The organism is Fibrisoma montanum (assembly GCF_003583365.1).
GTDB classification, from domain to species: domain Bacteria; phylum Bacteroidota; class Bacteroidia; order Cytophagales; family Spirosomataceae; genus Fibrisoma; species Fibrisoma montanum.
The window spans coordinates 173,015-230,685 of the sequence record NZ_QXED01000005.1; the positions used below are offsets into that span (position 1 = coordinate 173,015).

Annotated in this window: 48 protein-coding genes and 2 tRNA genes (2 of these 50 running past the window's edge); 19 read left to right on the plus strand and 31 right to left on the minus strand. The window is 53.1% G+C overall.

The features are described from left to right. Positions 1-269, plus strand: the final stretch of a protein-coding gene (locus DYU11_RS17690) for a sulfite oxidase-like oxidoreductase (RefSeq protein WP_119669042.1). Its footprint begins 439 nt before the window's first position; the window shows 269 of its 708 coding nt (coding positions 440-708); its start codon lies beyond the left edge, outside the window; it ends in the stop codon at positions 267-269. A 206-nt stretch (positions 270-475) separates the two neighbouring features. On the opposite strand, the gene DYU11_RS17695 is transcribed toward DYU11_RS17690, so the two are convergent. From DYU11_RS17695 to DYU11_RS17730, 8 genes are all read right to left on the minus strand, one after another. Continuing rightward, on the minus strand, positions 476-1,048 hold the full coding sequence (locus tag DYU11_RS17695) for a D-sedoheptulose-7-phosphate isomerase (protein WP_119669043.1): 573 nt from the start codon (positions 1,046-1,048) through the stop codon (positions 476-478). Between the two features lie 90 nt (positions 1,049-1,138). After that, positions 1,139-2,071: an ROK family protein gene (locus DYU11_RS17700; RefSeq protein ID WP_119669044.1), complete on the minus strand. Its 933-nt coding sequence runs from the start codon at positions 2,069-2,071 to the stop codon at positions 1,139-1,141. A gap of 68 nt (positions 2,072-2,139) precedes the next feature. Further along, entirely contained in the window at positions 2,140-3,759 is a 1,620-nt protein-coding gene (locus DYU11_RS17705) for a hypothetical protein (protein ID WP_119669045.1), read from the minus strand. Between the two features lie 172 nt (positions 3,760-3,931). Next, entirely contained in the window at positions 3,932-4,804 is an 873-nt protein-coding gene (locus DYU11_RS17710; protein ID WP_119669046.1) for a carbon-nitrogen hydrolase, read from the minus strand. 406 nt (positions 4,805-5,210) lie between these two features. Continuing rightward, positions 5,211-6,653 (minus strand): NUDIX hydrolase, encoded by a 1,443-nt coding sequence (locus DYU11_RS17715; protein WP_119669047.1) that lies wholly within the window; start codon positions 6,651-6,653, stop codon positions 5,211-5,213. 2 nt (positions 6,654-6,655) lie between these two features. Beyond that, positions 6,656-7,177, minus strand: coding sequence for a hypothetical protein (locus DYU11_RS17720; protein WP_119669048.1), 522 nt, complete (start codon positions 7,175-7,177; stop codon positions 6,656-6,658). A gap of 360 nt (positions 7,178-7,537) precedes the next feature. Next, complete coding sequence (locus DYU11_RS17725) at positions 7,538-7,834, minus strand: type II toxin-antitoxin system HicA family toxin (RefSeq protein ID WP_119669049.1); 297 nt, start codon at positions 7,832-7,834, stop codon at positions 7,538-7,540. Next, positions 7,821-8,774: a hypothetical protein gene (locus tag DYU11_RS17730; RefSeq protein WP_119669050.1), complete on the minus strand. Its 954-nt coding sequence runs from the start codon at positions 8,772-8,774 to the stop codon at positions 7,821-7,823. The genes DYU11_RS17725 and DYU11_RS17730 overlap by 14 nt, the downstream gene beginning before the upstream one ends. Before the next feature lie 441 nt (positions 8,775-9,215). Between DYU11_RS17730 and DYU11_RS17735 the strand changes: the two genes are divergently transcribed. Next, positions 9,216-9,458 (plus strand): hypothetical protein, encoded by a 243-nt coding sequence (locus DYU11_RS17735; protein ID WP_119669051.1) that lies wholly within the window; start codon positions 9,216-9,218, stop codon positions 9,456-9,458. 170 nt (positions 9,459-9,628) lie between these two features. On the opposite strand, the gene DYU11_RS17740 is transcribed toward DYU11_RS17735, so the two are convergent. Then, positions 9,629-10,384, minus strand: a complete 756-nt coding sequence (locus DYU11_RS17740) for a tyrosine-type recombinase/integrase (RefSeq protein ID WP_229365897.1) — start codon at positions 10,382-10,384, stop codon at positions 9,629-9,631. 462 nt (positions 10,385-10,846) lie between these two features. On the opposite strand from DYU11_RS17740, the gene DYU11_RS17745 reads away from it, so the two are divergent. Continuing rightward, positions 10,847-11,941: a Gfo/Idh/MocA family protein gene (locus DYU11_RS17745; protein WP_119669052.1), complete on the plus strand. Its 1,095-nt coding sequence runs from the start codon at positions 10,847-10,849 to the stop codon at positions 11,939-11,941. A 281-nt stretch (positions 11,942-12,222) separates the two neighbouring features. After that, positions 12,223-12,462: a hypothetical protein gene (locus tag DYU11_RS17750; RefSeq protein WP_119669053.1), complete on the plus strand. Its 240-nt coding sequence runs from the start codon at positions 12,223-12,225 to the stop codon at positions 12,460-12,462. 89 nt (positions 12,463-12,551) lie between these two features. Here DYU11_RS17750 and DYU11_RS17755 read toward each other — a convergent pair whose 3' ends face one another. From DYU11_RS17755 to DYU11_RS17765, 3 genes are read right to left on the minus strand one after another with little or no spacing between them, the layout of a single operon-like run. Continuing rightward, positions 12,552-12,998: a DUF6623 family protein gene (locus tag DYU11_RS17755; RefSeq protein WP_147367958.1), complete on the minus strand. Its 447-nt coding sequence runs from the start codon at positions 12,996-12,998 to the stop codon at positions 12,552-12,554. 13 nt (positions 12,999-13,011) lie between these two features. Next, positions 13,012-13,467 carry a HEAT repeat domain-containing protein gene (locus DYU11_RS17760; RefSeq protein WP_119669055.1) on the minus strand — a complete coding sequence of 152 codons (456 nt, stop codon included), beginning with the start codon at positions 13,465-13,467 and terminating at the stop codon, positions 13,012-13,014. Positions 13,468-13,471: 4 nt separating this feature from the next. Then, the gene (locus tag DYU11_RS17765; RefSeq protein WP_147367959.1) at positions 13,472-14,425 is read right to left on the minus strand and encodes a DUF6623 family protein; all 954 of its coding nucleotides are present in this window, start codon (positions 14,423-14,425) and stop codon (positions 13,472-13,474) included. Between the two features lie 241 nt (positions 14,426-14,666). On the opposite strand from DYU11_RS17765, the gene DYU11_RS17770 reads away from it, so the two are divergent. Beyond that, positions 14,667-16,784 carry a Tex family protein gene (locus DYU11_RS17770; protein WP_119669057.1) on the plus strand — a complete coding sequence of 706 codons (2,118 nt, stop codon included), beginning with the start codon at positions 14,667-14,669 and terminating at the stop codon, positions 16,782-16,784. Between the two features lie 83 nt (positions 16,785-16,867). After that, entirely contained in the window at positions 16,868-17,488 is a 621-nt protein-coding gene (locus DYU11_RS17775; protein ID WP_229365899.1) for a C40 family peptidase, read from the plus strand. 28 nt (positions 17,489-17,516) lie between these two features. On the opposite strand, the gene DYU11_RS17780 is transcribed toward DYU11_RS17775, so the two are convergent. Beyond that, positions 17,517-18,077 (minus strand): NUDIX hydrolase, encoded by a 561-nt coding sequence (locus DYU11_RS17780; RefSeq protein WP_119669058.1) that lies wholly within the window; start codon positions 18,075-18,077, stop codon positions 17,517-17,519. Positions 18,078-18,127: 50 nt separating this feature from the next. Then, positions 18,128-18,382 carry a GIY-YIG nuclease family protein gene (locus tag DYU11_RS17785; protein ID WP_119669059.1) on the minus strand — a complete coding sequence of 85 codons (255 nt, stop codon included), beginning with the start codon at positions 18,380-18,382 and terminating at the stop codon, positions 18,128-18,130. A 179-nt stretch (positions 18,383-18,561) separates the two neighbouring features. Here DYU11_RS17785 and DYU11_RS17790 point away from each other — a divergent pair. Further along, positions 18,562-18,635, plus strand: a tRNA-Ala gene (locus DYU11_RS17790). A 393-nt stretch (positions 18,636-19,028) separates the two neighbouring features. After that, positions 19,029-19,274 carry a hypothetical protein gene (locus DYU11_RS32985; RefSeq protein WP_147367960.1) on the plus strand — a complete coding sequence of 82 codons (246 nt, stop codon included), beginning with the start codon at positions 19,029-19,031 and terminating at the stop codon, positions 19,272-19,274. Positions 19,275-19,486: 212 nt separating this feature from the next. Here the strand turns inward: DYU11_RS32985 and DYU11_RS17795 are convergent, their stop codons facing one another. Together DYU11_RS17795 and DYU11_RS17800 are read right to left on the minus strand one after the other, a co-directional pair. Next, positions 19,487-20,362 (minus strand): glycosyltransferase family protein, encoded by an 876-nt coding sequence (locus DYU11_RS17795; RefSeq protein ID WP_119669060.1) that lies wholly within the window; start codon positions 20,360-20,362, stop codon positions 19,487-19,489. A 557-nt stretch (positions 20,363-20,919) separates the two neighbouring features. Next, positions 20,920-22,143 carry a BaiN/RdsA family NAD(P)/FAD-dependent oxidoreductase gene (locus tag DYU11_RS17800; protein ID WP_119669061.1) on the minus strand — a complete coding sequence of 408 codons (1,224 nt, stop codon included), beginning with the start codon at positions 22,141-22,143 and terminating at the stop codon, positions 20,920-20,922. A 106-nt stretch (positions 22,144-22,249) separates the two neighbouring features. Here DYU11_RS17800 and DYU11_RS17805 point away from each other — a divergent pair, with 106 nt between their 5' ends. Both DYU11_RS17805 and DYU11_RS17810 read left to right on the plus strand, forming a co-directional pair. Then, positions 22,250-23,296, plus strand: coding sequence for a DNA/RNA non-specific endonuclease (locus DYU11_RS17805; protein ID WP_119669062.1), 1,047 nt, complete (start codon positions 22,250-22,252; stop codon positions 23,294-23,296). Positions 23,297-23,762: 466 nt separating this feature from the next. Further along, entirely contained in the window at positions 23,763-26,468 is a 2,706-nt protein-coding gene (locus DYU11_RS17810) for a S8/S53 family peptidase (protein WP_119669063.1), read from the plus strand. Positions 26,469-26,543: 75 nt separating this feature from the next. Here DYU11_RS17810 and DYU11_RS17815 read toward each other — a convergent pair whose 3' ends face one another. Continuing rightward, entirely contained in the window at positions 26,544-26,990 is a 447-nt protein-coding gene (locus DYU11_RS17815; RefSeq protein ID WP_119669064.1) for a hypothetical protein, read from the minus strand. Between the two features lie 5 nt (positions 26,991-26,995). Next, positions 26,996-28,258 (minus strand): asparagine synthetase B, encoded by a 1,263-nt coding sequence (locus DYU11_RS17820; protein WP_119669065.1) that lies wholly within the window; start codon positions 28,256-28,258, stop codon positions 26,996-26,998. A gap of 164 nt (positions 28,259-28,422) precedes the next feature. On the opposite strand from DYU11_RS17820, the gene DYU11_RS17825 reads away from it, so the two are divergent. Further along, a complete protein-coding gene (locus tag DYU11_RS17825) occupies positions 28,423-29,661 on the plus strand; it encodes an ABC transporter permease (protein ID WP_119669066.1) in 1,239 nt (412 codons plus the stop codon). 55 nt (positions 29,662-29,716) lie between these two features. Here DYU11_RS17825 and DYU11_RS17830 read toward each other — a convergent pair whose 3' ends face one another. Further along, the gene (locus DYU11_RS17830) at positions 29,717-32,791 is read right to left on the minus strand and encodes an ATP-binding protein (RefSeq protein ID WP_229365901.1); all 3,075 of its coding nucleotides are present in this window, start codon (positions 32,789-32,791) and stop codon (positions 29,717-29,719) included. A 243-nt stretch (positions 32,792-33,034) separates the two neighbouring features. On the opposite strand from DYU11_RS17830, the gene DYU11_RS17835 reads away from it, so the two are divergent. Continuing rightward, a tRNA-Leu gene (locus DYU11_RS17835) sits at positions 33,035-33,118 on the plus strand. A gap of 229 nt (positions 33,119-33,347) precedes the next feature. Here DYU11_RS17835 and katG read toward each other — a convergent pair. The 3 genes from katG to DYU11_RS17850 all read right to left on the minus strand — a co-directional run bounded on the left by katG (position 33,348) and on the right by DYU11_RS17850 (position 38,829). Beyond that, the gene (gene katG / locus DYU11_RS17840) at positions 33,348-35,633 is read right to left on the minus strand and encodes a catalase/peroxidase HPI (RefSeq protein WP_119669067.1); all 2,286 of its coding nucleotides are present in this window, start codon (positions 35,631-35,633) and stop codon (positions 33,348-33,350) included. A gap of 213 nt (positions 35,634-35,846) precedes the next feature. Beyond that, positions 35,847-36,566, minus strand: coding sequence for a TerC family protein (locus DYU11_RS17845; RefSeq protein ID WP_119669068.1), 720 nt, complete (start codon positions 36,564-36,566; stop codon positions 35,847-35,849). Between the two features lie 379 nt (positions 36,567-36,945). After that, the gene (locus DYU11_RS17850) at positions 36,946-38,829 is read right to left on the minus strand and encodes a beta strand repeat-containing protein (RefSeq protein WP_229365903.1); all 1,884 of its coding nucleotides are present in this window, start codon (positions 38,827-38,829) and stop codon (positions 36,946-36,948) included. A gap of 349 nt (positions 38,830-39,178) precedes the next feature. On the opposite strand from DYU11_RS17850, the gene DYU11_RS17855 reads away from it, so the two are divergent. The 5 genes from DYU11_RS17855 (at position 39,179) to DYU11_RS17875 (ending at position 44,718) form a co-directional block, all read left to right on the plus strand. Then, positions 39,179-40,804, plus strand: coding sequence for an NADP-dependent glyceraldehyde-3-phosphate dehydrogenase (locus DYU11_RS17855; protein WP_119669069.1), 1,626 nt, complete (start codon positions 39,179-39,181; stop codon positions 40,802-40,804). Positions 40,805-41,319: 515 nt separating this feature from the next. Then, a complete protein-coding gene (locus tag DYU11_RS17860) occupies positions 41,320-41,892 on the plus strand; it encodes a T9SS type A sorting domain-containing protein (protein WP_119669070.1) in 573 nt (190 codons plus the stop codon). A gap of 62 nt (positions 41,893-41,954) precedes the next feature. After that, positions 41,955-43,370: a bZIP transcription factor gene (locus DYU11_RS17865; RefSeq protein ID WP_229365905.1), complete on the plus strand. Its 1,416-nt coding sequence runs from the start codon at positions 41,955-41,957 to the stop codon at positions 43,368-43,370. A gap of 64 nt (positions 43,371-43,434) precedes the next feature. Then, complete coding sequence (locus DYU11_RS17870; protein WP_262697118.1) at positions 43,435-44,451, plus strand: ABC transporter ATP-binding protein; 1,017 nt, start codon at positions 43,435-43,437, stop codon at positions 44,449-44,451. Between the two features lie 54 nt (positions 44,452-44,505). Next, the gene (locus DYU11_RS17875; protein WP_119669072.1) at positions 44,506-44,718 is read left to right on the plus strand and encodes a hypothetical protein; all 213 of its coding nucleotides are present in this window, start codon (positions 44,506-44,508) and stop codon (positions 44,716-44,718) included. 101 nt (positions 44,719-44,819) lie between these two features. Here the strand turns inward: DYU11_RS17875 and DYU11_RS17880 are convergent, their stop codons facing one another. From DYU11_RS17880 to DYU11_RS17910, 7 genes are all read right to left on the minus strand, one after another. Continuing rightward, positions 44,820-45,782 carry an AAA family ATPase gene (locus DYU11_RS17880; RefSeq protein WP_119669073.1) on the minus strand — a complete coding sequence of 321 codons (963 nt, stop codon included), beginning with the start codon at positions 45,780-45,782 and terminating at the stop codon, positions 44,820-44,822. A gap of 94 nt (positions 45,783-45,876) precedes the next feature. Beyond that, entirely contained in the window at positions 45,877-47,253 is a 1,377-nt protein-coding gene (locus tag DYU11_RS17885) for a peptidylprolyl isomerase (protein ID WP_119669074.1), read from the minus strand. A 66-nt stretch (positions 47,254-47,319) separates the two neighbouring features. Beyond that, positions 47,320-49,659 carry a peptidylprolyl isomerase gene (locus DYU11_RS17890; RefSeq protein WP_119669448.1) on the minus strand — a complete coding sequence of 780 codons (2,340 nt, stop codon included), beginning with the start codon at positions 49,657-49,659 and terminating at the stop codon, positions 47,320-47,322. A 126-nt stretch (positions 49,660-49,785) separates the two neighbouring features. Continuing rightward, a complete protein-coding gene (locus DYU11_RS17895) occupies positions 49,786-50,466 on the minus strand; it encodes a hypothetical protein (RefSeq protein WP_119669075.1) in 681 nt (226 codons plus the stop codon). After that, on the minus strand, positions 50,459-50,806 hold the full coding sequence (locus DYU11_RS17900) for an avidin-fold protein (RefSeq protein ID WP_374755995.1): 348 nt from the start codon (positions 50,804-50,806) through the stop codon (positions 50,459-50,461). Before DYU11_RS17900 ends, DYU11_RS17895 begins: the two co-directional genes overlap by 8 nt. 5 nt (positions 50,807-50,811) lie before the next feature. Then, entirely contained in the window at positions 50,812-51,591 is a 780-nt protein-coding gene (locus DYU11_RS17905) for an APH(3') family aminoglycoside O-phosphotransferase (RefSeq protein WP_229365907.1), read from the minus strand. A gap of 11 nt (positions 51,592-51,602) precedes the next feature. Continuing rightward, positions 51,603-52,694 carry an agmatine deiminase family protein gene (locus tag DYU11_RS17910; RefSeq protein ID WP_119669077.1) on the minus strand — a complete coding sequence of 364 codons (1,092 nt, stop codon included), beginning with the start codon at positions 52,692-52,694 and terminating at the stop codon, positions 51,603-51,605. A gap of 38 nt (positions 52,695-52,732) precedes the next feature. Here DYU11_RS17910 and DYU11_RS17915 point away from each other — a divergent pair, with 38 nt between their 5' ends. Next, positions 52,733-55,963 carry a leucine-rich repeat domain-containing protein gene (locus DYU11_RS17915; RefSeq protein WP_158600303.1) on the plus strand — a complete coding sequence of 1,077 codons (3,231 nt, stop codon included), beginning with the start codon at positions 52,733-52,735 and terminating at the stop codon, positions 55,961-55,963. Between the two features lie 5 nt (positions 55,964-55,968). Here DYU11_RS17915 and DYU11_RS17920 read toward each other — a convergent pair whose 3' ends face one another. After that, complete coding sequence (locus tag DYU11_RS17920; protein WP_119669079.1) at positions 55,969-56,637, minus strand: HAD family hydrolase; 669 nt, start codon at positions 56,635-56,637, stop codon at positions 55,969-55,971. A gap of 118 nt (positions 56,638-56,755) precedes the next feature. On the opposite strand from DYU11_RS17920, the gene DYU11_RS17925 reads away from it, so the two are divergent. Next, positions 56,756-57,277 (plus strand): GAF domain-containing protein, encoded by a 522-nt coding sequence (locus tag DYU11_RS17925; RefSeq protein WP_119669080.1) that lies wholly within the window; start codon positions 56,756-56,758, stop codon positions 57,275-57,277. Positions 57,278-57,352: 75 nt separating this feature from the next. On the opposite strand, the gene DYU11_RS17930 is transcribed toward DYU11_RS17925, so the two are convergent. Next, positions 57,353-57,671: the final stretch of a HEAT repeat domain-containing protein gene (locus DYU11_RS17930; RefSeq protein ID WP_119669081.1), read on the minus strand. The gene runs 3,119 nt beyond the window's last position; the window shows 319 of its 3,438 coding nt (coding positions 3,120-3,438); its start codon lies beyond the right edge, outside the window; the stop codon is at positions 57,353-57,355.

Sequence of the window (57,671 nt, forward strand, 5' to 3'; positions counted from 1 at the left end):
TGTGCTACGGCTACGACGGCTATTCGACTAACGTATCGCTGGAAGAAGCCCTCAAACCGGATGTGCTGCTGGTTCACACCGCAGACGGTCAGCCGCTGCCCCGCGAACACGGCGGACCCGTCCGGATGATTACGCCCCAGCTTTACGCCTGGAAAGGATCAAAATGGATCAAGCGTATCGAGTTCCTGCCGAAAAACCAACTCGGTTTCTGGGAAGAGCGCGGCTACTCCAACACCGCCTACCCCTGGCGCAATGATCGCTATAGTTGAAAAAGGAGGAAAGGGAGAGAAAAGACTCGGTCTGACGGTACGTCTGACCAAGTTTGATGCGCTGCTCTTTTTGATGAAGCCGTGGGTCTGACGGTACGTCTGACCCGCAGCTGATAAAACAAACGGTCAGACGTGCCGTCAGACCGAGTCTGATCGCTGTTCCTTCTGAAGAAGCCGTGGGTCTGACGCGCCGTCAGACGGCGCGTCTATTGCTCCATAAAACTATAACATAGCATGTGGCAGATGGTCATGTGGGCATCTTCGACGCGGCCGTAGTGCTCGGAGTCGATGACAATGACCTCCTGCGCCAGATCAGCTAGCCGACCGCGTTTGGCACCAACCAGACCAATCGTCGTCAGGCCGTGTTCGTTAGCCCACTGCACCGCTTTTACCAGATTGGGGGAGTTGCCGCTCACGCTCATCGTCAGCACGAGGTCGCCGGGGCGGGCGTAGTTCTGGAGCTGGCCAACAAATACGTCTTCATACGCATAATCATTACCGAGGGCGGTCAGCCAGGCGGTGTTATCGTTCAGCGACAGGCAGCGGAACCGGCGACCCTTACCCTGGCTAACCAGTTTGTCGGAAGCCCCTTTGCCGAGGTCGGTGATAAAATGCGATGCGTTGGCCGCGCTGCCGCCGTTGCCGAAGACAAACAGTTGCCGGTCGTCTTCCCAGCATTGTTTCAGCAGGTTCGTGATGCGTTCGACTTTATCGAGCGGAATGGATGCGTAGGCGGCCTGCTGCTGGGCGAGGTAGGATTGGAAGTAGGTGGTGTTCATGGAATTAAACGCAGAGAAAAAGAGGTTAGCGCAGAGGGCACAGAGTACTCTCCGCGAACTCTGCGAAGCCTCTGTTCCTCTGCGTTTGTATTACGTTGCTAAAGCCAGGGCGCCGATGGGCACGGCATCCTCGCCGAGTTCAGCCAGCAGCACAATGGGGGGCTGAAACGCTTTCATGACAAAACGCGTCAAGGCCTGCCGAACAGCCGCCCGCAGGGGTTCGCCGATTAGCGACAGTCCTCCGCCCAGTACAATGGCGTCGGGGTGAAACAGGTGCACAACGTGCGATAAGCCAAGCGCGATCACGGAACCAATCTGTTCGATCAGCATCCGGGCGACCGGGTCGCTCTGCTCATAGGCCGGATGCAGAAACCTGGCTTCGCCGGTGGTGATGCCGCTGGCGTGGGCGTCGGTAACCAGTTGTTTCAGAACAGAATCGTCGGGTAGCTGGGGCAATAACTGACGAATCTGCCGGTCGACTGCCCAACCCGAACAGGTCTGTTCAATGGTCTGCCCGTTGGCCCCTGACTCATCCGGTGGCACCAGCCAGAGATGCCCGATTTCGGCCTCGCCGGGCGTAGCGCCGTGGTACAACTGACCATCAACGACCATCCCCCCGCCGACACCACTGCCCAGGGTTACGTAAAAAACGTGCCGAAAACCGGTGGCTACGCCGTGGCGGGCTTCGCCCAGGGCCGCTACGTTGGCATCGTTCTCAACCCGGATCAGGTGAACGCCGGTCTGATCGCGTAACCAGTTGCTCAGCTCAAATCCGGCCCAGCCCTGTATCTGGTGGGAGGTAGCAATCCGGCCCGTTTGCCAGTCGACCGGCCCGCCGAACCCAACGCCGATGGCCTGGGGCGGCTCCGGAAGCTGCCGGATGGTTTGCTCAATGTGACCCAGAATACCTTCGGCTCCCTGAGCCGGATCGACCGCATAGCGGTACCGTTGGTGGATACGTCCGTCGTTTCCGCCCGTTACGAGCTGGAGTTTGGTTCCACCGATTTCAATGCCAAGATTCATTGTACTGGGTTATGCGTTTCCGGCCTGACAAAAGCCTGCTGCCTTATAAAGCGATCCGGTAGGAATACTTACCGGCGGGCGGCCCCTTTTGACATCGTTGCCCGACCAAGGAAAATTTCGTCGCCTTTCAGCGTAAGGGTTGTGTAGAAGTTGTACCCGTTCTCGACGTACCGGAGCATCACCTGGCTCGTTTGATTGGGGCGGCCGTAGGGTTTGGTAGCCGCCACCAGAATCTGGTTGCCGTTGACGATGGCCCGGACGAAGGGCAGATCGCGGGTTTTGAGCTGATTGGCGTTGTATTTATACCACGTTTGACCGCCATCAACGGATAGGTCCGTCTGCTCGTTGAGGTACGTTTCGCGGCCATTGAACAGATCGCCGTGGTGTTTGAAGACGCGCCACAGCCCATGAATGTAATGCTCGTAGCAGGCATAGTTCCGGTCGTTGGCCAGCCCTTTCAAGGCCGGATCATTGGGCGATGGCTGATCGGGAACCAGGTCCTTGTGGTCGTCCCAGAACAGGACACCATACGCCCCCGTGAACCAGTAAAAAATGCCCATGCCCTCCGCTACGGCCGGTGGGGCGGGGTGTTCGGCTTTGCCGCTGTTGGCGTAATCGGCGTTCTGCGTATTGAACAGCCAGTGCCACGCAATGCGCGGTTTAGGCGACAACCGCCGGTTCACCTCCTGCTCGGCCAGCAACGACGCCAGCCAGTGCCGGTCACCGTTGCCGGTATGGCGGGCGGAATAATCAAAATCAGGGTAGAGGTAATACGTTCCCGGCATCTGAAAATCGACGAAATCGGCGTACGACTTTCCGATGATATCGTCAGGCATGCCCCGCCGACGGCTCGTAGCGGTGTGTTTGGCGGGGGTGTTCCAGAGCCAGTCGGGTTTGGCCCCATAGTGATCGGCGCGGGAGTTACCGAAGCTGTTGTGCGGGACGGGAGCAATGGAGCCAACTTTGGTCTGGGGGCTTACGTTCTCTTTAATCGTCTTGATCATGAACGTGTACAGATTGGCCTGTTCCTGCTGGTTGCCGTAGCTTGTTCCTTCGTTCTCGATGTCCAGGAAAATATGGCCGAACGTACTCTTCAGGCTGCCCGGCGGACAATCACCAAAAGCCACACAGCCGCCACCCAGTTCCGCCGACGCGTTGAACAGGGTATTTCGCATGGTACGGGCATTGGCCGGGGGGCGGTAGGTCACGGCACTGGCCTGTTCGCTGTTGCGGGCCCAGCCCAGCTCGAACGGCGGGTTCGCAAAGTAATCCTGGTACAGAATAAGCGAACGCTGGCTTGGTTTCAACTGACTTCTCCAGCCGGCGGCCGGGAAACCATCGGTCCAGATTTCGACGCCCGGGACCATACGGGTCTGCTCCACAGCCGAGAAACCCCGGCGAAACAGCTTGTCGCGGTCCTGCTGAACGTGCAGGTTCCGGCCGGCTCCGCAGAACGTAATGGTTTTGGTGGCGGGCAGCGTAAAATCGCTGACTACGTCGATGTTGTAGTACCCTTTGCGGTTGGCGGGCGTGGGCGTAAAGCGGGCGCGTGGGGTAGGGGTGAGCGCGGTCGGCTGGGGGAGCGTACCTTCCAGCCGTACGGCGACAGGCTCCGGTGGCCGGGTTGACCACCAGTAAATGCCCGAACCAGCCAGCAGCAGGCTACTCAGCGTAATGAATTTAAGCATGGAACCAGAATGTTGGGTTGTCATTCCCCAATAGAACGAAAAGTGGATTCGTTGTAGTCGACGGTGGCCCCGGATTTAGTCAACTCGTCAATACGTGACAGCCGGCAAACGTACCGCCGATGCCTGAAACAGAAACCCCACAGCAGGTAAAAGCTGTGGGGTTTCCGGAAGACTATTCGTCGATATATCGCTTTGTAATGGGCTGGTACGAATCAATGCGCCGGTCGCGGAAGTACGGCCAGGTGGTGCGGTATTTGTCCGACAGCGCCAGGTCGACTGCCTGCACGTGAACGACCTCCTGATCGTGCGGGGCCAGGTACAGCAGTGATCCAAATGGGTTTGACACAAACGACCCACCCCAGAACTGCTGCTCGGCTTCCTGCCCCACGCGGTTGACGGCCACGACGTGGACACCGTTGGCAATAGCGTGGCTGCGCTGGATGGTCTGCCAGGCGTTGTATTGTTCCTCGTTCTGCTTCGGATCAGGTTCCTGCGTGTCCCAGCCGATAGCGGTAGGGTAGAACAGGATTTCGGCACCCATCAGGGCCGTAATGCGGGCCGCTTCCGGATACCACTGGTCCCAGCAGATCAGAACGCCAATGCGGGCAAACTTGGTATCAAACACCCGGTAGCCCGTATCGCCGGGAGTGAAGTAAAACTTCTCGTAGTAGCCGGGGTCGTCGGGGATGTGCATCTTGCGGTACTTACCCAGGTACGTACCGTCGGCATCCAGCACGGCCGTTGTGTTGTGGTAGAGCCCCTGCGCCCGCTTCTCGAACAGCGACGCAATGATGACCACACCCAGCTCACGCGCTACGTCGCTCAGGCGGTCGGTGGTGGGGCCGGGGATCGGCTCCGCCAGACTGAAATTATGGTGATCCTCGACGTCGCAGAAGTACAGCGACCGGAACAGTTCCTGCAAACAAACGATCTGAGCGCCTTTCTGGGCGGCTTCGCGGATGCCATCAATGGCCTTTTGCAAATTGGCCTCTACGTCGTCTGTGCAGGCCATCTGCACCAAACCAATGTTAACGTTCTTTGTCATTAGCGTGGCCGGGACAAGCGGGTCCAGGCGTTGAAAATTAGACGTGGTTTAATTAATAGAGGGCGTCGGCGACACAAAAGTAGTTTCTTTAGCCGCAATCGACGGTTAAGAAAACAAAACTCTTACCACGCGGGTTCGGGGAAATTGCTGGTTGAGAAGGAATGTTTAAGGCTTAAGGTATTGCGTTGCCGCTCTGCACCCAACGACCCAGGGGGTTGATGGTGCGTAAGCTATTTGATTGAACTGATGTACCTGAACCTTTACACCCCCTGTCCGTTGGGCTAAACGCCTGACTTCGGGGGCAAGCAACCTGTCGCCCGACAAGCCGCCCACGCGGAGCGGAGACGACGTACAAATCTGATAAGACCGAGCGTGAAGCCAAACCAAGTACATCAGTTACCGTATCCTAACTTAACTGCTCATCAAATATTTCAATTGTGTCAGGAATTCTTCTTTTGAAGACTTCTTCTAATATTAGTCTACTCCAAGATTCTAATTTATGCTTTCCCGAAATAATTTCGTTAACTTGAAGTATATGGCCACTCCTTGACGTCCCCGTTTTCATTGTAAACTCGTCAGAGACTAACTTGAATTTCTTGTCATCTAAATCCATTTCTATTACGTAACAGACAGCAAAATGTTTTCTACTAACAGGTAGGTTTGGTGTATATATAATGAATGATTCTGTATTCTTTATCGAAACAGAATCTACAACGTTATTTTGTAACGATACAGATTCTAGGACTTCTTTCTGTATAGAAAGAGACTCGCCTATTTCTTCTTCAATTTCCCTATGTAATGTCTGCTCAATTGTTTTAAGAATACCTGATTTATTATCCTCAAGTCTTACATGGCCTCCAATATATAACAATAATTTCTCTTTTTCGGGAGATTGTTTTGATATACGTTTACCACTTTTTTTAACAACTAGGACGTTATTTCTTTGGGGATTTGTTATGACTGCGATTGCTATAGGCTGGAGAACATCCCTTGTTTCTACGATGTCTCTGTTTTCAAAATCCAATCTTTCATTATCGAGTAAATGAATATTGTTAATACCGTGAGAAAGTTTCTTTTTAAAACTATTATCTACAAATCCAACCTTTTCTATAAGTAGATCTCTTAGACTTTTTAATATTTCTAATGTTACAGTGTAGCTTACGGTATTTGGATCATTATCTGTTTCACTAGTATCTGTTACGATTTTTTGAATATTTCTAAACTTTGCGCTGTGCCGTTCAATCACCGACTCAGTTGCAAGATTAAATCCTTTCAAAACTTTTTCTGTCATTATAGACCCTCTTTTTTCTGTTAATAAATTTGCATATTCACGTTTAATTGAAGTTGCCGGGTTGACTTGCAGTACATAAATTAAATCTAAATAATTGCACCACATATCCATTAAAATGAAATTTTCTATTTGTTTATGAGAGTCATCATCAAGATGTGGTGATTTAGAGTTGGGATTTTTATTTAGCCACTCGAACCAACATAAGGCGTCGAATATTCCTCTATCAGATATAATAATATCAACTCTATCTTTTTCCCGCTCTAAATACTTAACAATTTCAGATATTGCGGAAGTTAAAGTCCATATGTTAAAAAATGGATGTCTTTTGTTTTCAATCGGACAAACACTTGCTCTTTCTACCAAAACTACTGTATTAAAACCATTTCTTTTAAGAAAAATATTTAGTGAATTTATTGTAGTCGACTTGCCTGACTTTGGACTACCACAAAATTCAATTAGTAATGGCCTACGTTTTGCTCTTTCTTGTTTAAGTTTTAACACTTCCGAAGCCAATATTTCAAGATCTTTTATAGTTCTCTTTTTGTCAAGCTTTTCCATGATCAACTGTTTTTAAAAGTTTTGGTTGCCCATTCACTGCTTTTTGTTTCGATATACGTCAGTATATCTCCTGATGCAAAACCAGCAAAAAAAGAAAGAAACATTGATAAATATATAAACCCTATTTCAAGTTGAGTTTCTTTAACAGTAACTATATTAACTCCTGACTTTAAGGAAATATGAATGAGAAGAGAAAATCCTATCGCAAACATTGGTCTTGCGTAAAAGTAAGTATACATGCCTAATTCTCTAATCTTTTCATCTTCATTGCTTGGTTGTCGCATTTCTTTATTTATACTGGCTTTGTATATTTTTCTTAGATAAAAAATAGAGCTTCCAACCAATGCAGTACCGAAACCTCCTACAATAGATGCTAGCGATATGGTTACTCGGAAACAATGAAAGTAGCTTTCGTAAAGTAAAGCTGTTAAACTCAAAACTAAACCAACAAAAAACAGGAATATATAATAGTTTATTAAGCTTGATATTTTCTCTACCGAAAGTATAAACCAATCTTTGTTCATGATAACGGGCGGACTGTAAAGTACAAAGAAGGCCGTAGAAAGAATCCTACTCGTACAACAAAATTAATCAGTTAACTTGTTGAGCAGTTCAGCTTGTCAACCCCAAGTCGTCCTGTCTGTCATACTGTCACGCCATGTAAGTTCAGTTTGACGACTGACGCCCGAACTGCGAACGTAAAAGCGTGCCTATCAACCAAGTTCAGCTTGTCAACCGGAGCCGCCGAATCCACCCAGCTTGGGCAAGCACCCAACGTCACCGTGTGTTGATGACGAGCGAAGCGAGACATTTACACACACGGACGGTTGGGCTGACAGTCTGACTTTGCGGCCTGTTGCCTGTCGCCGAAAAGGTAGACTTACTTATTCGTTTGAGTCAAGCAGCCCTTGCTCTCTCAATTTGGCTGTGTAATCCTCCAGTGATAACGGACAATTCGCCAAATCCATGAAGTCAGATTTTTCCAACTTACACTGCCGCTTCATTTGTCCAATCAACGAATCACCCAATTCCTTCTCTCCGTGACTAATTTTTGTGTACAATACTACCTTTCCGTTATAACGAAATTCAAGATATTTATGGTCGTCGCTTCGATTTGCAGAATCCTCAAAGCCTTTCTTTTTAAGATTTTTGTACGTCTGTTTTGCGTCAAGCGTGGGCATGGTTATCAACTTGTTTGACTAAGGCGTTTAGGATTGCTTTTACAGATTGAAGTCGTTTCGTCAGTTCGGCATTTGACAAAGAATTATAACGATTGTAAATATACTCGAACTCCTCAGCAAAGCTTTGCTCTGCTTCTTCTATCGTTAGGCCGGTTCCAACCAAGTCGAGTATCTCACAAGTCATAACATAATAATCGTCCTCTTTTTCGAGTAGACACCGAAGCGGGCTAAAAAGCGTAAATGTGTGCGTACTCGATACAATTATATCTGGTGCAAGTGATAACGATGCCTGTTTATCAGAGTACTCCTCAATAGTTTTTGAATTGACCTTTTTATCACCCCGATAAGTGGTAACTACCTTTTTGAAACTAACCTCCTGAATAGTTTCTAACTCCTTATTCTCAATCAGAGGTGTTACTAATCGGTCACGAACTTCTTTAGCGAATGGCCGAATTGTGTAAAGCGGGACAATATTGTCTTTACCTTCCTTTTGCTTAAAATTGACCACACTAACAGGTGAGCCACCAAAGCTGTTAACGAAATTGTATAAACCATCAACTACCTCATTACGCCGGTAAGCATCTGGATATAATTCTTTTACTTTTGAGAAATTGCCTTTTCCTGACGCTTCAACCAGTTCATCAAATTTTTGACGAACTAATTCCCGTTGATTATCAACGTCTCCGTTAAGTGTTAATTGACGACGCGGGGTGAATGAAAATTGCGGAACTGCACTACCAGCCTTAAAGCCAGTAAGTTCTATTTTAAAATTATTTAAATCTATTGTAGAACCTTCTGAAACATTAACTTTAGCAAGCGTCTGGAGTAGCGTTTGAAGATTTTTAGCTATTTCAACTAAATAGTCAACCGGAAGAGAGTTGTATTTGCCAACCTCTCCGCTTACCTGTAAATTAATGGTTTCTTTATCTTGCTCGGACATACAGGGTTAACGAATCTAGGCTAACATTTGTCGTCAAAAGTACAAAAATCAGGCCAGCTACTTATCCTATGTAAGCATAATCTTACCCAGTTAAGACGTTTGCCCTGTCGCCAATACGCTGCCCTACAAACCAAAACTTAACCTGTCGGGGTCGCTCCGGCGCACCTGTTTGTCTTGTCAGCCGAAACTTACCTGACTCACTTACGTTGCCCACGTGGGGCGTTTCCTCTGTCGCCCGAAAGCTGGAAATGGAAGCAACTTTTTAGACTACACCCAACAAGTATATGTACGCCAAACTGCGGAACTACAATAAGCTGAATTTCAGCTATATTTACGCCTTCGCAAGCGATGAAATCCTATCATGTTGCATTATGCTACTAAAGAACGTATTCGATTACGCTACTTGCAAATTTTTGTCAATTTCCATTTACTAAGCGGTATATGTATTTTCAGGTGCAGGTAGTCGTACAGCGCGTTTGGGATATTGAGGGATATCCGAACTACTTCTTTGACGAAAAGGGCAAGCTCTACCGCCTTACGGCGAGAGGAGAGGTGAAACCGCTCCGGCGAACTGTAAAGCGATATACGCAGGGATATACCCTCAAAAGCCGGTTCTATAGCCTAGCCCAGCTTCGGTATATGCTCCGGCGGCACGGTGCTACAGATCATCCAGCAGGCTTTTGAGTGTGCTGATCTTGTCGGCTGTTACATGCGTGTAACGCATAGTCGTCAGAATGCTTTCGTGACCGAGCAGTTGCCGCGTCGGCGGTCCGATGAATATACCGGATATCCAGACCGCTTTCTAACAAATGCGTAGCAAAGCTATGCCGAAGCGAATGAATGCCACCCCGCTTCTAAATACTCCCAAAACGGGTTGCTTCGCTGTACACGCGCTGAATAGTACGAACGGCAAGTGGTTCGCCGGAAGTGATGTCTTCAAACAGGAACGCACCAGGCTTGTAGCGAAGGAGGTACTCGTTTAACTCGTTCAGTAGCTTTGCAGAGAGCATAACCACGCGGTCTTTTTTGCCCTTTCCGGCTTTGATGATAATAAGCCGACGGGCCTGGTCAATGTCAGTCCGGCGCAGATGGGCCACTTCGCTTAAGCGCATACCCGTAGCGTAAACCATCCGGAACAGTGTACGGTATTTCAGGCTCGTTGTTGCCTTGAAAATCGCCTTCACTTCGTCTACGCTGTATACGGTTGGCAGATTCTGAGGTTGCCTCGGATACGGAACGTCGTATATTTCCCTATTTCGTAAAAGTACCTTCTCTTGGTAAAATTTCCAAGCCGGTCCGCCGTTGCGGTTGATATGGACGTTGATGGTAGCAGCTTGCAGACGTTTCTTCTCGATCAGAAACAGCAGGTACTTTTGGTACTGTTGTTTAGTCACTTCGTCAAGTGGCTTATTACCGACGTAGCGAATTAGCGTAATCAGAGCCTGTTTGTAGTTTTTGAATGTCTTGAAGCTGTAATTGCCTACCTTCAAGGCTTCAGTAAGTGCCACAATAACCGGGTGCCGGTCGTACTCGTGACGGGCCGCGTTCGGTATGGGCGGAGCATACCGGAACGGCAGACGGTGGTTACTGTTTACTGTACGTTTATTCAAGGGTGGCCAGGGTGTATTGGTCGCCTGCTCGATCTCGGCTACCGTAGCGGTAGGTTTGTACAGCCGCCCACAGCTTCATCGAAGCGGCAATACTCTTTGCCGAATAGTTGCCCGGTTTTGACAACGCTATCGCGGGTGTTGGGCACGACCCAGCATCGTCGGCTGTAACTCCAGCGTCGGCCCGCAATTTGCCGGATCAGCCGGGCCGCCGTCGCGGTCGTTGCCGATAGGGTCTGCTGGGAACGAGACCGTCAGCAGCGCGGGATCGCGCTCGTCAAGGTGAATGGTTATCATGGTACGGTAGGTATATCTCTGTATCGGGGAAGACAGAGCAGTCAGCCTGCAAAGTAACCGTTTTTCGGCTTTTGCGGGAAGTTATCCGATAAAAGACCGGGTCTGGTAAGCACCACGTAGCTTTTCTGACTATATTTTCGACACTATTTGAGAAAACCCAGATTCGTTATGACTACGCGCAGAACCTTCCTGCAAACGGCCGCGCTCGGTGGCGCCACGGCTCTCTTCTCGCCGAACGTCCTCCTGGGCGCTACCCGTCCCAAAAAAGACCGGCTCGGGGTGGCCCTTGTCGGCCTGGGCTACTACAGCACCGATCTGCTGGCCCCGGCGCTGCAGCAAACCAAAAACTGTTACCTGGCCGGTATCGTGACGGGTACTCCCGCCAAAGCCGAAACCTGGAAGAAGAAATACAACATTCCGGACAAGAACATCTACAGCTACCAGACCTTCGACCAGATCGCCAACAATCCAGATATCGACGTGGTGTACGTAGTGTTGCCGCCGTCGATGCACGAGGAATACGTGGTACGGGCGGCCAAGGCGGGTAAGCACGTCTGGTGCGAAAAACCGATGGCCATAACGGCCAGAGAATGCCAGAACATGATCGACACCTGCAAGAAAAACAAGGTGTCGCTGGCGATCGGCTACCGGCTGCATCACGAGCCAAACACGCAGGAATACGTGAAGCTGCTGCGCGATGGGAAAATCGGTAAGATTCAGATGGTAAGCTGTTCGGCTGGTTACCGGGACAACCGTACCAACCACTGGAAACAGACGAAGGAGCTGGGTGGGGGCGTCATGTACGACATGGGCGTATACGTATTGCAGGGGGCCCGGCTGGCTACGGGTGAGGAGCCGATTGCCGTAACGGCCCAGCAGTTTACGAGTCGGCCGGAGATCTACAAAAATGGCCTCGACGAGACGACCATGGCCCAGCTGGAGTTTCCGAGTGGGGCGCGGGCGGCCGTGCAAACCAGCTTCGGCATGAACATGAACTACCTCTACGTGACCGGCGACAAGGGTATGCTGAAGATGGAGCCGTATTCGGCCTACAACGGCCAGACCGGTGAGTACCCCGGTGGTAAAATCCAGCATCCGTATCAGGTGCCGTTCCAGCAGGCCCGGCAAATGGACGACGATGCCGCATCGATCATGGCTGGCAAACCCATGCTGGTTCCGGGCGAGGAGGGTCTCCGCGACATCGTCATCGTAGAAGCCATCTACAAAGCCGCCAAGAACGGCCAGCGGGTGAAAATCGCCTGACGCATTTAAAGTCTGATAAAAAGGTCAGACGTGCCGTCAGACCAGAGCGGGGCTACCCCAAGGTCTGACGGTACGTCTGACCGGCTTATGTACAGACCCGCCAGCAGCTACTCAGGGTCAGACGTACCGTCAGACCCTGGGTGGACGTACTACGTTGGTGGTAAATACCTTACGCGGGGTATCCTACAACCCACACATACGTTGTGCGTCTTGTGTGCTACGGGAGCCTTGCGGCCGGGCCGCGTTTTTGCTTACTTTGGCTACTGAAACGCTGCCGTACTATGACACCCATCTATTTTACTACACTTCCCGCCGACGAACAGTTGGACATTTTATATTTCAAGGGTGACATACTGGCTAACCGCTACGAAGACGAACACGTGTATCTGCTGTATAGTCTCGACGATTTCTACGTTGAACTCCGCTACGACGCTTACAAGAGCAAACTACAGCACCTCGACGCATTCCGCGATACCGACCGACTGGAGCCGTATCTGCCGTATCTGGTGGAGATGGACTAAGTCGAGCGGACTAAGCCAAACCAATTGTTATTACAAACCAGAGAAGCCCCGGTCCGGGGCTTTTCTGGTTTTGGTGGATGTACCAGCACTCAGGGCATCAGATCGCAGCCGGCCGCACTGATTTCCAGCGTATTCTCCGCTTCAGTCGTGCCCGTAAACGATACGCCCAGCGTTACGCCGAGTCCCCACAGCACTTCCGGCCGACCCGGCACGGCAAACCGGTGCATCCCCCAGGGCGACGGGGCGAGGTTCAGCCCGTCGTGGGCGGCAATCCGGCGCTCCCCGTCGAACACGTGAACGTTGGTGATTTTGGCACGGGGCGAATTACTCCGGAATCGGATCAACGCCGAATCGATGGCCAGACGGTTGTCGTTGACGATCACCGGCGTCGGGATGGCGAAATGAAACCAGTTGGTTGTGTTGGGGCGGCCAACAACGCGGATGAAAAAGCCCGCCCGCCATTGCGTCTGTATGTTCCCGGGCACTTCAATCTGCATGGTGTGACCGTGCGCCCACATTGCTTGTGCTAATGCCATTTGGATAAGGGATTTAGTTGATTTTCTGTAAGGTCGTTCTGGATAGATTCCGGATCATCTCCGACGGATTTTCCCGGCTCATGCGATCCAGCTTTTGCTTCAACGCTGCCGGTGCGGCCTGGTCTACGGCCTTAATGGCCAGCTTCTTGACGCTTACGTCGTCGGCATCAATCAGGCGGTCGGCGATGGGATACCGGACCTCGTCGGGCAGGTTGACCAGCGCCGAGGCCGAGGCAATCCGCACCAGGGCCCGGGGGCTGGTCGAGGCCGTTGCTACAATCTGATGCGCCTGCGGATTAGGCAGCAGACTGGCCAGGTAAACGGCCTTCGACGCGAGCATGGGGTCGGGGTCGTTGGCCAGCTGCATCAGAACCGGTACGTCCGATTCATCGATGAGTTGAGCCAGTTGCGCGTAGTCAGGTTCATCGCTGCTCAGTCGCAGCCGGAGTTCGGTTGGGGAAAGTGCCATGCGATTAAGCGTTTACGGTTAGCGCGTTCGACTTCATGGTGCTGATTTCTGAATTGACCAGATCAGGGGGCGGGTTCGTGATGTTCGACGTACCGTTGCCGGTCATCAGCCGGTTGTTGTCGTTCACGTGCGACAGGCCCAGTACGTGGCCGATCTCATGGCCCAGCGTCCACCGTGTAGCGCCACTGGCCACCACCGCACCGGGCCGACCGCTGGGATGGGCCGCACAGCCGTTGTAGGGCGGATTGGTTGCCTGGACGAAATACACCACCACATCGTTGCGGCCGACATTGTTGCGGTTGGTGAACAACTGATTTTGTTCGGCCGTCGTTTCTCCGCGCGTACAACCGCCAACATCCACTACGTTCAGATCGGGCAGGTTCAGCGTTTCGTTGCTCATGTGTACTACCCGGATTCCGGCGGGTTCGTAGACCTGCCGCATCGAACTGATCATCGTGTCCATCGATACGGTCGGGGCGGTGAGCACCTTCGTGTGCAGACGAACCGTTTCGAACAGGTTGAAGTCGCAGCCGGCCGCACTGAATTCGAGCGTGTTCTGGGCGTCGGTTGTGCCCGAGAAGCGCACACCCACCGAAATGCCGATCCCCCAAAGCGCATCGGGCTTGCCCGTAACCTGAAAGCGCTCCAGCCCAAAGGCGGTGGGCGAGAGGTTCAGGCCGTCGTGCGTAGCAATGCGCCCTTCGCCGTCGTAAACGTGCACGTTGGTTACGGCGGCCTGCGGAGACCCGGCCCGGAACCGAAGCATCACCGAATCGACCATCTGTCGTTTGTCATTGACAATGACGGTCGTTGGAATGCCAAAATGAAACCAGTTTGTCGAGTTGGGTTGCCCCACCACCCGAATGAAGAAACCGGCTCGCCACACACTCCGGATTCGATCCGGAAACTCCACCTGCATCGCATGCCCGTGGGTCCACATTGCCTGTGTGATTGCCATACAATAAGGGTTTAGAAGAGGAATAGACTGCCGATGAACGGCCCTAAGGCGCTCATGGACAGAATCAAAGGTAGAGGGTGTGGAGAAAAATTTCTAGCGGGATTGAACGTGATAAACCGAGTAGTTATACGTATTTTATGGAGTGATAGGTCAGTACGTTGCCCGGACACTTTTTTGCCGATTTGTATGGGTAACTGACCCGTATGGCCTTTTTTTGCACGCAGAACGCATTTCCAGCTACATGAGTCAAACTCCCGAACAACGGGTCGCGGCCCAGTTGAATCTTAACGCCCGATCCGTTGCCAATACCATCGACCTGCTCAACGGCGGGGCCACCGTCCCGTTCATTGCCCGCTACCGGAAAGAAGCCACGAACCAGCTCGACGAAATCCAGATCCAGCAGATCAGGGATACGTATCAGAAACTGCTGGACCTGGATAAGCGCCGGGACGCGATCCTGAAGTCCATCGATGAGCAGGGAAAGCTGACGCCCGAACTCCGGCGAAAACTGGAATCCGTCGATTCGCTGACGGAACTGGAAGACCTGTACCTACCGTATAAACCCAAACGCAAAACCCGTGCAACGGTCGCGATCGAACGGGGGCTGGAACCCCTCGCCGACCTGATTTTTAGCCAGCGCGAAAACGATGTCGAGCGGATCGCCAAACGGTACGTCAATGAGCAGGTGCCGACCGTAGCGGATGCCCTGCAGGGAGCCCGCGACATCATGGCCGAACGCATCAGCGAAGACGCCGACGCCCGGCAGCGCATCCGGAACCTGTTCGAGCGCGAAGCGATCATTTCGTCGAAAGTCAGGAAGGGGAAGGACGCGGAGGGGGCCAAGTACCGCGATTATTTCGACTTTGCCGAACCACTCCGTCGCGTACCGTCGCACCGGCTGCTGGCCATCCGGCGGGGCGAAGCGGAGGGCATTCTCGCCGTTTCCATCTCGCCCGACGAGGACGCGGCTGTTGAGCGGCTGGAACGGCAGTTTCTCCGTGGCCTCCCTGGAAGCAAAGAGCAGGTAGCCCTGGCCATTCGCGATGGGTACAAACGCCTGCTAAAACCCTCGCTTGAGACCGAATTCGACAAACTGTCGAAAGACAAGGCCGACCAGGAGGCAATCCGGATTTTTGCCGACAACCTGCGGCAGTTGCTGCTCAGCCCACCGTTGGGCCAGCAACGGGTGTTGGCAATTGACCCTGGCTACCGGACCGGCTGCAAAGTCGTCTGTCTGGATGCCCAGGGCAATCTGCTGGCCGATACGGTCATTTACCTGGCTCAGTCCGAGGCTCAGAAGCAACAGGCCGCCCAGACGGTCCGGCGGTTGGTAGAGCAATACAAAATCGACGCCATTGCCATTGGTAACGGTACGGCCGGTCGCGAAACCGAGGAGTTCGTCAGAGAACTGAGCCTGGGTAAGGCGCTTTTTATGGTGAGTGAGCAGGGCGCATCCATCTACTCCGCGTCGGAAGTGGCCCGCGATGAGTTTCCGGATAAAGACGTAACGGTACGTGGGGCGGTGAGCATCGGTCGACGGTTGATGGACCCACTGGCCGAACTGGTCAAGATTGACCCGAAATCCATTGGCGTAGGGCAGTATCAGCACGACGTCGATCAGACCGAACTGAAAAACAGCCTCGATACCGTTGTCGAAAGCTGCGTGAACCAGGTTGGCGTATCGCTCAACACGGCCAGTGCGTACCTGCTGCGGTACGTATCGGGTCTGGGCCCGCAACTGGCCGGCAATATCGTCGCGTATCGGGCGCAGAACGGCGCGTTTACCTCCCGCGACCAACTTAAAAAAGTGCCCCGCCTGGGACCGAAAGCGTTCGAACAGGCGGCCGGTTTCCTGCGCATTGAAGGGGGCCGGAATCCGCTCGACAACAGCGCCGTTCACCCGGAGCGGTACGCGCTGGTGGAGCGCATGGCCGCCGATGTCGGCAGTACCGTTGCCGACCTGATCCGGAAGCCGGAACTACGGAAACAGATTCGTCCGGAACGCTACGTAACCGACTCGGTGGGGCTACCGACCCTCCGCGACATCCTGGCCGAACTCGAAAAGCCCGGCCGCGACCCCCGCGAACAACTGGCCGTGTTCGAGTACGACGAGCGGGTGCGTAAACCCGAAGACCTCCATGAAGGCATGGTGCTCAACGGGGTCGTGACGAACATCACGGCCTTCGGGGCTTTTGTCGACGTTGGGGTGAAGCAGGATGGCCTGGTACACGTATCGCAGCTGGCCAATCACTTCGTGTCGGACCCGAATCAGGTGGTGAAACTGCACCAGAAAGTAAGAGTAAAGGTGCTGGAGGTCGATTTAGTGCGGAAACGCATTGCGCTAACAATGAAAATTTAATAGGTTGCGTTTAGGTGGTAGAGACGATTTCTTGTAGACAAAAGGTGTCTCCATCACCTAAACGCAACCGTAGCCACTATTCTATGCCCATTACAACGACCCTGCGGGCTGCCTGGCGGCCCCTGTTGACCAGTTCGTTGCTCTTCATCTCGCTTACTTCCTGCGAAGTTTTCCGCTCCTCCGGCCCTTCACATTCCGTTAGCCGTAGTTCTACCGCCGGCCGCTCCGTGGCTACCCGTTCGTCGGTGAAGCGGGCGCCTGCCGTACCGGCCAAACCAACCGGTAAGGTGGTCGATTCGCGTACCTACGAAAACCGCTACGTGCCCGAAGTGGTCAAAATCGCCCGCACCTATACCGGTACGCCCTACCGGTCCGGTGGCAACACCACGTCCGGCATCGACTGCTCGGGGCTGGTGTACGCCGTATTCAACACGGTAGGTCTGCGGATGCCCCGCATCTCGTGGCAGCAGTCGGAGGTGGGTTACGAAGTGGATGTAAAACAGATTCAGCCGGGGGATCTGATCTTCTTCGTGCCCGACAGCGGCAAGGCAGGGTACGTATCGCATACGGGCATTGTTACGGAGGTGAACGGCCCCGAAAACATCCGGTTTATTCACGCATCGTCGTCGCGCGGGGTGCGGGAGGATAATCTGTATTCCAACTACTTCAAAGGCCGGTTTGTGAAGGCGCTGCGGCCGTTCTAACGCATCGGAACCGATAGCTGTCGGAATATCAGCTGACCGTTTTCAGCGTGTTGGTCAGCAGCTCCAGCATCTGCAGGTACGTTGGTCGGGGAGGGGTGTAGCGAAACGACGAGGTATCCGCCAGCAAATCCTGCCGCACGTAGTCGAGCGGCACAAACCGCATATCGGCCACTTCATCGGGCTGGGGCGTAAAGTCGGTAAGTTCGAAGGGCGTCTGCCAGACGTACACCTGCGCATGTTCGCAGTCGTGGAGGGGGATGCGTTCGTCGATCATCTCGACCGATACGATACCCAGGGGCCGCAGCTCGCCGGGCCGCGGACGAACACCAATTTCTTCTTCGGTTTCGCGCAGGGCCCCATCGTCGTAAGTTTCGCCGGGTTCGATGTGGCCGCCAATGCAGATGTCCCAGTAGTTGGGCAGAATCTCCTTGTCGGGGTGGCGGAGGGTCAGCAGCAGTTCCTGCCGGGGGTTCAGGACAAAAATCTGGGCCGTACGGTGCCAGTCGCCGTCGCGTTCGATGTCTCGTTTGCGTTTCCGGCGACCCAGCGGCCGATTCTGTTCATCCACAAGGTCTAATTCCTGCGCCATGGGGTATCAACAAAAAAGCCGCCCGATGGGGTGGCTTTCCGGCACAGTAATTAAACAGTCTGGGCGGCTTCGCTGATCAGTTCTTCCCAGGCAGCCCGGTCTCTCCGCTTCAGTTTCATTTCCAGACTCAGGGCCTCGTTGCGGGTGGCAAACTGCCGGGTAAACTTCAGTTCCCAGGGTTTGCCCTCGGCCGTAGCCGCTACCGTTTTGGCGTTATGCTGCCACAAGCTGATTTTGAGGTCTTTGGTCTGACCGATGAAATACTGATCGGTTGAGGGGCTGTAAATGATATAAACCGTATGCATAGGTGTCGGAGGGACTATAGTCAAAACTACAGAATCAATGTCACAAAACAAAGTCTATTGAGACAATTGGTAGTTATTGGTATAATAGGTAGGTGAGACTGAGGCAAATGTAAATTTTTTAAAATTGTGGTTGAGTTGATGTAATTTTTTACTCATATTTGCACCCACAAAACGCAAACGGGGGTATAGCTCAGTTGGCTAGAGCGCTACAATGGCATTGTAGAGGCCGTCGGTTCGAATCCGACTATCTCCACGGTATACAACGAGAAGGACTGTTTATCTCTGATAGGCAGTCCTTTTTCCATATATAGTCTTTGAGTTTAAACGGGGGCTGAAAAATACCGGCAACAGTAAAGCTACACGGCTTGGTTTTCACACTCGGAGACCACAGGAGCAAAACGGCTTTTCCGATCATAAGACAATTGAGATATACACCCGCAGATTAGCCGCTTTTGTCAATGAGGACATACGAAAAATTCATATAATGGCGCCTTCATATAGAACCCCCGTTCAAAAGCATAAGGAAGAAACGTTAAAAATCTCTTTACCTTGCAACCCTAACCCTGTTGGCGGTAGGTAGTTGTAAAATTCTGACGTTGACCCACGTGAGCAATAAGTAGGTACTTATAACGTAACAGCTTCTACTTTGTCAGGAAGTACAACCGGCTCAATAAAAACAACGTTTGATACTGGTAATGACGTGTTGATGGTTACCAAATCAAGCGATAGCAATGATGTTTATCTTTCGTTCACTAAAAGCCGCTTTACGACTACCTTAGATAAAAATGGTGCGTTTTTCCTTCCACCGCAAGCAGAACAAGCATACGCCGTAATGGTACGTCATTTGGTATTAATTATGGCGGTAGCGGAGCGTTTACAAATAATGGCATAAATTTAAATATTAGCGTGAATGCCAATGTATCAGGCATTAAGATTGAAGAACTAACTACTATCAAAGGGACTAAGAGGTAGTCACAATATTTTTGAAAAAACAGTCATTACGCTTACTACTCACTACATCGAAAAAGCCGGTTAGCTTAAACCGGCTTTTTCGATGTAGTACAACAACAGCTTTATAATTTAAATGTGAATAAAATTAAGTATTTATAATAACTTATAATTTTTGTACTCACCTATTCTATAGCCTGTTAAATTTTCAATAGAGGTTAGAATTTTGACTCGTGGTGAATATTTTTTTAGATTAGTATCAAAAGTAAACGCTATACCTGATTTTTCTATGCGGTCTTTCATAACGGCCGGATGAGTATCTTTAAAGTGAGCCAATGAATCAATATGATTTTCATATTTAAAATTTAAACCTGATTCTTTAATTGCTTCCATTTGGTCATCACGATGCCAGAAGCGGTAAAAATAGCCAAACTTAGATCGTTGTTTTTCCAACGATTTTACCCAACCATAATGATAGATGTAAGCATCTATAAGCTTTACTCTTAGTTTTTTATTTCCTGTTTTTCGAAAGCCTTGCGCATCCCTGTAAGCAAAAATATCTTTTGAATTACGAATTACCCTTATCTCGCGTCTATACCAACGACGTGAGTCACCAATGTAATTGTAAGAGCCGTAAAAATGTAAATAATTAAACAATAGCCCTTCAACGTTGGCATCAGTTAAATATCTATGCATGGCTTCCTTAACGACGGGGATATACTTTTCATGAAGAACTTCATCGCCTTGGATGTAGAAAGCCCAATCAACATCTGGAGAAATAGCAGCTAGTGCTTTATCTGTTTCTTGAGCTAGCACTCTGCCTCCCTCCCTTAAATTGTCATCCCAAATGGTATGGATTATTTTAATTTTGTCTGAACTGATTGTTTTAATCAAAGAAAGAGTTTCATCATCTGATTTTCCAACAGCAATAAGAAACTCATCACAAAGAGGCAAAATTGATGTTATTGCTTCAACAATTGGATAATCATATTTAATTGCATTACGAATAAAGCTAAATCCGGCTACTTTCATAAACTAACAAACGTTGATTGACAATGGTAAGATGTTGTGTAATTTCATGTGACCTTGCGGAGGAACAAAGTTACATGATTATTGATCAAATTTTAAGATCATATGGTACTTACGTCAGGTTCTCTAATACAGAATGGGGGATTCTTACATCTCAATCTTACACTGAGATTGAAGAAGTAATCTATAGAGGCTTAAAAAAGGGAGAAAAGGTAATGATACTCAATAAGATAGAAACAATTGAGTGGTTTAATTCAACTAAAAGTAACAGTGTAACGTACTTCCAACGTTTCGTATAAGAATGTTATTATAAAAAAATATTAGTAATAGATGCAAAAACTCGGTTAAAACGAACCGAGTTTTTGCTTGCCCGCCGTAACATGGTAATAGACTATAGTTTGTTATATAAAGCGGTAAAGTCTACTGTACATTCTGATGAATCGGCCGTTGCAGCACCGCCAGCCGCTACCAGATAACCGTACTAAGTGTACGCGGCTCAACTGGTCAATGCCCGGAATTATGCTGTATGAGTGCCCAGGGTGTAAAAGCTGACGTATCGCCTACCGCCCCAGATTCTTCCCCGCGATGTAGCCGGTGGTCCAGGCGTTCTGGAAGTTAAACCCGCCCGTGATGCCGTCGACGTCGAGTACCTCGCCCGCGAAGAACAGACCCTTGTGCTGTCGACTTTCGAGCGTGTCGGGGTTCAGACTGCCAAGGGCGATGCCTCCGCAGGTCACGAACTCATCCTTGAACGTGCTTTTACCCACTACGTTGAACGTCCCGTTGGTCAGCTGTTCGGTCAGGCGGTTTTGCTGTTTGGCGGGGAGGTCGGCCCAGCGCTGCGTTTCCGGAATGCCCGCTTCTGCTACGAGGGCCTGCCAGAGCCGGTTCGGTAAGCCGAACGGATTTTGCGACGACACCTGCTTTTTACCGTTCTGCTGCCGAAAGGCCTGTAACTCATCGCGAACCTGCGCTTCGTTGAGGGCCGGTACCCAGTGAACCCGTAACGTAAAGCGGTAATCAACGGCGGCCAGGTCGCGGGCGGCCCAGGCCGATAATTTCAAGACGGCCGGACCGCTGAACCCCCAGTGTGTAATGAGCAGGGGGCCCTGCTGTTGCTGTTTGGTACCGGCAACCTGCACCCGGGCCTGCGGCACCGATACACCCGCCAGCGAAAGGAGGGGACTATCGGGAACGTTGAGCGTGAACAGCGACGGAACCGGCGATTGCAGCGGCTCCGACTGATCGGGTAGCCAGCCGTAGGACGGTAGTTGCGGATATCCGCCCGTTGCCACCAGCACCCGGTCGGTCAGTAGGGTTTCGTCGCCGGTCAGGCGCAGTTCCCATTGACTGCCGTTATGATGGAGGGACGTAACGCCACAACTGGTACGTACCTGAATGCCCAGCCGACGGGCCGTATCGAGCAGGCAATCGATGATGGTTTCGGAGGAATTCGTGGTCGGGAACATACGGCCATCGGCTTCAGTCTTCAGCGGTACGCCCTTCGACTCAAACCAGCGGACCGTAGCGGCTGCGTCGAACTGATTCAGCAGCGGCCGTAGCCAGCGTTCGCCACGGGGGTAGTGTTTTACCAGATGCCGGTTGTCGAAGCAGGCATGCGTTACATTGCAGCGACCGCCCCCCGAAATGCGGACTTTATTCAGTACGGTACGATTTTTTTCCAGGATGGTAACGGTGGCCTCAGGAAACGTTTCGGCGGCTGTGATGGCCCCAAAAAAACCGGCAGCCCCCCCGCCAATGACGGTAATATTCAACGACGACATACAGTCAGAACAGTGGTTCATCGTTCGAAGTTCGTAGTTTGGTGGTATTCAAACTGCCAGACGACCCAAGAAATAAACGAGGGAACCGTTCTGTACCTTTGCCGTCATGTCGATGAAGAATAATTCATATCGCCGGGGATTCCGGCTTCGGGGCAATACGCTCGTATTGCTGCTTATTTTCTTTCTGATCGGGTTGTTTCTGCGCTACGGGGGCCGTACGCAGCCGGTCGTCGCGTTCTGGAACGATGTCAGGGCTATCCTCGGTATTGGGCCGTCGGACCGGGAGTCGCGAAAACGCAACCCGTATCAGGCCCCCGAACCGCAGGAAGACGTAGCCGAGGACGAGTCTGCGGATCGGTCAGATCGGAAAGACAAAGAAGAGGGCGTTGCCAGTGATCCGAAGGGTGCTCCGGAGATGGCCTCGTCCCGGAATAAGCTGTTTGCCTTTGAAAAACAGGTAGATTTTATCCTGCCTGCCTACAAGCCGGGCGACGAAATCATCAGACACGATGGGTTTACCCTGCGGTATCAGGAGCGTTATGAGCAGGCTGATTGGGTGGCGTATCCGCTGCTGGGGTATGAAACGAAAGGCCAGGCCGACCGGGACCGGGAGCAGTTCCAGCCGGACCCGCAGGTCAAAACCGGTTCGGCCCTGCCCAGCGATTATACCCGGTCGGGTTATGATCGGGGGCACCTGGCCCCGGCCGGTGATTTCAAGTTCTCGCAGCGACTCACCAGCGATTCGTTTTACATGAGCAACATGAGCCCTCAGGCACCGGAATTTAACCGGGGGATCTGGAAAGAACTGGAAGAACTGGTGCGCCGGTGGGCCGTGCGGGATCGGGGCCTGTACGTAGTGACGGGGCCGGTGCTTAAACCCGGCTTGCCCACTATTGGTCGTCAGAATGAGATCGCCGTGCCAAAAAAATACTATAAGGTTCTGCTGTACTGCAACGACCCCGACATCCGGATGATTGGATTTTTGCTGGACAACAAAGGCTCAGACAGTTCGCTCAAGCAGTTTGTAGTACCGGTCGACCAGATCGAACAGCTAACAGGGATTGATTTCTTTCCCAAACTGCCCGATAAGCTGGAACGGGAGCTGGAAAGCAAAGGCCGCTCTGAAACAGCCGCCGACTGGTTTAGCCTTTGACAATTAATTAGTTACGTATAAATACTTACGAAAATGCCCCGTTCCTGGCTAGTGCTCAGGAACGGGGCATTCTTGTTTGCATGGAAATAGCTTATTTAGAAAATTCTAAATAATTAGAAAAAACTATACAGTTATTCTGATAAAGTTCGGATTTGACTAATAAAGAGGGCTTGATATTGATAAAAAGTTGGTTTTAGGCAAGAATTTATAGAAGTTATTTTATTGTAGTTAAAGTACAGTTACAGCACTTTCATCATAAAAATTCATTAAAAATTTATTAAAGCTTCAAATCTAGAGTACACACTTGCTTCGTAAGTATAGTTACTCAACTTGGTTGGCACGTAGCAGACTGCAGGCTGCTTCCACCAACCTACTGCTGAGTTAAGTCGGCCCATGACGAGTTCACAGGCTGGTTTTGTATTCACTTTATCCATTAAACAATTCGTCTAATTTGGTTTACACGTCTATGAAAAAAACGCTTACGACGCTCACCCTGTTGGCCCTGATGGTCCATTCGTTGTTTGCTCAGGTTCAGGTTGATCCTGAGCTGCGCGAAGCCCTGAAAAAAAATCCGATTGCGCAGGTAATCGTGACATTTAAGGGCAATGATGCTCCGTTGCCTGCTCAGCTGGGGCTGCTCCAGCAACTTGGCATTACAAAAGCTATTTCGATGAAGGCCCTGCCGATTGCCGGCATTCTGGCCACGGCCGTTCAGATCGATGCGCTGGCCCAGAATCCCGAAGTAAAATCGCTTTACCTGAACAAACGACTCACGTATTTCAACTTCGACGATACCCACCTGACGGGGGTTAAACGGCTCCGGGCGGATAAAGACATCACCGCCCGTAATAACGGGCTGCCGGTTTCCGGTAAGGGTATTGGTGTACTCATCAACGACAGCGGGGTAGATGGTACCCACGACGATATTAAGTTTGGTACGCATCTGGTACAAAACGTTCTGGGACAGACCAATCTGAACAGCGTGGATGCCATGCTGCCCGTTACGTACCTGGAAAACGTACCCAACACCGATAACAACTCGGGCCACGGTACGCACTGCACCGGTACGGTGGGTGGTAATGGTTCGCGGTCGGGGGGCAAATACGAAGGCGTTGCGCCCGGCGCTTCGCTGCTTGGCTACGGTTCAGGGGCCGCTCTGCTCGTGCTGGATGCTATTGGTGGCTTCGACTACGCCCTGACGCACCAGTTTCAGTACAACATTCGTGTCATCAGCAACTCGTTCGGTACGTCGGGCGATTTTGATCCGAATCACCCCATCAACCTGGTTACCAAAAAGTGCTATGACCGCAACATGGTGGTCGTTTTTGCCGCTGGTAATGAAGGACCGGGTGCCGACACACACAATCCCTACGCCATTGCGCCCTGGGTAATTTCGGTTGGCGCAGGCGACCGGACCGGTAAGCTGGCCGATTTCTCATCGCGGGGTGTGAAAGGAGAAGGCGGTTCGTTTGTCATCGACGGCGAATCCTGGACCTTTAAGAACGAACCGACGATTGTTGCGCCGGGCGTTGATGTCGTGTCGACTCGTGTCATCGGGCCGGTGGCGTCACTGGGCATTCAGCAGGATATTGAACAGCTTGAGCCAGGTCAGGTGCCGTTCTACACGCACATGAGCGGTACGTCGATGGCTACTCCGCACGTTTCAGGCATCATTGCGCTGATGCTGGAGGCCAGACCGTCGCTTTCGGCTGAGCAGGTAAAGCAGATTCTTCAGAAAACTGCTACCAACATGCCGGGCCGCGAGTCGTGGGAGGTAGGTTCCGGCTACGTCAATGCGTATGCGGCCGTCGATCACATCTTCCGGTCGGCGGTGTTTGGGGCTACCGTAAACAGCAGCCGTACGTTTACGAGCAGCGTGAATGCACAGGCTAAAATGCAGCCGTTTGCCATTGATTATAATCCGATTCTGACGACCGGCAACCAGATTACGTTCAACGTAGCCCCCGGGACCAATAGCATTGAAGCCAAAATTACGGCCGGTGGCGTATCGGGACTTACCGGCAATCCGCTTAACCTGATTCTGCTCGATCCCACCGGTACGCAATATCGGGCTGGGATTCCGGTCGCATTTGCTTTGTATACGGATCGCAGCGTTGCCGTTGCGTCGCCCCCGGCTGGTACCTGGACCTTGCGGGTTGAAGGGCTCAATGGCATTGCCTTACCCGAAACGGTGATGGGCAGTATTACCCAGCAGGTCGTCAGCGGTACCTCAGGCCTGAATGACATTGCCGGTCACCCGGCCGAAGCGTCGATCAAAATGGCCGTAACGAACCGGCTTGTTGATGGGCTGAATGGCTCGTTTAAGCCAAACGACCCGCTGAAGCGGATTCAACTGGCCGACTATCTGATGATGGGGCAGGCGATCCGTCAGTACTTCCCGACCAACGGCTCAAAGACGTATGCCGACGTATCGGGCAATGACGTACTGCTGGCCGAGTCGGTTACGGCCAAAGGCGCGGCCCTGCGCGACCGGCAGCATGAATTCAAAGGGGTGATGCTCCCCGTGAACGGTAAATTCTCACCGACCGGCACGGTCGACCGCGTCACGTTGACGTATGCGCTGGTGCAGGGGCTGGGCTTTCAGAAGTTCGCTGAGGAACGTACCGGCAAACCCGTAAAAGTCCGGGTCGACGGCAAGGACCTGCCCATCGAAGACGCGGCTACGATCCCGGCCGGGATGGAAGGCTACGTGAGCATCGCTCTCGAACTGGGTCTGATCAACGCGTACTATACCTCAACGCAGGGGCCGTTCGACCTCTTCCCGACGCTGCACGCTACGTTTAAGCCAAAGCAGACCGTAACACGCGCCGACTTCGCCGTGATCGTGACCCGTACGTTCTCGCAATGGGAAGCCGCTACGCCCCCGGCTTCATCAGCTCGCGTTGCGGCTGAGTTCAGCACCGAATCAGGAGCGTATCCGAATCCTTTCTCGGGCACTACGACCATCAGCTACAGCCTGTCGCAGCCGGATTTCGTGAACGTGCAGGTGAATGATATCACAGGCCGTCCCATCAGGACGCTGGTAAACGAACAGCAGCCGGCTGGTAAGCATCAGGTACAATTCGACGGCAGTGCTTTGCCCAGCGGCATATACATGTACAACGTTCGGACAGGTACGTCATTGACCTCGAAACGACTGGTCATTAAGTGACGAACAGTCAATGGTGTTAAAAAAGCCCGGCTGATGTCAGCCGGGCTTTTTTAGTATGATTATTCTGGAGGTTGCCTAGCGGTTAGGCACGGTGAGCTGCTGCATGAACTGCTCCAGTTCTGCCGGTCGCTGCGTACCGATCAGTAGTTTTCGGCCATCGGTTTTTACAAGCATCAGGCCTTTGTGGCCCGCTACGTTATAAGCCCAGCCGTCGAAGATCCAGCGGATACCGTACCCGATAAACCCGTAGGTCTGCACGTCGGCGGATGCGATGGCCGACCAGGGTAACGAACGCCAGGGGATCAGCGGGAAGAACCGGTAGTGCACGCCACGAGCATCTACCCGGGTGTCTAACCGCATTGACGCGATCAATCCAAAAGCGCCAACAACCAGGATAAACGGCAGCCAGACACCAGCCGAGGAATCTTTCAGCAAGGCCATGACCATCACGATCAGGGCGAAAATTAACAGCGCCCAGATCCACCACTGACGAAAACGCTGGGTTTCGGTGAACGCCTGCATAACTATCAGGTTTTCTGTTTTTTCTTCTTGGCTGCGGGGAACAGAATGTTGTTCAGGATCAACCGGTATCCTGCCGAGTTCGGGTGCAGGTTCAGGTCGGTAGGTTCCTCACCAATCTCATGGCGATAATCTTCGGGGTCATGGCCGCCGTAGAACGTAAAGAATCCTTTTCCGAAGGGGCTATGAATGTAGCGGGCTTCACCAGCCGAGCGATTTTCGGCCATAATCACCACCTCAGGCTTAATAAGATTCTTTTTGAAAGCAGTCGTTTGCCCCATGAACCCTTTGATAACGTTCAGGTGATTCTGCGTCAGCATGGTCGGAATGGGGTCGTATTTGGCCGAAAACTGGAATAGCGAAAAATAATCGTTATGTTCGCTCAGACCGCGCTCTTCCGGCTGGTTGTCAATGTTCGAAAACTCGATGACATACGGATTCGTAAACACCTGGAAGTTGCGGAAAGCGAACGTCTGGCTGAAATCCAGCTTGCTGTTGGCGTTCGGGTCGAAACCGTCGCCGTCGTAGAACGCGTCAACAATATCGGTGTTCTGGCTGGCCAGGGCGATGTCAAACGTATCGGTAGCGTTGCACATGGCGAACAGGTAGCCGCCACCCAGCACAAAATCCCGGATTTTCTGCGACACCGCCCGCTTCAGGTGCGGTACTTTCGAGAAGCCAAATTTGCGGGCGATGGTTTCCGATTCCTGCTTCTGCTGAATGTACCAGGGCTGGTCCTTGAAATGGAAAAATTTGCCATACTGGCCCGTAAAGTCTTCGTGATGGAGGTGCAGCCAGTCGTACTCCGGGAGCTTGGCGTTCATCACTTCTTCGTCGAAGACGACGTCGTAGGGAATTTCGGCGTAGGTCATCACCATCGTCACGGCGTCGTCCCAAGGTTGTTTGGTTTTGGGCGAATACACGGCGATTTTTGGTGCTTTCTGGAGCTTAACGGCGTCCATATTGGCATCCGCAGCGGCAATTTCACTCAGAATCTGGGCACCCTGGGCGTCTGAGATGACCTCATAGCTAACCCCCCGGATCACCAGTTCATTAACGAACGTCTGGGTCTGGGGCATCATAAACGAGCCGCCCCGGTAGTTCAGTAACCAGTCAATTTCGGTATCGTGGGTTTTTAATACCCAATAGGCGATACCATAGGCTTTCAGATGATTCTTCTGGGCATCGTCCATAGGAATCAGAATCTTCGACGCCCAGGCCTGGGCTGTCAGCGTCAAAATAAGGATAAGCGGTGTCAGTAGCCGTTTCATTGGTTTTCAGTTTACCCAGGCGTAGAGTAGCTTTGTACTAGTAACGAATATAAGCAAATTTTGTGCAAAAAAAGCGCGGGGCGTGGGGCTTAGGGCAAAGGGATGAAAAAGTATCTCCCTTCCTGGACCCTCCGCCCCACACCCCGCGCCCCAGGCTAAGGCTTATGAACGTCCTCGAAAACATTCGCGAAGGGCTCCGCTCGGTTGCGGGCAACCGGCTCCGCACGATTCTGACGTCGCTTATCATCGCCATCGGCATTACGTCGCTGGTGGGAATTCTGACGGCCATCGACGGCATTCAGAGTTCGGTCGACAGCAGTTTTGCCGGGCTTGGCGCCAATACCTTTACTATCGTGGCCCGGCAGGAGGTGAGTCGTATCAGCGGCCGCGTTCGGCAACAGGACGAACCCGTTGATTACTACCAGGCTGTTGCGTTCAAGCGCCGGTTTCCGTACGGCGCTACGATTGCGATTTCGACGGTAGTGACCAGTTCGGCTCAGCCAAAATACGGTTCCCGCAAAATGAATCCCAACGCCCTGCTGGTGGGGGGCGACGAAGCGTACCTGACTGTGAAGGGGTATAATTTGCAGACGGGTCGGAACCTGACCAGCAACGACCTGGCTAATTCGCTCAACGTAGCGATTATCGGCAGTGAGGTCGCGAATACGCTGTTCGAGAAAAAAATCAATCCCATTAACCAGTTCATTCGCGTATCCGGAGCCCAGTACAAAGTAATCGGGGTGCTGGAACGGAAAGGGGGATTGTCTGACGGCAACGAAGACCGGATCATTCTGGTGCCATTGGATAACGCCCGGGCGCTGGCGGGTACCCGAAAACTGACGTTCGATATTACGGCCTCCGCCCCCGACCTGTCCAGTCAGGACATCGCCGTAGGGGAGGCCCGGGGGGTTATGCGATTGATCCGGCGCGACCCGCTGGGACAGCCCGATTCGTTTGAGATTCAGCGGGCGGATGATTTGCTGAAGGAAACGCAGGAGATCACCGGGTATTTGCGGGTGGGTGGTTTCGGGATTGGGTTCATCACTCTCCTGGGTGCTGCCATTGCGCTGCTCAACATCATGCTGGTATCCGTCACGGAACGTACCCGCGAAATTGGCATTCGAAAGTCGTTGGGTGCCACCCCGAAGCGTATCCGTGAGCAGTTCCTGATCGAAGCCATCGTGATTTGCCTCCTGGGTGGATTAGGCGGTGTTGCCCTCGGACTGGGTATCGGCAATTTAATCTCCCTCGTGATCAGCGGGGGCGAAGGGGGCTTTGTGGTGCCCTGGGTCTGGATGGGACTCGGCATCGTCGTCTGCGTGGTAGTCGGATTATTTGCCGGTATCTACCCCGCCGTCCGCGCGTCCAAACTCGACCCCATCGACGCACTGAGGTATGAATGAGAGGAGGAAAGGAGAAAAGGGAGGAAAGGAGGAAGAAAGAGTCAATGGGATGTTCCTACTCCTTTCCTCCCTCTTCTCCCTTTCTTCCTCTCTGTTCCGGTAAATAGACCGTGAACGTAGTACCGTTGCCGGGCTGGCTGCGAACGGTGACCGTTCCCCCGTGGTTCTCGGCAACCCGCCGGGCAATCGACAGCCCCAGCCCGGTGCCTGGGTATTGATTACGTCCGTGCAGCCGCTCAAAGAGTTGAAAAACGCGGTCGCTGTATTGTTGATCAAACCCGATTCCGTTGTCGGCCACGCTGATAGCCACCCAATCCACACGCTGACGATCAGGAACCTCGGCAGGAACCGCTTTCCAGGAAATCTGCTCGGCAGTGACCGAAATGATGGGTTGTTCGGCGCCCGGCGTACCGAGCGGTTTAGAAAACTTCAGGGCATTGCTCAGCAGGTTCTGAAAGAGTTGCCGAAGCTGCGTAGCGTTGCCCATGAGGGTAGGCAAGGCACCGATCGTAAGCCGGGCGTTCTTTTCCTGAACGATTGTGTCGAGGTCGTTTCGTATGGTTTGAAGCAGGTCGCTCAGGTTAACCGTGTCGACTAAATTCTGCTGCGTCGACAGCCGCGAATACGTCAGCAGGTCGCGGATAAGGGTTTGCATACGCCCGGCCGCCGACTGCATGCGGAGAATGATGTCCTGCCCGGTGTAGTCGAGCGCCGACCCGTATTGCTGGCGGAGAACATCCCCGAACGACTGAATTTTTCGCAGCGGCTCCTGCAGGTCGTGCGACGCTACGTAGGCGAACTGTTCGAGGCTGTGGTTCGATCGCTGCAATTCGTTGATGAGCTGTTCCGACCGGTGCAGGGATTTTTTCAGGAGCGTTTGATCCTGAGCCGCAACGATAAGCCCGTCGCCATGCCGGATCAGCGAAAAATCGAACCAGCCTTCTATACCTCTGTCCTCGAAATAGTGCTGGAAGCGTTGGGGCTGACCGGTTTCAACGACGTCGATGTACCGGTCGAAAATACCCAGCGTTCGTAAGTTTGGAAGGACCTCCAGCATGGTTCGATGCTGGGTTTCACTGAGCGGATGGCTTACTAACTGAGCATTGGCTTCATTCTGGAGAATGTACCGAAAATCAGTGATCGTCTCGTTTTCATCACGAATAGCCTCAAACAGAGCAATGGGAGTCTGGCAGCCGTCGAGTACGGTTTGTAAAATGGAGGCCTGCTGCTCAATTTTCCGGATCGCTTTTTTGCTGGTAGTAACATCGTTGAACGTAATGACGATCCCCTCGCCCAGCTTGCTGACGGCTACGTCGAACCAGGAGTCAATATGATGATAGTAATGCTCAACCCGACACGGCTGGCCGGTCTGATACACCTCGATGTACCGGTTCCACAACCCGATTTCTCTGGTTTTCGGATAAATCTCCGTCATAGTTTTACCCACCACCTCATCATACCTGCGTTTGGAAAACCCCAGAGAAGCCGCATTCGTCATAACTACCCGAAAGTCAAGCAATTGGCCGGATTCGTCCAGCACGGGTTCGTACAGGGTTACGGCGCTTAACGTAGCGTTCATAATGCCCTCCAGCAACTCATGCTGCTTCTGGAGTTTGACCAGCGCCTGCTGACTTTCGGTAATGTCTGTAAAGACTGAGATGAGCGTGTCGGTATCGATGCGGGCCACCGCCAGCTGAAGCCAGCCGTTGATACGCGGGAAGGGAAACGATACATAAAATGGCTCTCCGGTTTCCATCACCTGCCGGTAAGCCGCCAGCAGCCCCGACGGCACAAACATCGGATTCAACTGACTGATGGGTGTAGACAGCGCTTCGGCCTGCGAATGACCACCCAGCGCCAGCGCTGCCGGATTAATCAGAATAGCCTGAAAATCGATGATCTGGCCGGTGTCATCCCGGATGGCGCGTTCTACCGTAATGCTGTTCGGTGAATGCTCCATCACGCTGTCCAGAAAGGTTTTCTGACGCTCAATGGTCAGGCTGACCTGCTTTATTTCACTGATGTCTTTAAACGACAGCACGAAACCATCGGCGAGTGGGGTAGCCGAAATGAGGAACCAGCCGTCGTAGCCATCGGCCTGGTACGGAAACTCAAACGTTTGTGATTCGCCGGACTCGACCACCTGCACGTACCGCTGAAACAAACCAATCTGTTTGATGCTCGGAAAGAATTGGGTCATTCGCTGTCCGACAATCTGCTCGCTCGGCCGCCCGATTAATTTGTTGACAAAGGCGTTGGTCAGTCGGTAAATGAAGTCAATGATCTGGCCGGACTCGTCTCGCTCGCTTTCACAGTACGTAATGTAGCTGTCCGAAAAGTCCATTACAGCCTGCAGCATGGTCTGTTGTTCGATTAGCTGCTGCTTCGCCCGTTTTTCAGTGTCAATGTCCTGAAACAGCGTGAAGAAACCATCGCCGAAAGCGCGGCTTTGAACGACGTACCACCGCTGCTGCACCGGCCAGAAAACCTCCCGATCAACTACGTCGTGTTCGTCAACAATCCGGCGCATCGTATCGGCTTCAAGGCGACTCTCCGGCCGGCGTTGAAAAAGCAGTTGTTGCTCCAGTTGCTCAGGCGTAACGTGCAGGATGTCAAGGGCTAACTGGTTGTAGCATATAGTGCGGTAGTCGAGAATCGCGCCGTCCGTTCCACGCACCGCTTCATAGGCCACAAAGGCGTTGGGCGTATTGTCGAGTGCCGTCAAGAGTAAGTCGTTTTGTCGGCGGGTAGCGGTTTCTGTCTGTATGGTCAGGGTAATGCCCCGTTCATAGGGGGCGAGCGTCAGGTCAAAGCAGGTACGTTCTTTGGTTGGCTGCGTAAGCCAGGCTGTATGCTGTTTCAACTGGCCGGATCCCAGCGCATCGGCGGCAGGTTCCTGCAACCCGGCCTCATCAAAAAAAGAGGCTGCCCGATTGGTCGGATCATCCGAAAAAGCAGCGAGCAGAGAATCCGCAGTCCGGTTGGTCAGGCTGGGGTGCCATTTACGGATAACACCCGATTCGTCTTTAAGCGCTTCATAGACGATAATCCCGCAGGAGGCACTATCCAGTGCTGTTCGCATAAGGAAATTATCAGTCGTAGCGGCCGATGCTGCGGAGGTTGGCATCATAACGTTACTGGCCTGGTTAAAATACAGCAGGCGAATGCGTGCAGGCGTACTTTATACAAAGTAACGACATAGTTGAGATTTACCAACAAGCCGATTGGTATTGCAGGTAAGAAATTGATTGTTGAGCCCCTTAGAATCAGTGCATAGACGACAGGCATCAGGCTTAAAGCGCTATTATTTGCAAAATAAACCGTGTTTGTCTACTTTTGCACCCACGTTCGCCAGAGCGAACCGTTTCCAGATGCCGGGATGGCGGAATCGGTAGACGCGTTGGTCTCAAACACCAATGTCTGCAAGGACATGCCGGTTCGAGTCCGGCTCCCGGTACAGTAAGCCCTTACAAAACCCTGTTTAGCAGGAATTTGTAAGGGCTTTTGGTTTTGTCTCGAATGAGTAATCCGTGGTGTTGCGCCGGAATTGGTTCGCAAAAAAAGCTGATCTTATCGCTAAAACGTACCTGGCAACTTGCTCAGGATAAACTGCTAACTCTGTAATTAGCTATAAAAAAGCCCGGTGTCTGAAACACCGGGCTCTGAAAGAATAGGCCTGACGTAGGTTACTTCAGGTCGAAGCGGTCGAGGTTCATCACCTTGTTCCAGGCGGCCGCAAAATCATGAACAAACTTCTCCTGCGCATCTGAACAGCCGTACACTTCGGCGATGGCGCGTAACTCGGAGTTCGAGCCGATGATCAGATCGACACGCGTACCCGTCCATTTGAGTTCGCCGGTGGCGCGGTCGCGGCCTTCAAACAGATCCTGAGCATCCGATGTTGACCGCCACGTAGTACCCAAATCGAGCAGGTTTACGAAGAAGTCATTCGTCAGCATCTCCGGGCGTTTGGTGAAGACCCCATGTGAAGAACCGTTGTAATTAGCGTTCAGCACGCGCATACCACCCAGCAAGACCGTCAGTTCAGGCACCGTCAAGGTCAGCAGTTGGGCTTTGTCGATCAGTAACCCTTCGGCTTTGGCTGTGTAGCGTCCCTTCACGTAGTTACGGAACCCATCGGCAATTGGCTCAAGCACCGCAAACGACTCGACGTCCGTTTGTTCGGCTGACGCATCAGCACGACCCGGCGTAAAGGGAACCGTTACGTCGATGCCTGCTTTTTTAGCCGCCTGTTCAATTGCTGCGCAACCGCCCAGTACGATCAGATCGGCCAGGGATACCTGCTTGCCGTCGGTCTGAATTGCGTTGAACTCCGATTGGATCGATTCGAGCGTGTTCAGTACGTTGGCGAGCTGGGTCGGGTTGTTCACCTCCCAGAACTTCTGCGGGGCCAACCGGATGCGGGCACCGTTTGCGCCACCGCGCTTATCGGAGTTGCGGAATGTTGACGCCGACGCCCAGGCCGTTGAAACGAGTTGCGGGATGGTCAGGCCGGAGGCCAGGATATTGGCTTTCAGGGCGGCAATGTCGGCGTCGTCGATCAGCTTGTACGTAACGGCCGGAACCGGGTCTTGCCAGATCAGTTCTTCTGCCGGTACTTCCGGACCCAGGTAGCGGGCACGAGGACCCATATCCCGGTGGGTCAGTTTGAACCACGCCCGGGCAAACGCGTCGGCAAACTGATCGGGGTTTTCCAGGAAACGCCGTGAAATTTTTTCGTAAGCCGGGTCAACGCGCAGGGCCAGATCGGTCGTGAGCATCGTTGGGGCGTGACTCAGTGCCGGGTCGTGGGCATCCGGTACCGTACCGGCACCCGCACCGCCTTTTGGCTTCCACTGGAATGCACCAGCGGGACTCTTAGTCAATTCCCACTCGAAACCAAAGAGGTTTTCGAAGAAATTGTTGCTCCACTGGGTTGGCGTGGTGGTCCAGGCACCTTCCAGACCGCTGGTGATCGTGTGGACGCCATGACCGGTGCCATACGTATTTTTCCAGCCCAGGCTTAGTTCCTCAATGCTGGCACCGGCTGGTTCTTTGCCAACGTATTCGCTGGGATCGGCCGCGCCGTGGGTTTTTCCGAAGGAGTGTCCACCCGCAATGAGGGCTACAGTTTCTTCGTCGTTCATAGCCATCCGGCCGAACGTTTCCCGAATGTCGCGGGCAGCTGCCAGGGGGTCAGGGTTGCCGTTCGGACCTTCCGGATTTACATAGATAAGACCCATCTGAACGGCACCAAGCGGGTTCTCCAGATCGCGGTCGCCTTCGTAGCGGTTGTCGCCGAGCCATTCCGTTTCCGAGCCCCAGTACACATCTTCCTGTGGTTCCCAGAAATCTTCGCGGCCACCGGCGAAACCGAACGTTTTGAAGCCCATCGACTCCAGCGCGCAGTTTCCGGCCAGAATCATCAGGTCCGCCCACGACAACTTACGGCCGTATTTCTGCTTAATCGGCCACAGCAGCAGCCGGGCCTTATCGAGGTTAGCGTTATCGGGCCAGCTATTGAGCGGGGCAAAACGCTGCATACCCGCACCCGCACCCCCGCGACCATCGGCAATGCGGTACGTACCGGCACTGTGCCAGGCCATCCGGATGAAGAACGGACCATAGTGACCGTAGTCGGCCGGCCACCACGACTGCGAGGTGGTCATCAGACTAACGATCTCTTCCTTAACGGCTTTCAGATCAAGGCTTTTGAACTCCTCTGCATAATTGAACGAAGGGTCCATCGGGTTAGACAGCGAGGAGTGCTGGCGTAGAATGTTCAGGGGCAACTGGTTGGGCCACCAATCGCGGTTCCGGGTACCACCGCCGGCCACTTGATTCATCCGTTCGCTCAGGAACGGGCATTGAGCGGCACTGGGGCTGTTCACATCAAGGGCTTCGTGGTGGTGTCCGTTGTGGCCATTAGTACCATTGACCTGGTAGCTTTTTGTGGTTTCTGCGGGATTCATACGCTGTTTGTTTTCCGTTTTGCTACCCAGTCCATTTGTAGGAAGGATATTAACCAGCTGACAGGATAGCGAAACGTTGTGTTTGTGAATGATTTCACCGCAAAGCTGTCTTATTTAAGTGAATAGATCAAATTAATATTTTCTATAATCTCATACATAATATCTATAAGTAGAGTCGGTATTCGCCCGTACGCAGCAAAGGCGTAATACCGGTTATTTTACGGGTGGTACTGGAGGTGCTGGAGGTACAGTTCTCATCTGAATGATATCCACCAGGAAAGCAAAGGCCATTGAGAAGTAGATGTAACCCTTCGGAATCTCGAAATGAAGTCCTTCGGCAACCAGCGACATACCGATGATGAGCAGGAAGCATAAGGCCAGAATCTTGAAGGAGGGATGGCGACCAATAAAATCAGCAATGGGTTTAGAGGCAATGAGCATAATACCTACCGTAACAATCACGGCCGTATACATAATCCAGAGCTGATCGACCATGCCCACGGCCGTAATGATTGAGTCGACTGAAAAGACCATGTCCAGAATCAACACCTGGACTAGTAACTGCCGAAAACTGGATTTGGTCGTATCGGGTGCATTGGCATCACCACCCGCTTCGGCTTTGTGATAAATCTCTTTGGTGCTTTTATAAATCAGGAACAGTCCTCCCGCCAGCAGAATCAGTCCTTTGCCGCTAAAATCAATGCCGAATACGCTGAACAGGGTCTTATCCAGTTGCATGATCCAGGCGATTACAGCCAGCAGAGCCAGCCGGATGAACATAGCTAAGCCAAGGCCCCAGTAGCGTAATTTATCCCGTTGTTCAGGAGGTAATTTATCAGCGAGAATGGCAATGAAAATAATGTTATCAATACCTAAAATGATCTCCAGGACAATGAGAGTGACAAGGGGAATGATACTATCCGCGAATTCCATGTTAATTGATACGTTCTGGGTTTGATACGCACTTGCCGGATAGCGATGATGCGGCTCGGTAATAACTTCAGGAAGCTTGCGGATGTTTGTTGATCAGTATTGAGTCGAGTTCCAAAAGCATTGCTCCAACCGCATGCGGTTGGAGCAATGGCTGACATGGTAACGTTGGATTCTTTCGCGGCAATTGTACTGAGTAGGACGGACACTTTGCTACGTGACGCGAGCTGAAAATCACTTATGACGGTTTAGGGATGGATAAACAACAGAATGCCTTATCAAGACCCTGGAGCGACGTATAGCCGATCTGCCTGGGCCAGAACAGCCGTTTCATGCCGCAGATGTTCTACAAAAGTCACCTGATCCTGTGCAAAAAGGAAAGCTACTTACGGTTGAGCAGTTGCCGCAACTGTTTTTTTATTTCGAGTTGTTCCTGTTCAAGTGCCTGTAATCTGGCCGCCTGATGCTGATTAATTCGTTGCTGCTCCAGCAAAGTCCGCTGCTGATCCTGGGTAGTCTTTTCCAGTTGAATGGTGTATAACGTCAATTCTTCAATCTTCTCCAGGAGTTTAGCGTCCATCTTGGCCATGTCTACGCCATTTTTAACCACTTCTTCAGCCGAGGGAACGCCCGGCAGGTGTTTGTTGGCTTTCACGAATGCCTCTACTGACTCCAGCGAACGCAGGTTGTAGTCATCCGCGAACACGTAGTCCGACCAGTCGGATGAGTTCTTGACGGCCACTTTCACTTTCTCGGTCAGGATGCCGTCCTGTACGTACAGGCGGTAACCGGCCGGTGTTTTGCTTACGTTCTGGCCAATAATGACAGCGTTGTCATCTTTACTGATCAGGAAACGGCCAGTACGCTGCCAGAGGCTTTCGGGTGCCGCTTCACGGGCCGAGTTGGTGGTGCTGCCTAGAATAACGTTACCACTGGCATCGACGGTCAGGAATTTGGTCTGGTTGAGGGCACTGGCCGGTGAAGCACTGGTCAGGTTCTGCAGGCGCAGTCCGGATTGGTTAGCCGCACCGGATACCAGGTGTAGTCTGTTGGTAGGTGCGGTGGTCCCGATTCCTACATTGGCATTATCGCCCAGTACAAGGGCGTTGGAAACGGTTACTTTGGCGTTGTTGCCGATGGCCGTGGCATTGCTCAGGTTGTTCGCTGCCGCATCAGCCCGAAAGCCAAGGAACGTGTTATTGATACCGCCGTTGTTGTTACGTCCACTTTCAAAACCGATGGATACGTTGTTGGATCCATTCACCCCCACGCCGTTGCCTGCATTGGCACCGAGATACACGTTGAAGCCCCCGGTCGTGTTGTTCCCTCCGGCATTGTCGCCCAGAAAAAAGTTGGCTGAGCCGGTCGTGTTAGCCGAGCCGGCGTTGGTACCCATGATGAAGTTGGAATTGCCGGTGGTGTTGGCAGCGCCGGCCTGAACCCCAACGAACGTATTGAACTGGCCGGCTGTGTTGGCCACGCCGGCGCGGTACCCTACAAAGGTGTTAGCCCCCGCCGTTGTCAGATAACCGCTCCGGTACCCGACGAAGGTATTCTGCTGACCGGTCTGGTTCAGATAGCCCGCTTTGCTGCCGAGCATGACATTTTCAGAAACGAGGTTATTGTAGCCCGCAGAGTCGCCCACCATGACGTTGTACGCACCGGTCTGGTTCTGGCGGTTCGAAGAATTTCCCAGCGCAACGTTCCCGCTGCCGGTGGTGTTCAGATAACCCGATAGCTGGCCATAAAAGACGTTGCCGCTGCCGGTATTGGTGTTGTAGCCGGCACCACTACCCGAGAACGTGTTCCGCCGACCGGTCTGGGTGTTGTAACCGGCGGTATTTCCGACATACGTGTTTTCTGAGCCGCCGTTTCCCTGGCTGTCGGCCGCGTTTCCGACGTACGTATTGCTATTTCCAGTTGCATTGCTGCTACCGGCAAAGGCACCGAGGTAGGTGTTACTGCTGGCCGTTGTACTCGAAGAGCCGGCCTGCTGGCCAAAGTAAGCGTTATTGCCGCCGGAGGTGTTGGCCCCGCCTGCGAACGAACCCACGAAGGCATTGTTGCTGCCGCTGGTGTTGAACCGGCCGGCCTGGTAGCCAACCATTACGTTCTGGCTGCCGGTGGTGGATGCGCCAACGTTGAAGCCAACCAGCGTATTGTTGCTGCCGGGCGTAGGCGAGTTAGGCGTTAAGACTACGTTGTTCTGAGCGAAACCGGGAACGCTTATAAACAGCAGAAATCCGGGAATGGACAGGTTTTTCATGGTCGTAATCAGGCAGATAAGATAAGAAGGGTTGAAAGGACGTTTTGCCTGATACAAGGTATGATCTGGTGTTACGCTGGGTGATAAGTCTTTAGCCAGCGGTTTCCGGCTGCACGTAAATTGACAATAAAAATGACCCAATGCAGAGCCTCGGGTCATTGGGTATCCACCGTAACTTGTAACTTAGACGTAATTACGTTCATGTACGGGTAAGGTTTAGTAACGGATTTGCCGATTACGAAATATACCGTTTCCTGAAAAGTTGGGTTGGATTTAGGCAATCTAATGATGAAGTTTGCCCCGTTCTTTGTGACGAACAATACCTGCACTGCAACCTGATGACTGTAAGATGCTTACACAACCCTCTCAATTAACCAATCTCTTTCCGGCCGAAGACCAGATTCCGGCCGACTTCCGTATCCAGCCCCTGCACCAACGCGAGTACCTGCTTAATGGTGAGATGCGGGCCTGGGATGGCCCAACAACCGACGTTTTATCCCCGGTATGTCTGACAGGACCAAACGGCCCTGAGCGCAAGCTTGTCGGTAGTTACCCCGTCACGACCGATCGCGAAGCGCTCGAAGCCCTTGATGCGGCCGTAGCAGCCTACGACAACGGCCGCGGTGAATGGCCAACGATGTCCGTAAGTGACCGGATCGCCTGCATGGAGCGGTTCATCGGTAAAATGCTGGAGCAGAAAACGACCGTGGTCAATCTGCTTATGTGGGAGATCGGCAAAACCCTGGGCGATTCGATCAAGGAGTTCGACCGGACGGTTACCTACATTTATGACACCATCGACGCCCTGAAGGACATTGACCGGGCCGGCTCCCGGTTCAAAATAGAGGAAGGAATCATTGGGCAGATCCGCCGGTCGCCCCTGGGCGTAGTCTTGTGTATGGGGCCGTTCAACTATCCTCTGAACGAAACGTACACGACCCTCATTCCGGCTATTCTGATGGGCAATACGGTGTTGTTCAAGCCCCCCAAGCACGGTACGTTGCTGCATTATCCCCTGCTTGAAGCCTTTCGGACGTGTTTTCCGAAGGGGGTTGTCAATACGATCTATGGACGGGGCGCCAACGTAGTGCCGACGCTCATGCAGTCGGGGCGCATCAACGTACTGACGCTGATTGGCTCAAGCCGCGTAGCCGACAGCCTGAAGAAGATGCATCCCAAAAGTAACCGGCTCCGGGCGGTCCTGAGCCTTGATGCCAAAAACGCCGGTATCATCCTGCCCGATGCGGATATTGAACTGGCCGTTAAAGAATGTATGCTCGGTACGTTGTCGTTCAATGGGCAGCGGTGTACGGCCATCAAAATCATCTGGGTGCATCGGTCGGTAGCCGATCAGTTTCTTCGTCGCTTCAGTGAAGAGGTAAATAAATTGAAACCAGGTATGCCCTGGGAACCGGGCGTGCAGATTACACCCCTGCCGGAACCGCAGAAACCCCAGTACCTGACAGACTGTATCCGCGAAGCCGAAGCGCAGGGGGCTGCGGTCATGAACAAGGGTGGGGGCGTTGTCGAAGCCTCCTTTGTAATGCCGGCGGTGGTGTATCCCGTTCAGAAGGGCATGAAACTGTACCGCGAAGAACAGTTTGGACCGGTAGTGCCCGTTGTGCCGTTTGATGACCTTGAAGAACCGATCGACTACATCATCACCGCCGATCACGGTCAGCAGGTGAGTATTTTCGGAACCGATACGGAGCAGATTGCCAGCCTGATCGATCCGCTCGTGAATCAGGTAAGCCGGGTCAACATTAATGCACAGTGTCAGCGGGGGCCGGATACGTTTCCGTTCACTGGTCGTAAAGATTCAGCCGAGGGAACGTTGTCAGTTGAGGATGCACTACGGGCTTTCTCCATCCGGACTGTGGTGGCAACCAAAAACACTGATGGTAACAAAGCCATACTCAATGACATAGTTGGTCAACACAAATCGCAGTTTTTGTCGACCAATTTCATTTTTTGATTTAATAGTATTCTTCTGTTTTGTAGAAAGCCCGGCATTGACCGGGCTTTTGGTTTATCACTCCGTTACTGAATGTGTAATGCCAATTGTGTAGAAGCGAAGGTTCACACAGTTCTTAAGTTTTCCTATGTACTCGAGCAGCTTAAAATTCTCACCCAGCAAATAACCTATACGTGCTGGTAATGATCAAGGGTGAAAAAATAACTGACCACAACTTTGTTAATCTATAAAATAAGTAAAGTTTACGTTGGCCAATACATTAAAAATCTACAAAAAGCATAAAACCAAAGCACATTGTTATAACGTATATATGCCTGATTAGTAGAGTAATACAGCCTGTTGTTAAATTTCTTAATTGTGTTTTTATTATATTAATACTGCAATATTTTCAAATATTGCAAGCAATTACTATGCCTTTTTAAAAATTTTGAATAAATAAATATTTTTTATCAAAATTTGGCAAAATGAAAATGATTGGTATACATTAGCGCCAGTAAACAAACTCTTGTTTTTTTATGAAAAACTTAAACACGGTGTTGCTGAGTGGCATTCTGCTACTTTCATCGTCAGTTGGGTGGGCAAAGGCGGAAGAGCCCTGTAGCGACCGTCTGCGGCTGACGCAACGGGTGAATCAGGGAGAAGTCAGGCAGTCGCAGGCGATCGAAAGCCTGGTGGCTTCCAACGTGGTGGCCAGTTCGGCCAAAGCCGAGTATCAGGCTGGGCGCTCTGTAACGTTACTGCCGGGATTTACAGCTGAGCATGGCTCGCGTTTCGAGGCACAGGTTAAGGATTGTTCGTGCGATCAGGCACTGCTTTCCGCTGAGAGCCGGTCAATTCTGGCGGCTTATCCCAATCCGTTCATTGAGGCTACCGTTATTAAGTATCGGCTGGCTGAGGCCTCGCCCGTAACGTTAAGCCTGCTGAATGCTCAGGGCCAGACCGTTGAGGTACTGCTTAGCAGTGATTTTCAGGAAGCTGGAGCGCACGAATTCACGTACAAGAACGCATCATTACCAGCGAGTGTCTATCTTTATTCACTCCGCACAACCCAGGGAATAGTCACCAAGCGTTTGGTGAAAAATCGGTAGTACATTCCTGAAGCACTCATCTCTTCAACTCACAACGTTTGTTTTTAAACCTTCTTTAAACTATGAAACGTAATCATTTACTCTTCGGAACCGCTTTAATGGTATCACTGTCTTCCGGTTCTGCCTTTGCTCAATTATTAAGTAACTATGCTCCGGCAGCCGTTGGTGTTCCTAGCCTGACTGGTGGCGAGCGCAATACACTGGTAAAACTTGGTCTTCCCGTTAACCTGTTAGGACAACTTTTAATTTCAGGGGATGACAATACCTACACTGGTTTTAGTGCTGGAGAAAACCTCACCTCGGGTAATAACAATACATTCTATGGCTCACGGGCGGGTCAGAACGTGTCGAGTGGTGATGAGAATACATTCATCGGTGCGTTGACGGGCCTGAACAGCACGGGACGGGCTAATACCTTGCTCGGTTATGCCGCCGGAAACAGTATGACGACCGCCAACTTCAATACTTTTATTGGTGATCAGGCAGGTCGTGCTACTACCACTGGCGGTAGTAATTTTATGATGGGAACGAATGCGGGCCAGAACAACGTAACTGGGCAGGCTAACTTCTTCCTGGGTGATAACACAGGGGGGGGGAACACGGGCGGTAGCTTCAACGTATATCTGGGTCAGAACGCTGGTAACGGCACTAATGTAAACGGTGATAACAACACTGCGATCGGTTTTGAAACAGGCCGTGCCAACGCGGCTGGTATCAATAATACCTTCGTTGGTTTCCGGGCTGATGCCGGAGCTGCCGGTTTACAAAATGCAACGGCCATTGGTAACAACGCCCGGGTCAATATCTCTAACGCCGTGGTATTAGGCAATGGCGCAAACGTAGGTATCGGTAACTCAGCTCCCTCGGCTCGTCTGCACGTAACAACGGGCGTAGCCAATCAGTCAGGGCTGCGTCTGGAAAACCTGACCAGTGCTTCACCGGCCAGCGCTTCCAACCAGACCAAGTTCCTGACCGTCGATGCATCAGGTAATGTTATTTTAGGATCTCCTGCGAGCAGTGGTCGCGAAGCTGCTACGGAAGCTTTCTGGCAGAAGAATGACGCCGGCCTGCTTCAGGCGCCTAACGCAGATGCGGTGGTAATTGGTAAAAACCTGAAGAGCACACCGGCTGGCTATCGGCTGTTTGTGGCTGATGGTATCCTGACCGAGAAAGTGAAAGTGGCCGTCAAGAACTCATCCGACTGGTCGGACTACGTGTTCGCGGATGATTACAAACTACGTTCGCTGGAGTCAGTAGAGGCATTCGTGAAAGCCAACAAGCACCTGCCGGGCGTTCCCTCGGCGGAGCAGGTGGTCAGCGAAGGCGTAGACATGGCCAAGATGGACGCCAAACTCCTGGAGAAGATCGAGGAACTGACGCTGTATATGATTCAGCTGAAAAAGGACAGCGACCGTCGGATTAACCAACTGGAAAAAGAAAACCAGGAGCTGAAGCAACTCATCAAAGAACGTCGCTAAAAGCCGAACTAAAATACGCTTTCAAACGACCGGGTAGTTGTCCCGGTCGTTTGTTTTTTGGTTATTGCTACGAAATCAATGTGCGCTCAACTTGCTCGAAGCCGATAAACTTACCCGATCGTTTGATGAAGTGGCTGCTGTCCGGAACGTATCATTTCGGCTGGAGCCGGGTCAGATTATGGCGCTCGTGGGGGCCAGTGGGTCCGGCAAAAGTACACTATTGAGCCTGCTGGCGGGACTGACGGATGCCGACGCCGGTGAGGTTCGACTTAACCATGAACGGGTGCCCGGTCCTTCGGAAGTGCTTGTGCCGGGTCATCCGGCGATCCGGTTGGTTCACCAGGAATACCAGCTTATGCCCAACGTATCGGTTCGTCAGAACATCGCGTATGCCGTCCGGTATTACGAACCGGCGTACCGCGATTTTCGGGTCAACGAACTGCTGAAACGGTGCCACCTGACCGACGTGCAGGATCGCTTGCCACGGCAGATTTCCGGTGGCGAAAAGCAACGGACGGCCATTGCTCGGGCGGTAGCCGATAAACCAGCGGTACTGCTTCTGGACGAGCCTTTTAGCCACCTCGATTTGCCGAATCGGCAAATCGTGAGGGATATGGTGTTTGCCCTCGTCCGACAGGAGCAGACAGCCTGCCTGTTCGTTACCCACGATGCAACCGATGCGCTTTCTATTGCCGGCTCCCTGGGTATTTTACGGCATGGCCGACTCATTCAACTGGATTCACCAATTGCGGTCTATCGACGGCCTGTTACCGCCTATGCTGCCCGGATGACGGGTACTGTCAACGTAATTCGCGCCAAACACCTGCCTGCCCTCGGGGTATCGTCAACCAAACCGGCTGATGCCCTTTGCCTGATCCGTCCCGAATCGGTTCGGCTGGCTGAAACCGGGGTTATGGCTACCATTCGGGCGGTTTTTTTCAAAGGAGTCCATTACGAGGTCGAAGCGGAAGTCTCGCGCTACGTATGCCTCCGAACGCTAACTACGCAGGATGGTTTACAACCCGGACAGGTCATACACCTGGAACTTGACCCATCGGCCATTTGGTGGGTAAACGAGTAAACGACTAACCTTCCGGCTGCTTTGCGGTTTATACAGTAAGCAATCTGAAACGTTATGGAAAAGAAACAAAGCGCCGGACAGGAATATCACGGCAAGGAAGAATCAAAAGGAAACAATGGGTTTTTGGTCAGTGAAAAAACCGAAAACGTAAGCATCGATGCCGACAAAGTGGATGCAGAAGATCACTCAGTCGGATCCATCAACGGGTCGGAGGTAGACGATTACCTCGGCAAGACCAAGAAAGAAGGAGCGGATAAAGAAGAATAGGAGAAAAGGAGGAGAGGGAGAAAAGGAAGAGGGGGATGAAAGGAAGAAGGAAGTGTTGTTCCCTCTTTTCCCTTTCATCCCCCTCCTCCTTTTCTTCCTTCTTATAACAACCGTTTGATGAGTTGATCGACCGAGATTCCTTCTGCTTCAGCCTTGAAGTTACGCACCACCCGGTGACGCAGGATCGGCATGGCAACTGCCCGCACATCTTCAATGTCGGGTGAGTATTTGCCGTTCAGCAGGGCATTGCATTTGGCGGCCAGAATCAGGGCCTGCGATGCCCGCGGCCCGGCACCCCATTCCAGATACTGGTTTGCATCATTCGCTGCCAGTTCGGTGTTAGGCCGGGTTTTGTGAACCAGCTTGACGGCATATTCCACTACGTTGTCAACGACCGGTACTCGCCGGACCAGTTGCTGAAAATCCCGGATTTCTTCGCCGGTAATGACGCGCTGCACCTGATGCCGATGGTCAGAAGTGGTGCTTTTGACAATATCCAGCTCCGACTGATACGACGGATAGTCTAGGTAAATATTAAACATGAACCGGTCCAGCTGGGCTTCCGGCAGCGGATACGTACCTTCCTGTTCGATCGGGTTCTGCGTAGCGAGTACGAAAAACGGACGACCAAGCGAATACTTTTGTCCCGCGATGGTCACGGCGTATTCCTGCATCGCTTCCAGCAAAGCCGACTGTGTTTTGGGGGGCGTCCGGTTGATTTCATCGGCCAGGATGATGTTGGCAAACACCGGCCCTTTGATGAATTTGAAATTACGTTCCTGGTCGAGGGTTTCGGAGCCCAGAATGTCCGACGGCATCAGGTCGGGCGTGAACTGGATCCGGTTGAAATCCAGATCCAGGGCTCCGGCAATGGTCTGAATCAGCAGTGTTTTGGCCAGCCCCGGCACACCAACCAGCAGACAGTGCCCCTGGCAGAAAATGGCCGTCAGCAACAAACGCACGGTGTCGTCCTGCCCAATGACTACTTTGGAGATTTCGTTTTTGAGTTTTTTATACGATTCTGTTAAGGCTTCGGCAGCCGCGACATCCGATGAGTAGGTCACAAATAAAACGTTTAAAGGTTTACGGTTTTAAAAATAGGATTTCCGGTCTCAGTTTCACAAATAAAGCGGAAACCGACGAATCAATACCGGAAAACTATTCACCGCCCCCGCCGGTGCCGGCTGCACTAGCCTGCGAGGTGCCAAAAATCCGGCAACCCTGGTATTCGGGATCAACGGTAATGTACACGTCACCCACCGATTTACGGAACCAGTCGTCGATGGCGCGGTTCTTTTTGTTGGTCAGGACGATATTCTGAAGCTTTTCAAAGTCAAGCTTAAAGTCGGCCGTGTGGGGTTGTACTTTGCTTTTGAAGTACAGAATACGTACCGCACTTTTCCCGTCTTCGGTCCGGTAGGGTAGCGGAGCCGAAACGCTGCCTACCGTCATGGTATCGAGCAGCGTGAACAGCGAGTACTCCATAGAGCCATCCATCGCCAGACGGCTACTGCCTGACTGCGGATCGCGGAGGAGCCCACCCGCATCGGCCGATGTTTTGTCTTCCGAAAAATCACGGGCGGCCTTTTCAAACTTGACGGAATCCACCTTGATCAACGTCCGCAGGCTGTCGAGAAAATGAGTTGGTTCGCTGGTATCCAACCGGTTGTAATCGGGCCGTAGCAGGATGTGCCGGGCATGGTATTCAGCACCGCGGGTGTCCAGCAACTGGATCAGGTGCAGACCAAACTCCGATTCAACCACGTCCGACATTTCGTTGGGTTTGAGTTTCAAAGCGGCTCCTTCGAAAGGCGCCACCATCATACCCCGTTTGGCGTAGCCCAGGTCACCGCCGTTCTGGGCAGAGCCCACGTCTTCGGAAAATTCTTTAGCCAGCGCGGCAAAGTCCTCACCCGCCTGAACCCGCTTTTTGATGTCGAGCAACCGCTGTCGAAGGGCGTCTTTCTGTTCCTTAGTCGGCTTGGCGTAACGCACAATCTGCCCCACTTCCACTTCGGCGGGCATGTAGGGCAGGCTGTCTTTCGGAATGGCGTCAAAGAACTTACGAACCTCGCGAGGGGTCACCTTCATGTCGTCCGTAATTTTCTGTTGCATTTTCTGCACCACTTTCTGATCTTTCACCTGCTGCCGCAGTTCGCTCTTGAGCATCTCAAGGCTCTTACCGTAGGCTTCCACAATGTTCTTCTCGGAGCCGAACTGCTGGATCATGTACGACATCCGGGCGTCAAGTTCGCTGTCCACCAGTTTGTCGTCTACCACAACCGAATCAATATCGGCTTTGGCCAGCATCATTTTGTTGATGACCAGGCTTTCGAGCAACTGACATTTTTGCGGGGGCGTCTGGTTCTGGCCGACGTATGACTGGTAAGCCTCTTCGAGGTCAGACTTAAGGACGTAGTAGTTATCGACCTTCGCCACGATTTTATTAAGGCTGATACCGCCCTGACCCAGCACTGGCCCGGCGAGTAACCAAACAAACGAGGCAACAAGGCCCTGTATGAGCAATCGTTTCATGTTTTAAAGATAAGCATTGAACGTCAAACGTTCTGATTTTTAAGATTTTTTAAGGCCTTCCGTCTCTTATTTAGCCAGCTTCCGGATTTCGTCTTCGTTAATTCGGGCTGGATATTTCTGCCGCAGCTGAGCCAGCCATTGCTGTTCGAGTATGGACTGGTAATCATTGATGACGGCTCCCCGGGCTTCGTCAAATGTTTTGGCACGGGCCGGCTCAATGCGCGTGATCGTCACGGCTACCGATTTCCCGTTGCGCCTGAGGGTCGTGGTGCCCACCTTCCAGTCCATACCGTCGAGGTACGGGTTGGCTCCGTCGGCAAACGTCCCTTCGGTTATCGAGACAGCTTCTTCGGTTGCCTGGGGCTGCCGGCTGTTGATAACCCGGGCAATATCAGCTTTTGAGGACGTCAGGTACTGGAACGTCACCCGGCGCTGAGCAGCCGCGTCTTTGATACCCGGACGCATACCCTGGTAATCTTTCTCCGTGATGCGGGTCAGCGAGATGCCGTTCTGCTGGAGGTAGTTCACAACCGCCCGGATCCGGCCGGCCGATACCGAGTCTCGTTCGGTGGCGTCGTGCGAGCCACTCACTTCGACAATGTAGTTTGGATTACGTACCATCGCTACCAGAACGTCGAACAGACTTTCGCGTTGCTGGCTGGTCAGGCCCGTTCGGTTCTTGTCGAAGGTCAAGTCCGCAGCCGACCGCCGGAGTTGATACGGGGGGCGACCCGTGAGCATCTCCTGGGTCTGTTTCAGCAGATCGTCGTTCTGGGCTACGATCACCGTAGCCACGGCCCGCTCCGGAAACTGGTATTTGGCTTTGTTCTGTTCAAAATACTGGCGCTGGCCCGTTGAGTCGGCCATGGAACGTTCCCACACATTCTGTTCCATCACCTGCGACAGCAGAACGCCGTCGCGGATTTCGTTCAGCAGCGCGCGAAACTCCGGATACTTTTTTTCCAGATTGGCCTCTTCGACAGCCATCAGCTGGTCGCCGACAAACCGATCGAGCAGCCGGCGCATTGCTACGGCCGGTACGCCTACCACAGGGGCGTCGACGGTCGTCCGGGTATCCCGGCGGGCGGGTTGCTGCCGTTGCCGTACGTAGGCGAAAAAGTCGTTGACCGTATAAACCCGATCGGCTACGGTAACCAGGGGTTTGCCCTGAAGCGTCGGGTCCAGTGGTTCCGTGTAGCGCCATTGACCGCGAAGCAGGCTGCTGTCGGCTTTGGTCAGGGTCGCGTCGATAACCGGCTTGTTTTCCCGGATGGCGTAGTCGTTTTTCAGCTTCTGTACGGTAGCCTGCCGGAGTACTTCCGCCCGGGTATCCGTAGTAACGCGCTGGCGAAGGGCCGGGGCGAGTTCCGCGTACGGTTCGATGCTCCGCCGTTCGACCAGCTTGATGATGTGCCAGCCATAGTTGGTCCGAACCGGTTTTGAATAGCTGCCGGGCGTTGTGAGCGCAAAGGCGGCTTCCTCAAACGCTGGTACCTGCCGGCCGGTTTCGAAGAAGGGCAGGAGCCCGCCGTTCGATTTGGACGTTACGTCGTCGGACACCTCCCGACAAACGGTTTCGAATGATTCCCCCTGCTGCAGGCGGTTGTAGGCCGCGTCGATACGTTCCTGAGCCGCCCGCTGCCCGGCTTCGTCGGCGCTGGGGCTCAGCCGAATCAGAATGTGCGCCACCCGTACTTTACCCCGGCTTGGACGGCGGTCGTTGACTTTAATAAGGTGATAGCCAAAACGCGTCCGAACGGGTGCCGACACGCTACCTACGGGGGTTGCGTAGGCCACTGTTTCGAACGGGTACACTACCGAAAAGGCCGTAAAATAGCCCAGGCCGCCACCGGTCGGCGCTGTGCTTGGATCTTTGGAGTACTCCCGGGCCAGTTTGGCAAAATCTTCACCGGCCACCGCCCGGGTACGTAACGACTGAACCGCCTGGTAGGCCGCCAGGGTATCGGCCGGGGCCGCGTCTTCCACCACGGGAATCAGGATATGAGAGGCATTAACTTCTTCCTGCATCCGTTCGTAGGCTTCCGTAGCCAGTTGTTCAACCAGAACTTTATCGGTCAGGTACGACTGCGAGAGCTGCTTACGGTACGTCTGCATTTCTTCGCGGAAAGCCTCGGTCGTGTCGCGGCCTTCGGCTTCGGCCGCCAGCACCTTCAGTTTCAGGTTGGTGTATAGATCAAGGTAACTCTTGACGTCGGTGCGCTGGGCTGAATCAGCCGAAAGCTGGTTCTTGGTAAACGACTGAAAAAAATCGTCCGTGGTGAAGGATTTGTTGCCCAGGGTAAGAATAACCGGCTGCGGAGGAGCTTGTTGTTGAACAACCGGTGCGGACGTTTTGCAGGCCGTTAGAAACGCAGCCAGCAGGAGACCGCCAGTAAGTTGACGCATACGATACGGAAAGTGGTTGGTATTACGATCAGGTACGTTATAAACACGGATACCCATAAAAACATTCGTTTGCAGTGGCAGAGTGTACTCAATCTACTGCGGTTAAAGAACGATTCAGTTGGGGGCTTATTGGGTTTTAGGGCGGATTTTCATGGTTTTCAGCCGAATGTCGTAGTGCAGTTCGTAGGCGTACCGGTCGCGCAGGTGGCGGCCGCTGAACGTAGCCGGAACCTGAAAGATATGCTCTTTTCTGGCCCTGAGCTCCTGTTCAGACAGCTCGATACTGCTTTGTCCGAGCAGCTCGTCTGAGTCAACCCGGTCGAGCAGGCGGATCCCTACGCCGGCCGCTACCAGTCCCGCCGTTACGTATTTAAGCGGGGTCAGTACCTCGGTAGCCGTCAGCAGCACCGAAGCCGGCAGACTCACTACGTTGTGAATCCGTCGGATCTGTTCAAGCGCCTGCTGCGCCTTTGCGTAATCGTCAACTTCAATCAGAACCAGCGACGCGACGATCTTCCCGTTTTTGGGTACGCTGAGGCTGATGGGTTGTGCCGTACTTAAATTGGCCTGCTGGCCGGTGGCCATCGGTTCGACGCCCCACCCGCCGTTCACCACGGCGACCGGTTTGTTGCGGGCATCGTAGCTCGTGATGGAATACGCCATCATGACCTCGTCGCGACGACTGATCGTTTCTTCCAGATTAACCGCTTTCAGGCTTTGCGGGGCTAGCTCGGCCGTGAGCGGTTTTTGCGAACCGCAGGCACTGAGCAACAGCAGCAGCGTGATGCAGCGTGTGTATCTACCCATGGATTTCGGTAAACTCCTCCACAATCGATTCGCCGGACGACTGATCGCCACTGGTCCACTGCCAGCGTTCGTGCAGCCGAAGCCGCCCGTCGGCCAGGGGCTCGGGCGTGGAATGGCAGCGGCCCGTCATCAGATCGCCGGCCTGGTTGACGTGCTGGTAGCGCATATCCAGACTACCATCCGGCTGAACCGTAGCCAGCAGAAACCCTTTGACGATTGAACCACCGGCGTAGTCGGCCCAGACAATGTTGCCGTCCTGGTGGTAGTGGAACACCGTTTCGGCTCCAACCTCCCCATTCTCGGTGTTGACTACGGATCGAAATCGTTTATTATCGTACATCCTGTTCATTTTAATTCATCCAGTAGCCGGAAGTAGCGCAGTTTTTCGGTATCGACAGCCGTCAGCCCGTAGGCCGACAGGAAGTGGGCATCGTAGCGATTTGTATTCAGTTCATCGGCCAGATCGCGCAGGCAGAGGGCGAGGTCCTGATACCGATCGCCCACCCCCAGCGTACCAACATCAATAAAGCCACTCAGCCGCCAATCGGTCAGGATCAGGTTCGGCAGGCAGAAGTCTCCGTGCGTTACAACCAGATCATCATTAGCCGGTTGTTCGGCATACAACTGTTCCAGAAGCTGGTCCGGTGTGCGGCCCTGGTTTTCGTCGTCGAAATCGTCAGCATCAACCAGCCCACGCTGTACGAGGTCGGCTGCCTCCCGGAGTTTGGTCTCCGTGCGTTGGTTGAACGGGCAGGTGGCCGGGTCCAGGCTGTGCAGCGCCCGCATGCTCGCGGCCAGCGTTTCGGCCAATCGCTTCGGATTGGCTTTCCACGCGTCGGCCGAGGCCGGCAACCCGACCAGTTCCCGAATCAGCAGGTAATCGGTTCCGTCTACCCGGTCGTAGTAAATAACCTCCGGTGCCGGCAGGTAGCCCCGTAGCCAGACTAAAGCATCTGCTTCGGTTTTCAGACCGCCCCAGGGATCAACCGGATTGATTTTCAAGTAAAAATTTTCGGGTCCTTCGATCCGAAACGTTTGTGCCGACGACATACCCAGCGTGTCAGCCTGCCAGCTTGTGTTCTGGAGCAGTCGCTGCAACTCGGTTGGTAGCGGGGGCTTGGCCATACGACGGGCGTTTAAACGGCCGGTTCCTGCTGACTCAGGCAATGGAAACTGCCCAGGCCCCAGATGATCTCGGTCGAGTCGATACCGACGATCGTACGGGTAGGAAAGCACTGGCCAATAATGTCGAGCGCCTGCTGGTCTTTGTTGCACCGGAACGTCGGCACAATGACCGAGCCATTGGTGATGAGGAAATTAGCGTAGGAAGCCGGCAGCCGTATGCCGTCGCTCACAACCGGGTCGGGCATGGGTAACTCCACGATGTTGAGCTGTTTGCCGCTGAGCAGCCGCATCGTTTTCAGCTCGTGGTGGATCTCCAGCAGGAACGGGTAGTTGTCGTCGTTCGGATTCGGTTCGTAAGCCGCCAGAACGGTATCTTCGTTCACGAACCGGACCGTGTCGTCGATGTGGCCGTCGGTGTCGTCGCCCACGATGCCTTCTTCGACCCAGAGTACCTGTTGCACCCCGTAGTAATCGCAGAGATACCGCTCAATGTCGGCCTGCGACAGGTGGGCGTTCCGGTTCTGGTTGAGCAGACAGGCCCGGCTGGTCAGCACGGTTCCGGCTCCGTTGAACTCGACGGAACCGCCTTCCATGATGATGCCCCCAGTGGCTGCTGCCGGCGTAACGTAGTCGAGACCGCGGTAATGCGCAATTTCGATCGGGATCAGATCGTCGCGGTCGTAGGGCGGATATTTGTTGCCCCAGGCGTTATAGCCCCAGTTTACGATCATCCGCTGCCTGCGCTCGGGATTGATCAGAAAGGCCGGGCCGTGGTCGCGGCACCACGAATCGTTGGTCGGGTGGGGTAGCAGCGTTATCTTTGACAGATCGGCGTCGGCCGCCAGCAGACGCAGCTTAGCCGCCTGAATAACAATCTCGTTGTGGGCATTGATGCACACCTGTTCACTTTCGGAGATGGCTTTGATGAAGTCGATATAAGCCGGAAACATTAGTTCCTGCCGCTCTGTCGACCACGACGCTTCGGTATGCGGCCAGCTAAGCCAGGTTGCTACGTGTGGGTGCCACTCGGCGGGGAAGAAAAAGCCCTCCTGGGCCGGAATAATTTCTTGATTGGCCGTTTCAGACAATGGCGGTATATTCATGCGGACATTTAAACTACTTCTACAAAAGTACGAAAATTATGTGGCTCACTACCCGAAATCGCTGGTTGTTGGTGCTCGGACTGGTGTTGGGAGCCTACTTGAACGTACAGGCTCAATACGGACATAGACCTTTGTCTGAACTGGATCTACTACGGGTCTGGTATCCGGCCTACAAACCGACGTCGGCCGACATACAGACTACCTATGTGCCGCAACCCAATGCGTACCTCGATCTTGACGACCTGCTCAAAAAAGCCGAAAGCACCGTTAAAATTGAAGCGTTGGTCATCTCGGGAGACGTGCTTCGCAAAGGGGGACTGCAGCGCTTAGGGCGGCTTCCGCACGTACGGGTCTTGACTGTGAACGGGCTGACGGCACCCTTTGCGGATTCGCTGTTTGCGGCCATTACCGGTTGGACAACCCTGGAACGACTGGTTATCGACGTATCGCAGGCGGATCTAACCCGTTCACAAACGGCGCAACCTGTCACGTTGCCGGGTACCATGCAGCGTTTCCCAAAACTGAACGAGTTGCGGATCCGGGGGAATGGTCTGAACTGGGAGCCATCCATTCAGGCGCTGGCCGGGGTGAAAACGCTCCGGCGGCTGGAGGTCGATCACTGGCAGCCCGTCAGCCGTAAGCTGCCCAGCCTGGCTCCCCTGCAGCAGTTGCAGGCGCTGAAGGTAATGGGGCAGGGGTGGCAGGTCGATGCCGAAACCGTAAGGGGGCTGAAGGGATTGACCGAACTCGCTTTCCAGAATGCGCAGGTCGATACCACTACGTTCGAAGCGGCTGTTAATAAGCTGACCGGGCTCGTAAAACTTGAAATAAGCAACAGTCAGTCTCTGCAAAGGCTGGCGTTGAGCGGGCTGAAAAGCCTGAAAATACTAGGACTATATCAAAATCCAGTTCTGACAGTTGACGCGGCTACACTGGCTCACTTACCGAATCTTGAGCAGCTGTACATCCAGAATGCTCAGTCGGTCGATTTGTCGACACTATGCTCGGCCAGTCGGCTACACGTGCTGAATATCGGAGGAAATGGAACGGCGATCCGATTGCCCGATTGCCTGGGTACCCTGACGCAGCTGAACGAACTGCGGTTAGAAAACATCAAACTGGACCGGTTGCCAGCCAGTATCGGTTCGCTTCGCCAATTGCAGAAACTGAATCTGACCAATTGTTCGCTCGATTCGCTGCCCGCGACGATGGGTCAACTGGCGTCCCTGCAAGACTTATTGGTGATGGGTAACCGGCTGCGTCAGATGCCGTTCATCACCAACCTGAAAGAACTGCGTCAATTAAATGTATCTGGTAATCAGCTAACATCCCTGCCGGATGCGATCGACCGGCTGACGCAGCTAAGCACCTTAAACGTTGATCAGAATCAGTTAACACAGCTGCCTGCTGGTATAACGCGCCTGAGCCGACTCAGAAGCCTGGTAATCAGTGGTAATCAGATTAGGAACCTTCCGGATGATCTGGGCAAATTACGGAAGCTGCAAACGCTGTCAATCGGCAGCAACCAGTTAACCGTGCTTCCAAACAGCATTGGCCAACTGGATTCATTACACAATCTATGGATCGGAAAAAATCCGTTGCGAGCGTTACCGGCCAGTCTGGTTCGGCTTAAGAATCTGGCAATTTTACACATCAACGGAACTGAGATAACCGCTTTGCCGGCAGACATCGGTTCGTTGAGACAGCTAACCAACCTGACCATTGAAGGCGTACCACTTACTGAATTACCAGCATCGATTTGTGATCTGACCAACCTGCGCGGGCTAGCCATCTCTGGTACTAAGGTAAGACTACTCCCCGACAACATCGGCGCGTTATCCAAACTTCAGTATGCATCATTGCATAACAACGAACTGATTGCCTTACCTAACAGCATCGGTCAGTGGCAGGACGTAACAAATTTGCATCTCGCCCAGAACAGATTTGAAGGTCTGCCGAATGGAATTGGCCGGTTGACTAAATTGACATCGCTGGTTATCAGCGGAAAAGAGAAAACGACGGAGGGTATGACCGGCGGGTTACAGCAACTGCCCGACAGTCTTGAACACTGCACCCGGCTGAACTACCTGAGCATTCAGAATCAGCCCCAGCTCGACGCCGGGGATGTGTTTCGGAAAGCGGCCCGAATGCCGCAGCTATTCAACCTCGATATCACGAACTGCAACATCAGCCAATTACCGGACCTGCCCTGGAAAGAAGTACCGTGGCTGTCACTGAACGTATCGTTCAATTTACTCACCGAACTACCCGTAGGGCTGCTCGAAGCCCCCAGGCTACAACGAATAGCTGCGCGGGAAAATCGGTTGCCTGAGCCGCTGAATCGTGACTTCCCGAGTCGGGATGCGTTGCGGGTCGCTTTGATAGAAGCCGGTACGTTACCGATGTCGGCCATAGCGAAGCCCAACCGGCAGGTCAGCAATACGTACCAGCAGATGGCCGGTCAGAAGGCGGCCCGACGCGATTGGGAAGGGGCGATGAGCGACCTGCAAAAAGCCATTGATTACATGCCCGATACGACGGTGTCATTGCCCTACGCGCAGCGGGCCGAGATGCATTTCTTCCGCAAAGCGTACCAGGAAGCCCTGGCCGATTTCGATCAGGCGATTCGGTACGCGCCGAACCTGAAGTGGCAGAAGCTGGCCGATTCGTCGTTCGCCAACCTGATGCTGGCTCAGTTCTGGCAGCGGAAATCGGCCGTGCTTGGGGTAACGGGTAAGTATGACGAAGCGCTGTCTGGCATTAACCAGGCAGCAAAGCTATTACCCACTTCGGCAAACGGGCAACTGGCGGCCATCATCCAGATTGATCGCGGCCGGTATCTGACTCTGAAAAACAAGCTGGCCGATGCCGACTCAAGCTACCGGAAGGCAATTCAGGCCTACGAAAAGCTGCCCTATGCGGAACCACCGGTACGGCTGACGATTGTTGAACTGAATCTGCTGACGGGGCAGTACGACCGGGCCCAGCGCGCCATTGCGGCCATTCCCGCCGACCGACTGCAGGGGGGATTTGCTACGTTGAAGGAGTACCTTCAGTCCTGCCTGCTGGTGCTCAAAGGCGATCAGGCCGGTCAGAAAGCGACCGAGCAGCTAACGACTTACCTGGCTAAACACCCGGCACCGATCTATGGCTGGAGCTTTGATCTGTTCGACAACTGGCTGAACCGTACTAAACTGCCCACGGAAAAGGTAACGGCCCTGCGGCAACTGACGGAGGCTACCAAGGAACGACTGGCCAAGCCCCAGTAGTAAGGTTAATCGATCAGTTCCCGAAGTTGATCCACGGTCAGGGTCGTAAAGTCGTCGATAATCAGCACGGCACCGGTGTCGGCCAGTTCCTCGTGGGTGTGGGTGGTGGCCAGCGCTACTACGTGAATGCCTGCCCGCAGTCCGGCTTCAATGCCCGCAAAGGCATCTTCGAACACGATGCAACGAGCTGGTTCAACGCCGGTCTGTTCGGCCGCTTTGAGATAGATCTCCGGATCGGGTTTACCACGCCTGACCATGCTGGCGTCCACAACGGCGTCGAAGTAGGGCCGCAGGTTCAGCCCATCGAGCGTAAAGCTGACATTACTCGCCGGGGCCGACGTACCGACCGCCCTCCGGACATTCTGCGCTTTCAGAGCGTCCAGAAACGGCATCAGGCCCGCGGTAGGCTGAAGGTGGGGTTGATACAGCGCCCGGTAAATCGACTCCTTTTCTTCCGTCAGCGCCGGTAGTTCGTCCGCCGTAATAGGACGCTGGAGCACGTACGCCATGGCATCGGCCGACACGCGGCCGTTGATGTGTTCGATGTACAGGTCCCGGGTAAGCGGAAAATCGCGGAGTTGCGCAAACTGAATCCACGCATTGATGTGAAATTCGGTGTTGTCAATCAGGACGCCGTCCATGTCGAAGAGGACAGCCCAGGGGGCGGTGGTCATGCCGAGGAGCGAATGGTTACGGCCGCAAAGAACGGAATTGTTCGGCAACCGTTTTGGTGGGCGATGAATTAATTGACCCGTTTACAGAACGGAACGGCCCTGGATCAGTTAATCAGGCATGACTACTACATCGCTTCCAGAGGCCATTAATCGACTGCTGGCCGAGGCTCAATTGCCTGAAACAACCCTTCATCAGGTCGTTGAAGAGGTAGCCAACGCGCTCAACGCCGACCGTTGTTTTCTGTACGTCCGTCAACCCGATCAGCACCACGGCCGCATTGCCTTCTGCTGGTGCCGGGACGAAACCATCCCGAACGTTATCCAACCGGATTGGCAGGAGGATACAACCGACTTACCGGAGGATGACCCGTTGTTTAGGGCAGCCATTACGTTGAAACCGTCGGTCTACGTCGATGATGTCGAAACGGCCGGACCGGACGTGCTGAACCGAGAGTTTGAACACAAAACGTTTGGTCACCGGGCCCTGATCCACGCGCACATCACGTGGGAAGGCGAACTCTGGGGCATCCTGCAACCCTGCCTGTTTGGGCAGCCAAGGCACTGGACAGACGATGAAAAACGCCAGATCGAGGCCATTTTGCCGAAGTTGCAGCCGGTAATTGAGCAGTTCGTTCGATAGCTGTCTGTTAAAGCAAAACGCAGCCGGCTAGAAAAACAGCCGGCTGCGTTTTGCATTATTGAAACGTAAGAACCCTTACTTTTCCGCTTTCTCTTCTTTCAGCGTGGACAGGAAGCTTACTACGTCGCGGATTTCGCGCTTCGTGAGCAGGTACTTCATGTCGGGCATGCTGGAGGGTGCGTTCTCCCGTTTGGCGATCTGATCTTTGGCGATTACCTGGTCCGGCTGGTCACCGACCTTCATGACGATTTCCTTGGCGGTTTCATTCTGCACAATACCGCTGACCGTTTTCCCATCTTTCAGTTGCAGCGTGGCGGTACCGAAGCCGGGCGCCAGTCGGGCGCTTGGGTTGATCACGGCTTCCAGTAGCTGCTCCCGCGACAGTCGGCTGGCA

What these genes read in the sequence shown, in the direction of transcription:
- DYU11_RS17695 (WP_119669043.1), bottom strand. Translation starts at nt 1,048, where the DNA reads ATGAACACCACCTACTTCCAATCCTACCTCGCCCAGCAGCAGGCCGCC.
- DYU11_RS17700 (WP_119669044.1), bottom strand. Translation starts at nt 2,071, where the DNA reads ATGAATCTTGGCATTGAAATCGGTGGAACCAAACTCCAGCTCGTAACG.
- DYU11_RS17705 (WP_119669045.1), bottom strand. Translation starts at nt 3,759, where the DNA reads ATGCTTAAATTCATTACGCTGAGTAGCCTGCTGCTGGCTGGTTCGGGC.
- DYU11_RS17710 (WP_119669046.1), bottom strand. Translation starts at nt 4,804, where the DNA reads ATGACAAAGAACGTTAACATTGGTTTGGTGCAGATGGCCTGCACAGAC.
- DYU11_RS17715 (WP_119669047.1), bottom strand. Translation starts at nt 6,653, where the DNA reads ATGGAAAAGCTTGACAAAAAGAGAACTATAAAAGATCTTGAAATATTG.
- DYU11_RS17720 (WP_119669048.1), bottom strand. Translation starts at nt 7,177, where the DNA reads ATGAACAAAGATTGGTTTATACTTTCGGTAGAGAAAATATCAAGCTTA.
- DYU11_RS17725 (WP_119669049.1), bottom strand. Translation starts at nt 7,834, where the DNA reads ATGCCCACGCTTGACGCAAAACAGACGTACAAAAATCTTAAAAAGAAA.
- DYU11_RS17730 (WP_119669050.1), bottom strand. Translation starts at nt 8,774, where the DNA reads ATGTCCGAGCAAGATAAAGAAACCATTAATTTACAGGTAAGCGGAGAG.
- DYU11_RS17735 (WP_119669051.1), top strand. Translation starts at nt 9,216, where the DNA reads ATGTATTTTCAGGTGCAGGTAGTCGTACAGCGCGTTTGGGATATTGAG.
- DYU11_RS17745 (WP_119669052.1), top strand. Translation starts at nt 10,847, where the DNA reads ATGACTACGCGCAGAACCTTCCTGCAAACGGCCGCGCTCGGTGGCGCC.
- DYU11_RS17750 (WP_119669053.1), top strand. Translation starts at nt 12,223, where the DNA reads ATGACACCCATCTATTTTACTACACTTCCCGCCGACGAACAGTTGGAC.
- DYU11_RS17755 (WP_147367958.1), bottom strand. Translation starts at nt 12,998, where the DNA reads ATGGCATTAGCACAAGCAATGTGGGCGCACGGTCACACCATGCAGATT.
- DYU11_RS17760 (WP_119669055.1), bottom strand. Translation starts at nt 13,467, where the DNA reads ATGGCACTTTCCCCAACCGAACTCCGGCTGCGACTGAGCAGCGATGAA.
- DYU11_RS17765 (WP_147367959.1), bottom strand. Translation starts at nt 14,425, where the DNA reads ATGGCAATCACACAGGCAATGTGGACCCACGGGCATGCGATGCAGGTG.
- DYU11_RS17770 (WP_119669057.1), top strand. Translation starts at nt 14,667, where the DNA reads ATGAGTCAAACTCCCGAACAACGGGTCGCGGCCCAGTTGAATCTTAAC.
- DYU11_RS17775 (WP_229365899.1), top strand. Translation starts at nt 16,868, where the DNA reads ATGCCCATTACAACGACCCTGCGGGCTGCCTGGCGGCCCCTGTTGACC.
- DYU11_RS17780 (WP_119669058.1), bottom strand. Translation starts at nt 18,077, where the DNA reads ATGGCGCAGGAATTAGACCTTGTGGATGAACAGAATCGGCCGCTGGGT.
- DYU11_RS17785 (WP_119669059.1), bottom strand. Translation starts at nt 18,382, where the DNA reads ATGCATACGGTTTATATCATTTACAGCCCCTCAACCGATCAGTATTTC.
- DYU11_RS17795 (WP_119669060.1), bottom strand. Translation starts at nt 20,362, where the DNA reads ATGAAAGTAGCCGGATTTAGCTTTATTCGTAATGCAATTAAATATGAT.
- DYU11_RS17800 (WP_119669061.1), bottom strand. Translation starts at nt 22,143, where the DNA reads ATGTCGTCGTTGAATATTACCGTCATTGGCGGGGGGGCTGCCGGTTTT.
- DYU11_RS17805 (WP_119669062.1), top strand. Translation starts at nt 22,250, where the DNA reads ATGTCGATGAAGAATAATTCATATCGCCGGGGATTCCGGCTTCGGGGC.
- DYU11_RS17810 (WP_119669063.1), top strand. Translation starts at nt 23,763, where the DNA reads ATGAAAAAAACGCTTACGACGCTCACCCTGTTGGCCCTGATGGTCCAT.
- DYU11_RS17815 (WP_119669064.1), bottom strand. Translation starts at nt 26,990, where the DNA reads ATGCAGGCGTTCACCGAAACCCAGCGTTTTCGTCAGTGGTGGATCTGG.
- DYU11_RS17820 (WP_119669065.1), bottom strand. Translation starts at nt 28,258, where the DNA reads ATGAAACGGCTACTGACACCGCTTATCCTTATTTTGACGCTGACAGCC.
- DYU11_RS17825 (WP_119669066.1), top strand. Translation starts at nt 28,423, where the DNA reads ATGAACGTCCTCGAAAACATTCGCGAAGGGCTCCGCTCGGTTGCGGGC.
- DYU11_RS17830 (WP_229365901.1), bottom strand. Translation starts at nt 32,791, where the DNA reads ATGATGCCAACCTCCGCAGCATCGGCCGCTACGACTGATAATTTCCTT.
- katG (WP_119669067.1), bottom strand. Translation starts at nt 35,633, where the DNA reads ATGAATCCCGCAGAAACCACAAAAAGCTACCAGGTCAATGGTACTAAT.
- DYU11_RS17845 (WP_119669068.1), bottom strand. Translation starts at nt 36,566, where the DNA reads ATGGAATTCGCGGATAGTATCATTCCCCTTGTCACTCTCATTGTCCTG.
- DYU11_RS17850 (WP_229365903.1), bottom strand. Translation starts at nt 38,829, where the DNA reads ATGAAAAACCTGTCCATTCCCGGATTTCTGCTGTTTATAAGCGTTCCC.
- DYU11_RS17855 (WP_119669069.1), top strand. Translation starts at nt 39,179, where the DNA reads ATGCTTACACAACCCTCTCAATTAACCAATCTCTTTCCGGCCGAAGAC.
- DYU11_RS17860 (WP_119669070.1), top strand. Translation starts at nt 41,320, where the DNA reads ATGAAAAACTTAAACACGGTGTTGCTGAGTGGCATTCTGCTACTTTCA.
- DYU11_RS17865 (WP_229365905.1), top strand. Translation starts at nt 41,955, where the DNA reads ATGAAACGTAATCATTTACTCTTCGGAACCGCTTTAATGGTATCACTG.
- DYU11_RS17875 (WP_119669072.1), top strand. Translation starts at nt 44,506, where the DNA reads ATGGAAAAGAAACAAAGCGCCGGACAGGAATATCACGGCAAGGAAGAA.
- DYU11_RS17885 (WP_119669074.1), bottom strand. Translation starts at nt 47,253, where the DNA reads ATGAAACGATTGCTCATACAGGGCCTTGTTGCCTCGTTTGTTTGGTTA.
- DYU11_RS17890 (WP_119669448.1), bottom strand. Translation starts at nt 49,659, where the DNA reads ATGCGTCAACTTACTGGCGGTCTCCTGCTGGCTGCGTTTCTAACGGCC.
- DYU11_RS17895 (WP_119669075.1), bottom strand. Translation starts at nt 50,466, where the DNA reads ATGGGTAGATACACACGCTGCATCACGCTGCTGCTGTTGCTCAGTGCC.
- DYU11_RS17900 (WP_374755995.1), bottom strand. Translation starts at nt 50,806, where the DNA reads ATGTACGATAATAAACGATTTCGATCCGTAGTCAACACCGAGAATGGG.
- DYU11_RS17905 (WP_229365907.1), bottom strand. Translation starts at nt 51,591, where the DNA reads ATGGCCAAGCCCCCGCTACCAACCGAGTTGCAGCGACTGCTCCAGAAC.
- DYU11_RS17910 (WP_119669077.1), bottom strand. Translation starts at nt 52,694, where the DNA reads ATGAATATACCGCCATTGTCTGAAACGGCCAATCAAGAAATTATTCCG.
- DYU11_RS17915 (WP_158600303.1), top strand. Translation starts at nt 52,733, where the DNA reads ATGTGGCTCACTACCCGAAATCGCTGGTTGTTGGTGCTCGGACTGGTG.
- DYU11_RS17920 (WP_119669079.1), bottom strand. Translation starts at nt 56,637, where the DNA reads ATGACCACCGCCCCCTGGGCTGTCCTCTTCGACATGGACGGCGTCCTG.
- DYU11_RS17925 (WP_119669080.1), top strand. Translation starts at nt 56,756, where the DNA reads ATGACTACTACATCGCTTCCAGAGGCCATTAATCGACTGCTGGCCGAG.